The sequence below is a fragment of the Serratia nevei genome (genome assembly GCF_024160145.1).
Taxonomy (GTDB): domain Bacteria; phylum Pseudomonadota; class Gammaproteobacteria; order Enterobacterales; family Enterobacteriaceae; genus Serratia; species Serratia nevei_A.
In genome coordinates, this window is the sequence record NZ_JAMYWQ010000019.1 from 55,345 (window position 1) to 97,818 (window position 42,474).

At 58.2% G+C, this 42,474-nt stretch carries 37 protein-coding genes (1 of these 37 only partly in view); 23 read left to right on the top strand and 14 right to left on the bottom strand.

Annotated elements, in window-relative coordinates:
* Positions 1 to 516, top strand: partial view of an FtsH protease modulator YccA gene (gene yccA, locus M6G53_RS14565; protein WP_004928091.1) — the 3' portion only. 144 nt of this gene lie to the left of the window's left edge; only the last 516 of its 660 coding nucleotides appear in the window; its start codon lies beyond the left edge, outside the window; the stop codon is at positions 514 to 516.
* Positions 517 to 627: 111 nt separating this feature from the next.
* Complete coding sequence (gene tusE / locus M6G53_RS14570; protein WP_253332455.1) at positions 628 to 957, top strand: sulfurtransferase TusE; 330 nt, start codon at positions 628 to 630, stop codon at positions 955 to 957.
* Between the two features lie 34 nt (positions 958 to 991).
* Here tusE and yccX read toward each other — a convergent pair whose 3' ends face one another.
* Positions 992 to 1,270: an acylphosphatase gene (gene yccX / locus M6G53_RS14575; RefSeq protein WP_253332458.1), complete on the bottom strand. Its 279-nt coding sequence runs from the start codon at positions 1,268 to 1,270 to the stop codon at positions 992 to 994.
* Between the two features lie 92 nt (positions 1,271 to 1,362).
* Between yccX and rlmI the strand changes: the two genes are divergently transcribed.
* Positions 1,363 to 2,553: a 23S rRNA (cytosine(1962)-C(5))-methyltransferase RlmI gene (rlmI, locus tag M6G53_RS14580; RefSeq protein WP_253332460.1), complete on the top strand. Its 1,191-nt coding sequence runs from the start codon at positions 1,363 to 1,365 to the stop codon at positions 2,551 to 2,553.
* A 60-nt stretch (positions 2,554 to 2,613) separates the two neighbouring features.
* On the top strand, positions 2,614 to 2,931 hold the full coding sequence (gene hspQ, locus M6G53_RS14585; protein ID WP_033637900.1) for a heat shock protein HspQ: 318 nt from the start codon (positions 2,614 to 2,616) through the stop codon (positions 2,929 to 2,931).
* Positions 2,932 to 2,988: 57 nt separating this feature from the next.
* Here the strand turns inward: hspQ and M6G53_RS14590 are convergent, their stop codons facing one another.
* Entirely contained in the window at positions 2,989 to 3,402 is a 414-nt protein-coding gene (locus tag M6G53_RS14590; RefSeq protein ID WP_253332462.1) for a CoA-binding protein, read from the bottom strand.
* A gap of 254 nt (positions 3,403 to 3,656) precedes the next feature.
* Between M6G53_RS14590 and M6G53_RS14595 the strand changes: the two genes are divergently transcribed.
* Together M6G53_RS14595 and M6G53_RS14600 are read left to right on the top strand one after the other, a co-directional pair.
* Positions 3,657 to 4,322, top strand: coding sequence for a DUF2057 family protein (locus M6G53_RS14595; protein WP_253332529.1), 666 nt, complete (start codon positions 3,657 to 3,659; stop codon positions 4,320 to 4,322).
* A gap of 121 nt (positions 4,323 to 4,443) precedes the next feature.
* Positions 4,444 to 4,902 (top strand): methylglyoxal synthase, encoded by a 459-nt coding sequence (locus M6G53_RS14600; RefSeq protein ID WP_253332464.1) that lies wholly within the window; start codon positions 4,444 to 4,446, stop codon positions 4,900 to 4,902.
* A 31-nt stretch (positions 4,903 to 4,933) separates the two neighbouring features.
* Here the strand turns inward: M6G53_RS14600 and helD are convergent, their stop codons facing one another.
* Positions 4,934 to 6,988: a DNA helicase IV gene (gene helD, locus M6G53_RS14605; protein WP_253332466.1), complete on the bottom strand. Its 2,055-nt coding sequence runs from the start codon at positions 6,986 to 6,988 to the stop codon at positions 4,934 to 4,936.
* 166 nt (positions 6,989 to 7,154) lie between these two features.
* Here helD and M6G53_RS14610 point away from each other — a divergent pair, with 166 nt between their 5' ends.
* On the top strand, positions 7,155 to 7,607 hold the full coding sequence (locus M6G53_RS14610) for a YccF domain-containing protein (protein WP_253332468.1): 453 nt from the start codon (positions 7,155 to 7,157) through the stop codon (positions 7,605 to 7,607).
* 26 nt (positions 7,608 to 7,633) lie between these two features.
* On the top strand, positions 7,634 to 9,769 hold the full coding sequence (yccS, locus tag M6G53_RS14615) for a YccS family putative transporter (RefSeq protein WP_253332470.1): 2,136 nt from the start codon (positions 7,634 to 7,636) through the stop codon (positions 9,767 to 9,769).
* Between the two features lie 4 nt (positions 9,770 to 9,773).
* On the opposite strand, the gene M6G53_RS14620 is transcribed toward yccS, so the two are convergent.
* Positions 9,774 to 10,430, bottom strand: a complete 657-nt coding sequence (locus M6G53_RS14620) for a TfoX/Sxy family DNA transformation protein (protein ID WP_253332472.1) — start codon at positions 10,428 to 10,430, stop codon at positions 9,774 to 9,776.
* A gap of 229 nt (positions 10,431 to 10,659) precedes the next feature.
* Here M6G53_RS14620 and sulA point away from each other — a divergent pair, with 229 nt between their 5' ends.
* Both sulA and ompA read left to right on the top strand, forming a co-directional pair.
* Positions 10,660 to 11,166 carry an SOS-induced cell division inhibitor SulA gene (gene sulA / locus M6G53_RS14625; RefSeq protein WP_253332474.1) on the top strand — a complete coding sequence of 169 codons (507 nt, stop codon included), beginning with the start codon at positions 10,660 to 10,662 and terminating at the stop codon, positions 11,164 to 11,166.
* A gap of 357 nt (positions 11,167 to 11,523) precedes the next feature.
* Positions 11,524 to 12,603: a porin OmpA gene (gene ompA / locus M6G53_RS14630; RefSeq protein ID WP_253332480.1), complete on the top strand. Its 1,080-nt coding sequence runs from the start codon at positions 11,524 to 11,526 to the stop codon at positions 12,601 to 12,603.
* Between the two features lie 99 nt (positions 12,604 to 12,702).
* On the opposite strand, the gene matP is transcribed toward ompA, so the two are convergent.
* Positions 12,703 to 13,161, bottom strand: coding sequence for a macrodomain Ter protein MatP (matP, locus tag M6G53_RS14635; RefSeq protein ID WP_253332486.1), 459 nt, complete (start codon positions 13,159 to 13,161; stop codon positions 12,703 to 12,705).
* A gap of 210 nt (positions 13,162 to 13,371) precedes the next feature.
* Between matP and M6G53_RS14640 the strand changes: the two genes are divergently transcribed.
* Positions 13,372 to 15,120, top strand: coding sequence for an AAA family ATPase (locus tag M6G53_RS14640; RefSeq protein WP_253332490.1), 1,749 nt, complete (start codon positions 13,372 to 13,374; stop codon positions 15,118 to 15,120).
* 68 nt (positions 15,121 to 15,188) lie between these two features.
* Positions 15,189 to 15,707 (top strand): bifunctional 3-hydroxydecanoyl-ACP dehydratase/trans-2-decenoyl-ACP isomerase, encoded by a 519-nt coding sequence (gene fabA / locus M6G53_RS14645; RefSeq protein ID WP_019454507.1) that lies wholly within the window; start codon positions 15,189 to 15,191, stop codon positions 15,705 to 15,707.
* Positions 15,708 to 16,105: 398 nt separating this feature from the next.
* Here fabA and rmf read toward each other — a convergent pair whose 3' ends face one another.
* The 6 genes from rmf to rlmKL form a co-directional block, all read right to left on the bottom strand.
* A complete protein-coding gene (gene rmf / locus M6G53_RS14650) occupies positions 16,106 to 16,276 on the bottom strand; it encodes a ribosome modulation factor (protein ID WP_004928150.1) in 171 nt (56 codons plus the stop codon).
* Between the two features lie 270 nt (positions 16,277 to 16,546).
* Positions 16,547 to 17,107, bottom strand: coding sequence for a membrane integrity-associated transporter subunit PqiC (pqiC, locus tag M6G53_RS14655; RefSeq protein ID WP_253332492.1), 561 nt, complete (start codon positions 17,105 to 17,107; stop codon positions 16,547 to 16,549).
* Positions 17,104 to 18,750, bottom strand: coding sequence for an intermembrane transport protein PqiB (gene pqiB, locus M6G53_RS14660; RefSeq protein ID WP_253332494.1), 1,647 nt, complete (start codon positions 18,748 to 18,750; stop codon positions 17,104 to 17,106). The genes pqiC and pqiB overlap by 4 nt, the downstream gene beginning before the upstream one ends.
* On the bottom strand, positions 18,737 to 20,053 hold the full coding sequence (gene pqiA / locus M6G53_RS14665) for a membrane integrity-associated transporter subunit PqiA (protein ID WP_253332496.1): 1,317 nt from the start codon (positions 20,051 to 20,053) through the stop codon (positions 18,737 to 18,739). Before pqiA ends, pqiB begins: the two co-directional genes overlap by 14 nt.
* 73 nt (positions 20,054 to 20,126) lie before the next feature.
* Positions 20,127 to 22,031, bottom strand: a complete 1,905-nt coding sequence (locus M6G53_RS14670) for an ABC transporter ATP-binding protein (protein ID WP_253332498.1) — start codon at positions 22,029 to 22,031, stop codon at positions 20,127 to 20,129.
* Positions 22,032 to 22,036: 5 nt separating this feature from the next.
* Entirely contained in the window at positions 22,037 to 24,163 is a 2,127-nt protein-coding gene (gene rlmKL / locus M6G53_RS14675) for a bifunctional 23S rRNA (guanine(2069)-N(7))-methyltransferase RlmK/23S rRNA (guanine(2445)-N(2))-methyltransferase RlmL (protein WP_253332500.1), read from the bottom strand.
* A 103-nt stretch (positions 24,164 to 24,266) separates the two neighbouring features.
* Here rlmKL and M6G53_RS14680 point away from each other — a divergent pair, with 103 nt between their 5' ends.
* Positions 24,267 to 25,370, top strand: coding sequence for a YcbX family protein (locus tag M6G53_RS14680; protein ID WP_253332502.1), 1,104 nt, complete (start codon positions 24,267 to 24,269; stop codon positions 25,368 to 25,370).
* Positions 25,371 to 25,376: 6 nt separating this feature from the next.
* On the opposite strand, the gene M6G53_RS14685 is transcribed toward M6G53_RS14680, so the two are convergent.
* The gene (locus M6G53_RS14685) at positions 25,377 to 25,925 is read right to left on the bottom strand and encodes a cell division protein ZapC (RefSeq protein WP_004928171.1); all 549 of its coding nucleotides are present in this window, start codon (positions 25,923 to 25,925) and stop codon (positions 25,377 to 25,379) included.
* 176 nt (positions 25,926 to 26,101) lie between these two features.
* Positions 26,102 to 27,112, bottom strand: coding sequence for a quinone-dependent dihydroorotate dehydrogenase (gene pyrD, locus M6G53_RS14690; RefSeq protein WP_253332505.1), 1,011 nt, complete (start codon positions 27,110 to 27,112; stop codon positions 26,102 to 26,104).
* A gap of 258 nt (positions 27,113 to 27,370) precedes the next feature.
* On the opposite strand from pyrD, the gene ssuE reads away from it, so the two are divergent.
* The 5 genes from ssuE to ssuB are packed head-to-tail and all read left to right on the top strand — an operon-like array spanning position 27,371 to position 31,683.
* Positions 27,371 to 27,949 carry an NADPH-dependent FMN reductase gene (gene ssuE / locus M6G53_RS14695; protein WP_253332507.1) on the top strand — a complete coding sequence of 193 codons (579 nt, stop codon included), beginning with the start codon at positions 27,371 to 27,373 and terminating at the stop codon, positions 27,947 to 27,949.
* A 23-nt stretch (positions 27,950 to 27,972) separates the two neighbouring features.
* On the top strand, positions 27,973 to 28,938 hold the full coding sequence (locus M6G53_RS14700; protein WP_253332509.1) for a sulfonate ABC transporter substrate-binding protein: 966 nt from the start codon (positions 27,973 to 27,975) through the stop codon (positions 28,936 to 28,938).
* 20 nt (positions 28,939 to 28,958) lie between these two features.
* On the top strand, positions 28,959 to 30,107 hold the full coding sequence (ssuD, locus tag M6G53_RS14705) for an FMNH2-dependent alkanesulfonate monooxygenase (protein WP_253332511.1): 1,149 nt from the start codon (positions 28,959 to 28,961) through the stop codon (positions 30,105 to 30,107).
* A gap of 11 nt (positions 30,108 to 30,118) precedes the next feature.
* Positions 30,119 to 30,913 (top strand): aliphatic sulfonate ABC transporter permease SsuC, encoded by a 795-nt coding sequence (gene ssuC, locus M6G53_RS14710; RefSeq protein WP_253332513.1) that lies wholly within the window; start codon positions 30,119 to 30,121, stop codon positions 30,911 to 30,913.
* On the top strand, positions 30,910 to 31,683 hold the full coding sequence (gene ssuB, locus M6G53_RS14715; protein WP_253332515.1) for an aliphatic sulfonates ABC transporter ATP-binding protein: 774 nt from the start codon (positions 30,910 to 30,912) through the stop codon (positions 31,681 to 31,683). The genes ssuC and ssuB overlap by 4 nt, the downstream gene beginning before the upstream one ends.
* Before the next feature lie 54 nt (positions 31,684 to 31,737).
* Here the strand turns inward: ssuB and pepN are convergent, their stop codons facing one another.
* Positions 31,738 to 34,356, bottom strand: coding sequence for an aminopeptidase N (gene pepN, locus M6G53_RS14720; protein WP_253332517.1), 2,619 nt, complete (start codon positions 34,354 to 34,356; stop codon positions 31,738 to 31,740).
* Positions 34,357 to 34,690: 334 nt separating this feature from the next.
* Here pepN and M6G53_RS14725 point away from each other — a divergent pair, with 334 nt between their 5' ends.
* The 5 genes from M6G53_RS14725 (at position 34,691) to M6G53_RS14745 (ending at position 42,309) form a co-directional block, all read left to right on the top strand.
* Positions 34,691 to 36,391: a GGDEF domain-containing protein gene (locus M6G53_RS14725; protein WP_253332519.1), complete on the top strand. Its 1,701-nt coding sequence runs from the start codon at positions 34,691 to 34,693 to the stop codon at positions 36,389 to 36,391.
* 255 nt (positions 36,392 to 36,646) lie between these two features.
* Positions 36,647 to 37,852: a nicotinate phosphoribosyltransferase gene (pncB, locus tag M6G53_RS14730; RefSeq protein WP_253332521.1), complete on the top strand. Its 1,206-nt coding sequence runs from the start codon at positions 36,647 to 36,649 to the stop codon at positions 37,850 to 37,852.
* Between the two features lie 216 nt (positions 37,853 to 38,068).
* A complete protein-coding gene (gene asnS, locus M6G53_RS14735; protein WP_253332523.1) occupies positions 38,069 to 39,469 on the top strand; it encodes an asparagine--tRNA ligase in 1,401 nt (466 codons plus the stop codon).
* Between the two features lie 301 nt (positions 39,470 to 39,770).
* Positions 39,771 to 40,874, top strand: coding sequence for a porin OmpC (gene ompC / locus M6G53_RS14740; RefSeq protein ID WP_301286219.1), 1,104 nt, complete (start codon positions 39,771 to 39,773; stop codon positions 40,872 to 40,874).
* Between the two features lie 244 nt (positions 40,875 to 41,118).
* On the top strand, positions 41,119 to 42,309 hold the full coding sequence (locus M6G53_RS14745) for an amino acid aminotransferase (RefSeq protein WP_253332525.1): 1,191 nt from the start codon (positions 41,119 to 41,121) through the stop codon (positions 42,307 to 42,309).
* The last annotated feature ends 165 nt before the right edge of the window (positions 42,310 to 42,474 follow it).

Consider the following 42,474-nt stretch of genomic DNA (forward strand, 5'->3'; position numbering starts at 1 on the left):
GCGCCGGGTCTGCTGCTGATGTTGGTCGGCTTCTATGGCCTGATGTTCCTGACCCATAAACTGGCCAACAGCCCGGCGGGCATTCTGGCGGCGTTCGCGCTGACCGGTTTCATGGGATACGCCCTCGGCCCAATCCTCAGTTCGTTCCTGAACGCCGGCGCGGGTGACCTGATCATGTTGGCGCTGGGCGGTACCGCAGCGGTGTTCTTCTGCTGCTCGGCGTATGTGCTGACCACCCGTAAAGACATGTCGTTCCTGTCCGGCATGATGATGGCCGGTTTTGTAGTGCTGCTGGTGGCGGTGATCGCCAACCTGTTCCTGCAGATCCCTGCCCTGCACCTGGCTATCAGCGCGCTGTTCATCCTGTTCTCCGCCGGCGCGATCCTGTGGGAAACCAGCAACATCATTCACGGCGGCGAGACCAACTACATTCGCGCCACCGTTAGCCTGTACGTGTCGCTCTACAACATGTTTATCAGCCTGTTGAGCATTCTGGGCTTCGCCCGCAGCAACTGATCGCACGCGACACCGGCTTTCCAAGCCCCGCTCCGGCGGGGCTTTGTTTTTTGCGGCCGAGAAAATTTGCTAAACTGGCGGCCGTTCCGAATTATCCGTTATCGAGGCAGTATGTTGGAGTTTGAAGGTCAGGTTATCGACACTGACGCGCAGGGCTATCTGAAAAACAGCGCCGACTGGCATGAGGGCCTGGCGCCGCTGTTGGCCGCGCAGGAAGAGATCGTGCTCACCGAAGCACACTGGGAAGTGGTGCGCTTCGTGCGCGGCTTCTACCAAGAATTTAATACCTCACCGGCGATTCGCATGCTGGTCAAAGCCATGGCGCAGAAATACGGCGAAGAAAAAGGCAACAGCCGCTATCTGTATCGCCTGTTCCCGAAAGGACCGGCCAAACAAGCCACCAAAATCGCCGGTTTGCCGAAACCGGTAAAATGCATCTGACCGCTCGGCCCGCAGCGCCGCTGCAGGCGAGCGTTTAATAGCGGATGCCGAACCCGACGTAATCGGCCATGCCCTGCGGCTCCACCAGCACGCGTTCGACGTGCGCGCTGCGCGGGCCGCCCTGTTTCAACCACGCCACCAGCTTGTCCACCTGCGCCTGTGTGCCGCAGGCCACCACCTGAACGCTGCCGTCATCGAGGTTGCGCGCATAGCCGGTCACCCCCAGCGCCTCGGCCTGCCGCTGGGTGGAATAGCGAAACCCGACTCCCTGCACCACGCCATACACATACGCAGCCATGCAAACTTGTGTCATAATCGCCCCCTTATTCAGTTTTCGTTATGGCATTGCCGTGCCTTTGCACCGCCGTGTCACTGTTTCTATCCTAGCTGGCAGCATTATTAATTATGACCGTACGCCTGTTTCTCGCCAAAGGACGTGAAAAGTCCTTACTCCGTCGCCACCCTTGGGTGTTCTCCGGCGCCGTTCATCGCGTTGAGGGCAAAGCTCTCTGCGGTGAAACCATCGATATTCTCGACAGCCAGGGAAAATGGCTGGCTCGCGGCGCCTATTCGCCCGAGTCGCAGATCCGCGCACGCGTCTGGACCTTCCAGCAGGATGAAGAGATTAACATCGATTTCTTCATTCGCCGCCTGCAGCAAGCGCAAAGCTGGCGTGATTGGGTCGCGCAGCGCGACGGTCTGGACGGATACCGCCTGATCGCCGGCGAGTCCGACGGCCTGCCGGGCATCACTATCGATCGCTTCCAGAATTTTCTGGTGCTGCAGCTGCTGTCCGCCGGTGCCGAATACCAGCGCCCGGCCCTGCTTTCCGCCCTGCAGCATTGCTACCCGGGCTGTTCTATCTACGATCGCTCCGACGTTGCGGTGCGCAAAAAAGAAGGCCTGCCGCTGGCGCAGGGCCCGGTGCTGGGCGACCTGCCGCCGGCGCTGCTGCCGATCACCGAACACGGCATGAAGCTGCTGGTGGACATTCAGCAGGGGCACAAGACCGGTTTCTACCTCGACCAGCGCGACAGCCGCCTGGCGGCGCGTAATTACTCCGCCGGCCGCCGCGTGCTGAACTGCTTCTCCTACACCGGCGCCTTCGCCGTTTCCGCGCTGATGGGCGGCTGCGCGCAGGTGATCAGCGTGGATACCTCGCAGGCGGCGCTGGACATCGCCAAACAGAACGTCGAGCTCAACAAGCTGGATCTGAACAAGGCGGAATTCGTCCGCGATGACGTGTTCCAACTGCTGCGCAACTACCGCACCCAGGGCGAAAAATTCGATCTTATCATCATGGACCCGCCGAAGTTCGTCGAGAACAAGAACCAGCTGGCCAGCGCCTGCCGCGGCTACAAGGACATCAACATGCTGGCGCTGCAGCTGCTGAATCCGGGCGGCATTCTGCTCAGCTTCTCCTGCTCCGGGCTGATGCCGACCGACCTGTTCCAGAAAATTTTAGCCGACGCCGCTGTAGATGCCGGACGTGATGTACAATTTATAGAGCAGTTCCGGCAGGCAGCCGATCACCCGGTGATCGCCACGTATCCTGAGGGGCTGTATCTGAAAGGATTCGCTTGTCGGGTGATGTAACTTGAAATGCGCTGCTTTGCCCCCATATATGAGCAAGGCATTGTTTCTCAGGAGGTCATCATGATTGCCAGCAAATTCGGTATCGGACAACAGGTTAGGCATAAACTGCTGGGGTATTTGGGGGTCGTGATCGATATCGACCCGGAATACTCTTTGGAACAGCCCAAAGCTGACGAAATCGCGGCGAACGATGAACTGCGTTCCGCCCCTTGGTACCACGTGGTGATGGAAGACGAGGAAGGCCAACCGGTACACACCTATCTGGCGGAAGCTCAGTTGGATAGCGAAGCCCAGGAGGCACACCCCGAGCAACCATCGCTGGATGAACTGGCGGAATCCATCCGTCACCAGCTACAGGCGCCACGCTTGCGCAACTGACCGCGCCAAGACCTGAGAAACCCGAGAGGGCCTGGCACTGCGCCAGGCCCTTTTTATTCAGCGCTCCAGCCCCAAGCGCGGAATGTCGATTTTCGGACAGCGATCCATCACCACCCGCAGCCCGGCCTGTTGCGCCAACGCTGCTGCCTGCTCGTTAATCACCCCTATCTGCAGCCACAGCGCCCTGGCGCCGATCGCTACCGCCTCTTGCGCCACGCCGTAAGCGGCCTCCGAATTGCGAAAAACGTCGACCATATCCACCGGCTGCGGGATCGCGGCCAGCGTGGCGTAAACCGGCTGCCCCAGCAGCGTCTGCCCCGCCAGTTTGGGACTGACCGGGATCACCTGATACCCTTGCGCCAACAGATACGCCATCACCCCATAGCTGGGCCGCGACGGATTATCGCTGGCGCCCACCAGCGCGATAGTTTTCACCTGCTGCAACAGCTCAATAATCTCTTGATCCTGCATATTCCCCCCCGTTTATCACTGCATCACTTTTCGTTTCGAGTGTAACCGATCGACATTCGCCCGGCTAAGCGCGACGCGCAGGAAACTTCAGCGCAGTATTATGGTCAGAAGCTGTCGCGGTTCAGCTGCTCATGGTCGTGTCTAATCGCGATAAAATATGTGAAAATGTAAACAAAATACCCAATTGAAAAATTTTGACACAACCTGTGCCGTGTTCAACACTTAGAGCTACGTCACTTTATAAGGAGATAATGATGAAATTTGGTCTGGTGGTTGCGGCTTTGCTCAGCATCAGCATGCCTGCCGCGGCTACGACCCTGAAACTCTCCCCGGACATCGACCTGCTGGTGGTCGACGGCAAGAAAATGACAGGTTCGTTGTTAAAAGGTGCCGACAGTCTTGAACTGGATGGCGGGCAGCACCAGCTGCTGTTTAAAGTGACCAAAACCGTCCGCGCCGGCCAGCATACGCAGGCCTATGCTTCCCTACCACTGGTTGCTACCTTCAATACGCAAAATATCAGCCAGGTGGCGATCGAACTGCCGCGCATCGAACACGATCGTGACGCGCAACGTTTTGACAAAACGCTGAATTATCTGGTGGTCGATAAAGACGGCAATGCCCTGCCGTTCCGGCATGACGTGCTGCATCCCGACAGCGTCACCTTCAATGCCGATTTGGAAAAGGTGATGACGGATTACAACCGCCAAAACCGCCCAGCTTCCGTCCCGACCTTCGCTCAGGCAAACGTCGGCAACGGCTCGGCCTCCACGTTGGCCGGTTCGTCGGTGAATGCCCCGACGGTGACGTTGAAAGGTGAAAACGTGTCGGAACAGATGCTGCAATACTGGTTCCAACAAGCGGACAAGGAAACGCAGAAGCGTTTCCTGCGCTGGGCCAATAAACAACCGGTTCGCTGACCCCTCTCGGCGCCTTTACCTGCAAAGGCGCCTTTTCTTCGCATTTCCAGGCGCAAACGCTAGGCAGTGAAAAACAGTTTCAGTAATCTGTCGCACATCCCGATTAGCGAAGGACACCGAGATGGAATTGACCACCCGCACTATCGCCGCGCGCAAACACATTGCGCTGGTGGCGCACGATCACTGCAAACAGGCTCTGCTGGAGTGGGTAGAAAGCCACAAGACGCTGCTGGCGCAGCACCAGCTGTACGCCACCGGCACCACCGGCAACCTGATCCAGCGCGCCAGCGGCATTCCGGTCATCAGCATGCTGAGTGGCCCGATGGGCGGCGATCAGCAGGTTGGCGCACTGATTGCGGAAGGCAAAATAGACATGCTGATCTTCTTCTGGGATCCGCTGAACGCGGTGCCGCACGATCCGGACGTGAAAGCGCTGCTGCGGCTGGCTACCGTCTGGAATATCCCGGTAGCCACCAACCGCTCGACCGCTGACTTTCTGATCGACTCTCCGCTGTTCACCAGCGAAGTGGAGATCGCCATCCCCGACTATCAGCGCTATCTGCAAGAGCGCCTGAAATAGTCCTCAGGCCTGGCTGCCGCCGGGCCTGAGGCTAGGGCTTTTTCTGCACCGGAACGCCAATATCTTGCAGCTGTTCGACGAACACTGAAGGGCGTTCGCGATCCTGCAACAGCCATACCTGATGTTTGGCGCGAGTCAATGCGACATACAGCAGACGGCGCTCTTCGGCATCCGGAAAATCTTCCGGCTGTGGCAGCAGCACCTCTTCCAACACCGACTCGCGCGCCACGGCAGGGAAACCGTCACGCCCGTCATGCAAACCGGCGATGATGACGTATTCCGCCTGCTGCCCCTTGCTGGCGTGGATGGTCATAAACTCCAGATCCAGCTTGGGCCAGCGGGTGCCCGCTTTCGCCAGCGCTTCCGGTTTCAGGTGGTGGTAACGCGCCAGCACCAGAATGCGCTCATCCGGCTTGGCGTAGCCGCTCAGCTTGTCCAACAATGATTCCAGCTGTTCGTGTGGCAGGATCGTCACCGACTTTTTATTGCCCTTGCTCAGGCTGTTGAGCGGCTTCTTCAACTGGTGCGGGTTCTGCTGCACGAAGCGGTTGGCCACCTCGCCGATACGCTCATTGAAGCGATAGGTGGTGTCCAGCGCGCACTGCGCCCCTTCGCCGAAGTGGGTAGCGAAGGCCGTGGTTAACGTCAATTCGGCACCGCTGAAGCGATAAATCGCCTGCCAATCATCCCCCACCGCAAACAGGCAGGTCTGTTTGTTTTGCCGGCGCAGCGCCGCCAGCAACAACGCGCGCTGCGGCGAGATATCCTGAAATTCGTCTACCAAGATATGTTTCCACGGGCTGACGAAGCGCCCCTTGTCGAGAATATTGACCGCCTGATGGATCAGACCGGAGAAGTCCACCGCCCCTTCCTCTTTCAAGGCGCTTTTCCAGGCTTTCAACAGCGGTGCCATCAGCCGGATGCGTTTTGAAAACAGATCGCGGATTTCTTCATCCGCCTGCTCAATCATTTCCGCCTGGCTGCCGCCGTGCATGCGCATCAGCCCCAGCCAGCGTTCCAAGCGGCCCGCCAGCCGATCAGCCAGGCGTTGATCCTGCCAAAAGTCGCCTTCCGGCACGTCCCATCCCAACTCGTCGCTCAACCATTGACGCCACCCCTTGGCCTGGGCTTTTTTCTCCGTGCACTGTTGGCGCCAATGGGTAATCAGCAACGCTTTGCGCGCTTTGGCATCGGTTTCCAATCGGCTGATGGCCGGGGCTTTGCGGCTGCCCTGTTGAATGATCTGCAGCGCCAATGCATGGAACGTTTTGGCCTGAATGCCGACATCGCCCAAACGCGCTTTGATGCGATCGTTCATCTCACTCGCTGCCTGACGGCCGAACGCCAACAGCAAAATTTGGCCCGGATCCGCCTCCTGAAGGCGCAGCAGCCAGCCGGCGCGCGCCACCAGCACCGACGTTTTGCCGCTTCCGGCCCCTGCCAATACCAGGACGGAATCCTCGCCATTGACCACCGCACGGCTCTGAGAGTCATTGAGCGGTGAACTCTCGACGGTCTGGAAGAAATCGTGATGTTGCTCCAGCATGCGCTCGGTCCACTGCCGGTTGCGTTGTTCGACGCTGCGCAGCCCCTGCTGCAGCCATTGCAGACACAGATGATAATCAGCCCGGCAGTTATCAAACTCATCCAGACGCGCCACCGGCATCGGCAGCGCGGAGAAAGCCTCGTGGATTTGCTGCTGCAGCTTGCCCAACTCAGACTTTTTAAACCATTTGTCCTGTTGCTCGATGCGCTGGATCTGCATCACCTGCTGTTGCAACACGCCGGCGCTGACCTCGCTCATTTCGGCGCTCCACTGCTGCCACGCCTGCTGCAGATAGTGATGAAAACGCTGCGTTTCCTGCCATTCGGTGCCGTGCAGCCGCACCACTTTTTCGTCCGGCAATTCAAATTCCAGCTCGCCCCAGACGATGCCGCGCTTGCACCTGACCTGAATCAATTGATTGAAGGGGATCAGGTATTCATGTTTTTCCCCGCTCACCTCAACCCCGGCGTGCAGCAACCGCACGCGGTTATAAGGGTGCTGAGCCAGGTGTTTCCCCAGCGATGTCGCTTTAAGTTCCATATCGTCGCGCCATGACTATGTTGAGATTAAATAACGGATATCGACCAGTTTACCTGCGATAAGCAGTGGCACTCTAGCGCTAAAAAAAGGGTAGAATAGATTTTGCGTTTTTATCGTGAATACGCCCGCATCGCGGTTTGGCCATCATTAGAGCAGAATGACGTCTATGCGTACTGTACTGAATATTCTTAATTTTGTGTTGGGCGGTTTCGTCACCACGCTGGGTTGGCTGTTCGCCACGGTGTGCAGCGTGCTGCTTATCGTCACGCTGCCGCTCACCCGTTCCTGCTGGGAAATCACCAAGCTGTCTCTGGTGCCGTTCGGCAATGAAGCGATACACGTCGATGAGCTCTACCCGGAAAAAAGCAATGCGCTGCTCACCGCCGGCGGTTCGCTGCTCAACATTCTCTGGCTGGTTCTGTTCGGCTGGTGGCTGTGCCTGTCGCACATCGCTGCCGGTATCGTGCAATGCGTTTCGATCATCGGCATTCCGGTTGGCATCGCCAACTTCAAAATTGCCGCCATCGCGCTGTGGCCGGTAGGGCGCCGCGTCGTGTCGGTAGAAATGGCTCAGCAAGCCCGTATTGAGAATGCTCGCCGCCACTATCATCAGCGTTAATTTTTTCTCCGTTTGAGGAGTTTTTCGTGCTCTCTTTTGCACCCGCCGTTCGTCGTTATGCCTACAACAGCAACCTGCTGTATCACCTGCGCATCCTGATTGCGCTGACCGGCACCGCCGCCGTTCCCTGGTGGCTGGGCATTCCCAAACTGACTATCCCGCTGACGCTGGGGGTGGTGGCGGCCGCCCTCACCGATTTGGATGACCGCCTGACCGGCAGGCTGCGCAACCTGCTGATCACGCTGGTGTGCTTCTTTGTCGCCTCCGCGTCGATCGAGCTGCTGTTCCCCTACCCTTGGTTGTTCGCCCTTGGCTTAACCACGTCGACCTGCGGCTTTATCCTTCTGGGTGCACTGGGGCAACGTTATGCCACCATCGCCTTCGGCGCGCTGCTGATAGCGGTTTACACCATGCTCGGCACCTCCATGTACGATGCCTGGTATCAGCAGCCGCTGCTGCTGGTGATCGGTGCGCTGTGGTACAACCTGCTGACGCTGGCGGGCCATATGCTGTTCCCCATTAGGCCGCTGCAGGAGAATCTGGCGCGCTGTTATGATCAGTTGGCCAACTATCTGGACGCCAAAGCCAACCTGTTCGATCCTGACGCCGAACGCGATGCTGACCTGCCATGGATGGATGTCGCGATGGCCAACAGCGCGTTGGTGGCATTGCTTAACCAGACCAAAGCCTCGCTGCTGACACGTCTGAAGGGCGATCGCGGCCAGCGCGGCACCCGCCGCACCTTGCACTACTATTTTGTCGCACAGGATATTCACGAGCGCGCCAGTTCTTCCCACGTACAGTACCATGCGCTCAGCCGGCAATTCCGCCACAGCGACATTTTGTTCCGCTTCCAGCGTTTGCTGAGCATGCAGGCGCGCGCCTGCCGCCAGCTGGCGCAATCCATCCTGCTGCGGCAAAAGTATCAACACAATCCACGTTTTGAGCCGGCTTTCAGCCGCATTCAGGAAGCGTTGGCGCGCATCGCCGAAACCCAGGGCAATACCGAACAAACCAAAGCGCTGGCGCATCTGCTGAAAAACCTGCATGCAATAGATGCGCAGCTGGCCAATATCGAATCAGAGCAGACGCTGGCCAGCGGGCAAGCGGAAGAGAACAGTCTGGCCGATGACCGCTTAACCGGTTGGAGCGACATCCGGCTGCGCATCAGCCGCCATCTGACGCCACAGTCGGCCCTGTTCCGCCACGCAATCCGCATGTCAGCGGTGCTGTGCATAGGTTACGCCTTCATCCAGCTCACCGGCATGCAACATGGTTACTGGATCCTGCTGACCAGCCTGTTTGTCTGCCAACCGAACTACAACGCCACCCGCCGGCGCCTGGCGCTGCGCATTATCGGCACTCTGGCCGGTATCCTGATCGGCCTGCCGATCCTCTATTTCGTACCGTCATTGGAAGGACAGCTGGTGTTGATCGTCATCACCGGCGTTCTGTTCTTCGCTTTCCGCACCGTACAGTATGCGCACGCGACCATGTTCATCACGCTGTTGGTGTTGCTGTGCTTTAACCTGTTGGGGGAAGGATTCGAAGTGGCAGCCCCGCGCGTTTACGATACCTTGCTGGGTTGCGCCATCGCCTGGGCGGCGGTCAGCTTTATCTGGCCAGACTGGAAATTCCGCCAACTGCCGGCGGTGGTGGATAAAACGCTGAACGCCAACTGCCGCTATCTGGACGCCATCCTGGTGCAATACCATCAGGGTAAGGATAACGGTCTCGCCTACCGTATTGCGCGACGAGACGCCCACAACAGCGATGCCGAGCTGGCTTCGGTCATTTCCAACATGTCAGCCGATCCCAAAGCCGACAAGGCGCTGCAGGAGGCCGCCTTCCGCCTGCTTTGTTTGAACCACACTCTCCTGAGTTATATCTCGGCATTAGGGGCTCACCGCGAGCGGCTGAATACCTCAGCCACGCTCGAGCTGCTCAACGACGCCGTGTGTTACGTAGACGGCGCCTTGCATCAGGAAGAACGGAACAGCCAGCGCATTGCGCAGGCGTTGGAGCAACTCGCGGAGCGTATTCGCAAAGCCGTTCCGGAACCTGAAAGCAAAGAGCAGTTGGTCTTGCAGCAGGTGGGGCTGGTGCTTGAACTGCTGCCGGAGCTCACTACATTGCATACCCAAATAAATAAGGCAGCCTAATTATTCATGGCCCATTTGATGGGCCATGAATAACCGGTTCATGCCCATGCTGGCGCATCGCCATCGTATGATCGAACCAGCGCACCAGTTCATTGCGCAATTCTGCCGGCAGCGCCGCCTGATGATAGCCGGCGAGCGCCCCACCCAGCGACAGCAGCACTCGCAACCCCAGATTGGTCTGCTGTTGCAGCAGGCGAAGATAGCTGCGTTTGGCGCCGTGCAGCCGCAGATCGTAGGCATTGCGAATGCCCGCTCGCCACAGCAAACGCTCCATATTGACATCAATATTCGGCAGCGCCTTCAATCTGCCGTGATCGCCGGCCTTAAGCCGCTGCTCTCGGCGCGCTTCCCTGATGGCCTGCCAGGCCAGGCCGACTAACTCGTTGCGTTCCCGCCACAGCGATTCGTCAACCCAGTAATAGCGCAGCGTGATGGGCACACCACGCTTGGAATAGACCATATTGACCATTCCCCGTGCGCGAAAAGCCGGCTCCATGCTCGCCGTCGCCCGCAAATACAGTTCGCCTTCCGCGATCACGGCGAACATTACCCCCTCGGCCAGCAAACCGTAGCCGCCGAACTGCGACCGCGTGGTAATGGCCCCCAGCGCTGCAAAGCAATCTTTAGCCTGTACGATTCTTCTCGTCGACATCCTTTTCATAGCGTTCCTCCGTTTTAGGTTCTGGTCGTATTATTTCTCTCATCAATGAAAAAAGTAACGTGAACAACTAATTAGAAAAATACGCACTATCCGTCTGCATGCCAATCACAAAAAACGCCGGTATAAAAAATGATCGCAATTATGCGAGCCGCTACGAAAATTTGGGTTGATCTTATCCCAAATCGGGGATACTGTATAAACATACAGTAACACGACGGGCGGGAACTTTATGCGTACTCAATCACTCTACCAACCTCATTTCAGCCAGGGCTCTTTTACAGCGCGCAACGTTGCAAAGGACACGGATGTCGGCAAAGAAAATGGCTTGATCAGTGAACTTGTTTACAACGAGCGCCAGCCCGCAGTGGCTCAACTGCTGTTGCCCCTGCTGCAGCAACTGGGCAAGCAGTCTCGCTGGCTTTTGTGGCTGACGCCGCAGCAAAAATTGAGCAAGCAATGGCTGCAGCAATCCGGTCTGCCGGTGGATAAAATGGTGCAATTGAGCCAGATCAGCCCGGTGAATACGGTTGAAGCGATGGAAAAAGCGCTGCAAACTGGGAATTACAGCGTAGTTCTCGGCTGGTTGCCCGAGCTGACAGAGGATGATCGTCTAAAATTAAGACGCGCGGCAGAATTGGGTAATGCTTACGGGTTTATCATGCGCCCTCAGCGTGACATTGGTTCGTCTCACGGACACTGTTCTACCCTAAAAATTCACTCTTCTTTGTATCATTAAGTAAATTTAGGATTTTTCCCATCATTTTCGCACCCCGCAGAGGGAACCTTTGCAAGGTCAAGCAGAAAGCTAGTCCGGCTGCGGTTTGGCAAGAAAAAACGCCCGAAGGATCGCCGTTTTTTTAGGCTAAGAATGTTAGCAAATATGTACGATTCCACGTTTTTTTTTAGAGCTTTATCACATCACACTTGTAACTTTCGCGCCACGTTGTAGACTTTACATCGCCAAGGTTGCTCTATAACGCCAGAAAAACTGGCGAGTAACAAACGAGGGCTTAAACCTTGGCGAAGGAATTTAACCAAGGGCTTAAAACAGCTTTAAAGCTCATTGCCTATTTGGATGATAACGAGGCGCAAAATGAAAAAGACAGCTATCGCATTAGCAGTGGCACTGGCAGGTTTCGCTACCGTAGCGCAAGCCGCTCCAAAAGATAACACCTGGTACACCGGTGCTAAACTGGGTTGGTCCCAGTACCACGACACTGGTTTCTACGGTAACGGTTATCAGAACGGTATCGGCAACGGCCCAACTCACAAAGATCAGCTGGGTGCTGGCGCGTTCCTGGGCTACCAGGCAAACCAATACCTGGGCTTCGAACTGGGCTATGACTGGCTCGGTCGCATGCCTTACAAAGGCAGCGTAAACAACGGTGCTTTCAAAGCACAGGGCGTTCAACTGGCCGCTAAACTGAGCTACCCAATTGCTGACGATCTGGATATCTACACTCGTCTGGGTGGTATGGTATGGCGTGCAGACTCCAAAGCTAACTACGGCAACGGCACTCGCCTGAGCGACCACGACACCGGCGTTTCTCCGCTGGCTGCTGTTGGTGTTGAATACGCACTGACCAAAAACTGGGCTACTCGCCTGGACTACCAGTTCGTAAGCAACATCGGTGACGCAGGTACCGTTGGCGCGCGTCCAGACAACACCATGCTGAGCCTGGGCGTTTCTTACCGCTTCGGTCAGGATGACGTAGTTGCTCCAGTTGCTCCAGCTCCAGCTCCGGCTCCAGTTGTTGAAACCAAGCGTTTCACTCTGAAGTCTGACGTGCTGTTCAACTTCAACAAAGCAACTCTGAAACCACAAGGTCAGCAGGCTCTGGATCAGCTGTACACCCAGCTGAGCTCCATGGATCCTAAAGACGGTTCCGTAGTTGTTCTGGGTTACACCGACGCCGTTGGTTCCGTTCAGTACAACCAGAAACTGTCCGAAAAACGCGCACAAAGCGTTGTTGACTACCTGGTCTCCAAAGGCATCCCGTCAGACAAAATCTCTGCACGTGGCATGGGCAAAGCTGATTCAGTCACCGGCAACACCTGTGGCTACAAAGCTGGCCGTGCTACCAAAGCTCAGATCGACTGCCTGGCACCAGATCGTCGCGTAGAGATCGAAGTTAAAGGTATCAAAGACGTTGTAACTCAGCCTCAGGGCTAAGTTTACTCGCCTAATAAAAAACCCCGCATTGCGGGGTTTTTTTTCGTCCTTTATTCGCCCAAAACACAGGCCTGGCGCAACAAAGGCGCACTGCCCCGCTTACTCGGGATCTTTACCGAGAATCGCCTTCAAATCTTCTTTCAACGACGACATCTGATTTGCATACTTCTCTTTGCGTTCAGCATCTTCAATAAGCTGCACGACGGTTTCCGACAGCGTAACGCCACGGCGACGCGCCAAAGCAGCCAAACGTTGCCAGACGAGAAACTCCAAATCGATAGATTTTTTACGCGTATGCTGGTGTTCTGCGTTAAAATGACGCTTGCGGCGGGCGCGGATCGTTTGCTTCATCCGGTTATCCAGCTCCGGGTTCAGATGAGCGGCAATCCATGCAAGTACTTTTACCGGCTCATTTTCCAGCTTCAGCAGCTCGTTTACCGCCTCCTGAGCAGCGCTGTTTTCAATGTAGCGGGTAATGAGTTCCCCTTCCCGGTGCTTCTTCACCAGGTACTTCCATTTCCAACCGCTCTCCAGATTTTCCAGTTGCTGATATTTCATCTTGAGCTCTTCAGTGACCGCGTAACTTCAAATAAGCATAACAGCTTTGCGCCGAATTTCCCCGGCAATTAAGCCGTCTTTTAGACTGTTTTTTGCACAGTCATCGCGCGATGTCAAACTCCCTGATACCAACTGGCACTCCACATCTATCAAGCCGTCGTTATTCTTGTATAATCGCCCTTTCCCTTTTTAACGATTGCATCTAACACTTTGACCAATAACCGACTTGAATGGCAATCTTTATTGCCGGACGTAACGCCTTATCAGGCGATATTTGATACCGCCGCTCAGTTGGCACCCGTGCCCTTTTCCGCCATTCAGCCTCGGTTGGAAAATGCCCTGACGCTATTTTGCCACCCTCAATCACCGCCGCGTTTCATGCTGTTAAAAGCGCAAGAAACGCGTGAATACCTGGAGCTGCTCGCTCACGCCGTCCAACCGCTGCTGGCGAAAAACACGGCATGCCGCGGTAGTCACTATGCCATTCAGGATGGCAAAGTCAGCGTTGAGCCGGCCAGCCGCGGCGATGAACCTTTCGCCGCCGGCGGTGCTTGCCTGTTCCAGGAATGGATTGAACCGGAGCAGCTGTTCGGCTGCGTAAGGATCCACAATGGCGACATTACCCTGCAGCCGGGTCTGGTGCACCAGGCCAACGGCGGCGTTCTGATTTTGTCGGCGCGTGCACTGCTGGCTCAGCCGTTGCTATGGCTGCGGTTAAAGCAGATGATCGGCCAGCGTCAGTTCCATTGGGTTTCGCCAGACGAAACCCGCCCGTTGCCGGTAACCATTCCGCCGATGCCGCTGGACCTGCGGCTGATTGTGGTGGGCGATCGTCACGGCCTGGCCGATTTCCACGATATCGAGCCTGAACTGAGTGAACAAGCGGTCTACGGCGAATACGAAGACGATCTGCAGCTGACTGAAGTGGATGATATGGCGCAATGGTGCGGCTACGTCAACGGCGTGATTGCCGATCGGCAGTTGCCGATGTTGGCGGCCGATGCCTGGCCGCCGCTGATCGTCCAGGCGGTGCGTTACAGTGGCGATCAGGGCATCCTGCCACTGTCGCCGGTTTGGCTTGGCCAGCAGCTGTCCGAAGCCGCACTGTATGCCGAAGAGGATCGCATTACGGCCAAAGCGTTTGAAGCGGCGTTGAATGCCCGTGAATGGCGTGAGAGCTATCTGGCCGAGCGTATGCAGGATGAGATTGAACTGGGTCAGATCTTGATTGAGACCGAGGGTGAAGTGGTTGGGCAGATCAACGGTCTGTCAGTCCTGGATTATCCCGGCCATCCACGTAGCTTCGGCGAGCCGTCGCGCATCAGTTGCGTCGTGCACCTCGGCGACGGGGAGTTCACCGACGTCGAGCGCAAGGCCGAGCTGGGCGGCAACCTGCATGCTAAAGGCATGATGATCATGCAAGCGTTCCTGATCGCCGAACTGGATCTGGATCAGCAGCTGCCCTTCTCTGCCTCCATCGTCTTTGAGCAATCTTACGGTGAAGTGGACGGCGACAGCGCCTCGCTGGCAGAGCTGTGTGCCTTGGTCAGCGCCCTGTCACAGCAGCCGATCACACAGCAGATCGCCGTCACCGGCTCCGTCGACCAATTCGGCAACGTACAGCCGATAGGTGGCGTCAACGAGAAGATCGAAGGTTTCTTCGAGGTTTGTTTACGCCGCGGCTTGACGGGCAAACAGGGCGTCGTATTGCCCGTCACCAACGTGCGCCACCTGTGTCTGCGTCAGGATGTCGTCGACGCGGTACGCGAGGGGCAATTCCATCTGTGGGCGGTAGAGAGCGCGGCGGAAGCCTTGCCTTTGCTCACAGGTTGCCTCTACTCTGACGAACAACAGCCGAATTTGTTGGCGGCCATTCAGGAACGGATTGCACAGGTGAGCCTGCAGGAACGCCGCCGTCCGTGGCCGCTGCGCTGGCTCAACTGGTTCAACCACGGCTGATCGGACTTGTTCAGCGTACACGTGTTAGCTAACCTGCGTCCTTCATTAAAATAAGGCTTACTGAGAACATGGTAGATAAACGCGATTCCTATACGAAAGAAGACCTCGAAGCATCCGGCCGTGGCGAGCTGTTCGGCGCCGGTGGCCCACCGTTGCCGGCAGGTAACATGTTGATGATGGACCGCGTGGTCAAGATGACCGAAGACGGCGGGACTCACAACAAAGGTTATGTGGAAGCGGAGCTGGATATTAATCCGGACCTATGGTTCTTCGGTTGCCACTTTATCGGCGATCCGGTCATGCCTGGCTGCCTGGGCCTGGATGCGATGTGGCAGTTGGTCGGTTTTTACCTCGGCTGGCTGGGTGGCGAAGGCAAAGGCCGCGCGCTGGGCGTCGGTGAAGTCAAGTTTACCGGCCAGGTGCTGCCAACCGCGAAGAAGGTGACTTACCGCATTAACTTCAAGCGCGTCATCACCCGCAAGCTGATCATGGGCGTCGCCGATGGCGAAGTGCTGGTTGACGGTGAAGTGATCTATACCGCCACCGATCTGAAAGTGGGCCTGTTCAAAGATACCGCAGCGTTCTAATCACGCTGACGAGAAGGCGGCCACCGCCTTCTCTTCCAACACTCGCCGCATGCCGTCACGTTCACCGTGATGGCATTTCCTTTATGCTTTTCTTCTGCTTAGGCGATGATATGTCGCGGAAGAATTTCAATACTATCGGCTGGTTGCGGCCTGCGCTTTCAGCGCCTGGGGAACACTGATTTATATGCCCCAATATTGGGGAGATAAAGTATCTCGTCACGCTGACATTGGCGCTGGGCATTCCTTATTTGTCGCCCGTTATCGTCTCGCTCCTCGCTTACTCCTGAACCGCCGAGCCGAAACTCGCAAAAGCGCCGGAGTGAAGGCGCATCAAAGGCCACAAACAAAAACCTCCGCCAACGGGCGGAGGTCATTCCTTTTATTTGACAGGGAGCCGCTTAAGCGGTCACAGCCCTGTCTTCCATGGCTTCTCGCCAACCTCCCAGCCATTGAGACCGGGCGTCCACTGATGATTGGTAGGGACAATGTTCCCTGGAACGCCCTAAAATACCTGCCTGATACCCTCTCGAATGCGCCCTTTCCAGACGATCGCGTTTCTGTCTCTTCATGCCTCGTTTCCCTCATTTTGGTCTGGTGGAAAGAAAACAATGGCTGCTTTTTGCGCAGCCACGAGTAATCAATAGCGCTAAAAGAACAGAAGATCAATGCGCAAAATTCACGCCAATGTCATATTTGTGAGCTACGCCCGAGGAAAGTGCTAAGTGGCTGATCTGCCGGGAAAGGGTTTAACTTTTTGAAATTAAAAAGAAATCCCTGCCAGTGAGAAAAAAAGACTTTTCACGCTGACAGGGATTAGACGATTTTAGACCAAATTATGACTAAATGCCGCCCATCTGTGCTGCGATAGCCTGGGCCTCCTGCTGCCAGCCCTGCGCCAGCGTGCGCACCAGGGCATCATAGCCGTCCTCACCCTGTTTCAGCTCCAGGCTGAAAGGCCGTTTGATCAAGCGCCCCTGGCGGTTCAACACCCACTCGCCGCGAATGATCGCCTTGCCGTCAAAGCGGCCGTGGAAACCGCTGATGGTGACGTTCAGTACATCCTGATCGCTACTCATCGGCTGCGAGGAGACCACCCATCCCGGCAGCGCGCTGCTGAGGTTAGTGACCAGCGTTTGCTGCAGCTGCTGGTCGAGCGGGCTGGCCCACAGGTTGTTCTGGGCAATCACATACTGGACGTCGTTGGTCTGATACACCACGCCGCTCTGCGCCAGATAATCCGCCACGCTCACGTGCTCCAGCCACAGCTGGCGCGTGGAGGCACCGCTGCTGCTGACCGCGGCCGGCGCACCCAGCGCCGGCAACTGATAGTAGGTCTTCTGTGGCGAACTGCTGCAGGCGCTGAGCAACAGCGCCAGGGCTACCGGGATCCATTTCATCATTTCGTGGCCTTCTTCGGCTGAGGGTCAGTGCTGCCGGCGGCTTCAAACACCAGCGCGTTGCTCTTCTCATTCAGGGTGCGCAGCACCGGTTGCAGCTCACGCAACACCTGGTCGAGGCGCTGCATATCGCCCACCATCTTGTTGTAAGCCGGTGAACCAGGCTGGAACCCTTTCATGCTGCGGTTCAGCTCCAGCAGCGTTTTCTGCAGATCCTGCGGCAGCGCCTGCATCTCTTTGCTGGCGATGATGTCGTTCAGCGACTTCATGGTCTGCTGCGTCGACTTCATGGTTTTCTGACTTTCCGCCAGCGTCTTGGTGGCTTCGTTGATCATCGGATTGATCGGCATCGCGTTGATCTTGTCCAGCGTCTGCATCAGTTTCTGCTGGATCTGCGCCAGCCCGCCGCTGGTAGTCGGCATCAGCGGATAACCGAACAGCTCGCGCGGCCCTTTCCACGGTTTCTCCTGCGGATAGAAGTCGAGATCGATATACAGCGAACCGGTCAGCAGGTTGGCGGACTTCATCGAGGCGCGCATGCCACGCGATTCCGCTTCTTTCAAGTGCCCTTCGATATCGACGTTGCCGCCCAGCTGTGTCTGGAAGCGATCCGGCTCGATGCGGATCAGCACCGGAATGCGGTAGTCGTTATCCAGGCGCTGCGCCATACCGTCTTTATAGAACGGTACCTGCGCCACCGTGCCCAGGCGGATGCCGCGGAACTCGACCGGGGCACCCGGCTGCAGGCCGCGCACCGAGTCGGAGAAGAACAGCAGGTAATCCTTATGTACGGTATACAGCGAATCCTGCGTGCTGCGCTGGTTGTCGAACAGCTGGTACTCCGCCTTCTCTTTCGCCAGTTCGCCGCGATCCCAGCCGTCCGGCACGTCGAAGCTGACGCCGCCGCTGAACAGGGTGGTCAACGACCCCATCTCCACCCGCATGCCCTGCGCCGACATGTCGAACGCCACGCCGCTGTCTTTCCAGAAGCGTACGTTGGTGGTGACCAGCTGGTCGTAAGGCGCGGTAATGAACAGCTGATAGCGCATAGCGCGTTCTTTGGGATCGAAGTAGCTGGTTTCCACCGATCCGACGCGATAGCCGCGGAACAGCACCGGATCGCCGGCGTTGAGCTGGCCCGATTTCTCGCTGTCCAGCACGATGCGCAGCCCCTTGGCGTCCGGGGAGGCCAGCGGCGGCGCGTCGAGCAGCTGATAGTGGTCTTTGCCGTCTTTGCCCTTGCTGCCCGGCTGCAGTTCGATATAGGCGCCGGACAGCAGCGTGCCCAGCCCGGAGACGCCTTCACGGCCGATCTGCGGCTTCACCACCCAGAAGGCGGAGTCCTGACGCAGCAATTTCTCCATGCCGGAATTGAGGCGCGCCTGTACCATCACCTTGCTCAGATCATCGCTCAGCGTAACGGTTTCCACCACGCCCACGTCCACGCTGCGGCTTTTGATTTTGGTTTTACCCGCTTCCAGCCCTTCCGCCGTCGTGGTGACCAGCGTCACCACCGGCCCCTGATGGCTGAAGTGGTAAAACAGGATCCAGGCGCCGATCAGCGCGGTCACGATGGGAATGATCCACACCGGCGACCAGCGTTTGATCTTCTCAACGTCTGCGACGCTATGATTATTTTCCGTCACCTTGCGGCTCCTTGTTGATTGTTTCACTTGCGCGATCCCAGGTCAGCCGGGGATCGAATGTCATGGCGGCGAACATGGTGAGGATCACCACCAGCGCGAACAGCACGGCGCCCGTCGCAGGGTAAATGCTCATCAACTGCCCCATTCGCACCAGCGCCGACAATACGGCGATCACAAACACGTCGATCATCGACCAACGGCCAACGAATTCGACCACTTCATAAATCAGGTGCATGCGTTCGCTGTCGGCACGCGGCTTCTTCCTGCCGTTGGCATCCCAGCACAGCCAGCCGATCGCCAGCATTTTCAGCGACGGCACCATGATGCTGGCGATGAAAATCACCATCGCCACCGGATAAGAGCCGTCCCCCCACAGCAGGATCACCCCCGCCATGATGGTGGAGTTCATCTTGTTGCCCAGCGCCTCGGTCACCATGATCGGCATCAGGTTAGCCGGAATATACAGCATGATGGAGGTCACCAGCAGCGCCAACGTCCACTGCAGACTGTGGCGGCGGCGCACGTAACCCTTGGTGTGGCAGCGCGGGCAGCGCACCTGATTGGCGGGCAGGATCGCCGTACAGCACGCGCAGGAGCGCACGCCCTGGCGCATGCCGGTGCGCCCCACCGTCAGCGGGCGAGCGAGGCGCGGCGCCGGTTCGATGTCCTGCCACAGCCAGCGCCGATCCACGCACTGAAAGGCGCGCACCTGCAGCAGGCAGAACAGGCAATAGGGCACGAAGCTGCTGCCGATGCCGATATCGCCGTAGGCCATCAGCTTGACGAAGCTGACCAGCACCCCGGCGAGGAAAATCTCCACCATGCACCAGGTTTTGAACTGGAACAGCACCCGGGCCATCCACTCCTTCAGCCCCAGTGGCAAGCGCACTTTAGCGCACAACAGGATGATCGCCACCATGCAAAACGCCGGGATCAGCTGCACGAATACCATAAACAGCGTGGCCATACTGGCGTAGTCTTCCGCCACCATGACTTCCGGAATTTGGATCAGCCGGATTTCGTTGCCCAAACCGGCGACGCGCATGTTGATAAACGGGAAAATGTTGGCCAGCACCAGCATGAACAAGGCACTGAGTGCGTAACCGATCGGCCGCTTTCGCGGTTCGTCCCAGCGGGCGCTGAGCGTGGTTTTGCAGCGCGGGCATACCGCTTTGCTGCCATAGGCCAGCGGCGGCAGCGCCACCAGCATGTCGCACTGCGGGCACAGCATCAGGTTATCCTGCTGCTCCGCCGAAGGTGCGGAATGATTATGCTGCTGATGATTGTCGTGGGAACACACCATATTCCTCCTCAATAACGTTGCTCACCGGCACATCGATACCGCCCGCAGCAGCGCGCGGGCGGTATCGCAACGGTCAGCCGTTTTTCATCGCTTCCAGCTCTTCCCAGCGGGCGAAGGCCTGCTCCAGCGCCTGCTCGGCGTTAGCCAGTGCCGTCAGCACTTCTTGCGTTTCGCTATGCGGCCGCGTGAAGAAGTCTGCATCGCTCATCTGTGCCTGCAACGCTTCGATTTCCACCTCCAGCTGTTCGAGCCGCTGCGGCAACTGTTCCAGTTCGCGCAGCAGGTTGTAACTCAGCTTGGCCGCCGCTTTTTTCGGCTGTTCGGCCTTTTTCTCCGCCGCCGGTTTGCTCGCGCTCGGCGCCACCTGACGAATCGGTTTCGCCGTGGCGCGCTGATGATGCGCATCGTAATAGCCGCCGACGAAGGCGTTGATCACGCCGTTGCCTTCAAAGATCCAGCATTCGGTCACCGAGTTGTCGACGAACTGACGATCGTGGCTGACCAGCAGCACGGTGCCCTGATAGCCGTCGATCAGTTCTTCCAGCAGTTCCAGCGTTTCGACGTCGAGATCGTTGGTTGGTTCATCGAGGATCAGCAGATTGCTCGGTTTCAGAAACAGCTTAGCCAACAGCAGGCGGTTACGCTCACCGCCCGAAAGTGCCTTCACCGGCGTCATCGCGCGTTTCGGGTGGAACAGGAAGTCCTGCAGATAGCCCAACACGTGGCGCGGGCGGCCGTTGACCATCACTTCCTGCTTGCCTTCCGCCAGGTTATCCATCACCGTACGTTCCGGATCGAGATCGGCGCGGTGCTGGTCGAAATAGGCCACTTCCAGCTTGGTGCCGCAGTGCACGCGGCCGCTATCGGCTTTCAGCTGACCGAGCATCAGTTTCAGCAGCGTGGTTTTGCCACAACCGTTCGGCCCCACCAGCGCAATCTTGTCGCCGCGCTGTACCTGTGCGGAGAAACCGCGCACCAGCACTTTTTCACCGACCTGATAATTGACGTCTTCCAACTCGAACACGATTTTGCCGGAGCGGGTCGCCTCTTCCACCTGCATCTTGGCGGTGCCCATCACTTCACGGCGCTGCGAGCGCTCGACGCGCAGCGCCTTCAGCGCGCGCACGCGGCCCTCGTTACGGGTACGGCGCGCCTTGATGCCCTGACGGATCCAGACCTCTTCCTGCGCCAGCTTGCGATCGAACTCAGCGTTTTGCAGCTCTTCCACCCGCAGCGCTTCTTCTTTGCTCTGCAGATACAGATCGTAGTTGCCCGGCCAGGAAACCAGCTTGCCGCGATCAAGATCGACGATGCGCGTCGCCATGTTGCGGATAAACGAACGGTCGTGCGAGATGAAGACGATGCTGCCGTCGAACTCTTTCAGGAAGCCTTCCAGCCAGTCGATGGTTTCGATATCCAGGTGGTTGGTCGGTTCGTCGAGCAGCAGCACGCGCGGCGAGCTCACCAGCGCGCGGCCCAGCGCCGCTTTGCGCAGCCAGCCGCCGGAGAGCGAGGAGAGCTCGGCGTCGCCGTTCAGCCCCAGCTGCAGCAGCACTTCGCTGATGCGGCTGTCGAGCTGCCACAGCCCCTGGTGATCGAGGATCTCCATGATTTGCGCCATGCGCGCCAGGTTTTTTTCGCTCGGGTCGCTCTCCACCAGGTGGGAGATCGCGTGATACGCCTTCAGGTGTTCCGCCTGCTCCGCGACGCCTTCCGCCACGAAGTCGAACACGCTGCCGCCGATATTGCGCGGCGGATCCTGTTGCAGGCGCGCCACGATCAGATCCTGTTCGTAGATCACCCGGCCGTCGTCCAGCGGGATCTCTTTGCCGAGGATCTTCAGCAGCGTGGACTTACCGGCGCCGTTGCGCCCGACCAGACACACGCGCTCGTTGTCTTCGATATGAATTTCGGTGTTGTCTAAAAGCGGCGCATCGCTGAAAGAGAGCCAGGCGCCGGACATGCTGATTAACGACATAGTAATTATTTTCCTTCGCCGGCGTGAGTCACCAGCCAGCAGTTGTGGATCTGACGGTTACGGGCAAAGTCCTGCGACAGCGTCTTGGCGGTGATCTCTTTCGCCTCCAGGCCCAGCGCGCTCAGCCCTGCCATATCCATTTGGAAACCGCGCTTGTTGTTCGAGAACATGATGGTCCCGTTGCGGCGCAGCAACCGTTTCAAATCTTTCATCAGCGCCAGATGATCGCGCTGCACGTCAAAGGTGTTCTCCATCCGCTTGGAGTTGGAGAACGTCGGCGGATCGATGAAAATCACATCGAACTGTTCGTTGGCGTTGCTCAGCCACGACAGGCAGTCGGCCTGGATCAGCCGATGCTGGCGGCCGGTCAGGCCGTTGGCGCGCAGGTTCTTCTCCGCCCATTCCAGATAGGTACGCGACATGTCCACCGTGGTGGTGCTGCGCGCGCCTCCCAGCCCGGCATGCACGCTGGCGGTGCCGGTATAGGCGAACAGGTTCAGGAAGTCCTTGCCGTTACTCATCTCGCCCAGCATGCGGCGTGCGATGCGGTGATCGAGGAACAGGCCGGTATCGAGATAGTCGGTCAGGTTGACCCACAGCTTGGCGTTATACTCTTCCACCAGCAGGAACTCGCCCTTCTGCGCCAACTTCTCGTACTGGTTCTTGCCCTTCTGCCGCTCGCGGGTTTTCAGGATCAGCTGATTCGACGGCAACTCCAGCACCGCCAGCGTCGCGTTGATCACATCGAACAGGCGCTGACGCGCTTTTTGCGCATCGACGGTTTTCGGCGGCGCATATTCCTGCACCACCACTTTGCTGCCATAGCGATCCACCGCGACGTTGTATTCTGGCAGATCGGCATCGTACAGGCGGTAGCATTCAATGCCCTGCTGTTTCGCCCACTTGTCGAGCTTCTTCAAGTTCTTGCGCAGACGGTTGGCGAAATCTTCCGCCACCTGCACGCCGCCGGTAGTGGCGCCGGCCGGGTTCGCCGCCAGCTGATAGTTTTTCTGCACGCACTCCAGCGGGCCGTTTTTCGCCTTGAACTGGCGCTCGGCGCGCAGCTGCAGGCAGCTCAACAGCTCCGGCGAGGCGCTGAACAGCGAAAGCTGCCAGCCACCGAAGGCGCTTTTCATCACGCGCCCCAGCATGTTGTGCAGCGCGATCAACGCCGGTTCGCTTTCCAGACGTTCACCGTACGGCGGGTTGCTGATTACGGTGCCGTGCGGGCCTTCCGGCAGTGGATTGGTCAGGCGCGCCACGTCGCCGACGTTGAAGGTGATCAGCTCGGCGACGCCGGCGCGGCGGGCGTTGCCGCGCGCCATTTCAATCACCCGGCGATCGATATCGGAACCGAAGAAACGGGAGGCGGTTTCCTGCAGGCCACGGCGTGCGCGCACCTGCGCTTCGGTGGTGACTTCACGCCACAGTTCGGCGCTGTGGCCGTTCCAGGCACTGAAGCCCCAGTGTTGGCGGTGCAGGCCCGGCGCGCGATCGGCAGCGATCATTGCCGCTTCGATCAACAGCGTGCCGGAACCGCACATCGGATCGAGCATCGGCGTGCCCGGCTGCCAGCCGGAACGCAGTACGATGGCGGCCGCCAGGTTTTCCTTCAGCGGCGCCTGGCCGGTGAGATCGCGGTAACCGCGCTGATGCAGGCCTTCGCCGCTCAGATCGAGCGCCACGCTGGCCATATCGCGTTGCAGGAACACGTTAACGCGAATATCCGGCTGCTGCTTGGCAACCGTCGGACGTTGGTCGAGCTTGCGGGTGAAGCTGTCGACGATGGCGTCTTTCACCTTCAGCGCGCCATACTGGCTGTTGCGGATCTCTTCGTTCACACCGCTGAAATGCACGGCAAAGGTTTTATCCACGCCAAAAATGCTCGGCCAGTCGATCGCCTGCACCCCGAGGTACAGATCCAGATCGCTGTGCACGCGGAATTCGTTCAGCGGCAACAGAATGCGCGAAGCCAGGCGGCTCCACAGCAGGCTTTGGTACAGAAGACGATCGTCACCCTGAAAATGTACCCCACCCTGCACCACTTTGCAGTCGTGAGCGCCAAGCGCTTCCAGCTCGCTTTTTAACAGTTCTTCCAATCCACGCGCCGTGCTGGCAAACAGAGAGTTCATATCGTGCTTATCACCAAAAAGAAAATTGTTGCGCATTATAGCTAATCCGCACCGCTTGTCATAAAGTTGCTCCCTTCTATTTAATAATCGCACGGAGATAAGGGTGATCACGCTTTCCAGACTCTACGTCCATCCGGTTAAATCACTGCGCGGCCTGCAGCTTTCTTACGCCCAGGCTGGCAGCAGCGGTCTGGCCTTCGACCGCAACTTTATGCTCACCGAACCGGATGGCACCTTTATTACCGCGCGCCAATACCCGCAGCTGGTGCTGTTCACGCCGGCGCTGCTGCCGGACGGGCTGTTTCTGACCGCGCCGGACGGCGAAAGCGCCGCCATTCGCTTCAGCGACTTCGCCGCCGCGCCGCAGCCGACCGAAGTGTGGGGCAACCATTTCACCGCGCTGATCGCGCCGGATGAGATCAACCGCTGGCTGAGCGGCTATTTCCAGCGCGACGTGCAGCTACGCTGGCTGGGGCCGGAGTTGACCCGCCGAGTGAAGAAGCACCCTGAAATCCCGCTGACCTTTGCCGACGGCTATCCTTATTTGCTGATTAATCAGGCTTCGTTCAACGATCTGCAGCAGCGCTGCCCCGGCAGCATCAAGCTGGAGCAGTTCCGTCCCAATCTGGTGGTGAGTGGCGCTACCGCCTGGGCCGAAGACGGCTGGCAGGTGATCCGCGTAGGCGATGTCATGTTCGATCTGGTGAAACCCTGCAGCCGCTGCGTGCTCACCACCGTCAGCACCGAACGCGGCCGCAAACACCCGAGCGGCGAACCGCTGAGCACGCTGCAAAAATTCCGCTCCGCCGACAACGGCGACATCGACTTCGGCCAGAACATGATCGCGCGCAACAGCGGCATCATCCGCGTGGGCGATACGGTGGAAGTGCTGTCGACCAAGCCGCCGCGCCCTTATGGCGCCGGCAAAGTGGTGGAGAGCGTGCAAGCGCCGCAAGACAGCGAGCACAGCGTCACTATCGAATACGAAGGAAAGGTGTTTACCGGCAACAACCAGCAGATCCTGCTCGAGCAGCTGGAACAGCAAGGCATCCGCGTACCTTACTCCTGCCGCGCCGGGATTTGCGGCAGTTGCCGCATTACGTTGCTGAGCGGTGAAGTCGCGCCCCTGAAGAAAAGCGCACTGGGCGACAACGGCACCATCCTGTGCTGCAGCTGCATCCCGAAAAGTGATTTGACGTTGGCGTAATCCGCCTTATACCGCCCTGTCGTAAGCCGGGGCGGCGCTTTCATCCTGCGCGCAGGGTTTCAGCCGATCGTGCATCACCTTGATGGCGTCGCCCAATACCATGGTGCGGCCGGCGACCGTCAGCTGATTTTGCGCCAGCAGGCACAGGCTGGCGTTATCCCCGGCCTCCACCACCAGCAGGCGCGCTTCCGCGCCGCTTTCCATCACTTTCACCGCCGCCAGCTCGCCGTTTTTCGGTTGCAACGGGTAGTGCTGCTGCGAAAAATGCCAGCTCTTCGGCATCAGCGGTTTCAGAAAGCGGTAGGCGACCAGCGCATTCAACACCAGCTCGGCGCGCTGCTCATGACTCAGTTTGACCTGTTTGCACTGTTCTTCATAGGTGAAATAAAGGGCGGCGTCGTCTACGCAAAAAGCGCATTCATCGAAAGCGTCCGGCGTTAACATTTTAGCCGGGAAACGTGAGCGAAAGATCATACCATTAGCTAAATCCAGCATTAGCCGATCGTGTTCGGCATCAAAATACCAACGCCAATTATCGTCAGGTTTTATCTTCATTTCGTATCCTTCTCGCTGCCTATGCCAACGCCGCACTCACCCTAAAAGGCGATTTTATCACCGATAACGTTGCTTAAACATCGGATAATTCCGCGAACGATATTTATGCTAACGAACAAAATATAGACGAGCCGGGGGCAGAAATAAACCCCCGGAATAAAATGAAAGGAAAAAGATTAGATATGGGTAACGATATCTTTAATCAAGCGCGGGCCATGATAGATAAATCCGGAATAAATTTGCAGCAGGCTCGCACCGGCCTCCATTTTTTCGCGCGCCGCCGTCAGCGAGTCGATACCGCCCACGCCGATAATCGGCAGGCGCCCTTGCAGTTCGCTGGAGAGACGACGGATCACTTCGGTGCTGCGTGATTGCAACGGACGCCCACTTAGCCCGCCCGCTTGTTCACAGTAATTCAGCCCCTGGATCAATTTTCGATCCAGCGTGGTATTGGTGGCGATCACGCCATCGATATTATGCCGCACCAGGCTATCGGCAATTTGGATCAATTCTTCTTCTGAAAGATCCGGCGCGATCTTTACCGCCACCGGCACATATTTGTGATGGCGCGCATGTAATTCCTGCTGCTTATTTTTAATCGCAGCCAAAAGATCGTCCAGCGCTTCGCCATACTGTAAGGATCGTAACCCCGGCGTATTCGGTGAAGAGATGTTAATCGCGATATAACCGGCATACGGATAAACTTTATCCATGCAGATCAGATAATCGTCTTTACCCTGCTCAACCGGGGTGTCTTTATTCTTGCCGATATTGATCCCGAGAATACCGCCAAAATGGGATTTCTTAACGTTTTCAACCAGATTGTCCACGCCATGGTTATTGAACCCCATGCGGTTGATCAGGCCTTCCGCCTCAACCACGCGGAACAAGCGCGGCTTGTCGTTGCCTGGCTGCGGGCGCGGCGTCACGGTGCCGACCTCCACGTGGCCGAAGCCCATCGCGCCGAACGCATCGATGCACTCGCCGTTTTTATCCAGACCGGCGGCCAATCCCAGCGGGTTTTTAAACGACAGCCCCATGCAGCTGACCGGTTTGGTCGGCACGGACTGGCGGACAAGAAACGCTAATGGGGTGCCGGTAATACGGCTGAGCTGACGAAAGGTCACTTCATGCGCGCGCTCCGGATCGAGCTGGAACAACGCTTTCCTGATGAGGGGGTAGTACATGGACTCTCCTGATTTCCCGGTTGCAAACCGGGGGCGTATTATCCGGTATCCCCCGCCCAATTGGAATTGATTAAAGGCAAAAAAAGCCGTTTTTACGCAACCGTTTTCTCTCTTCGCCGCCAAATCGGCGCCAATCCGCTTTTGCGCATATCCAAATCAAAAAATGAGATTTAAAAAACGCGCCCGGTTGCTGGTAGGTTTAAAACACTTCCTGTTGATTTTCTAATTAAACCTAACTTTTAGTTATAAGGAGTGGCAATGCGCGTTATATCCCTGGCCGGCAGCCCACGCATCCCATCACGTTCCGCAGCGCTGCTCTCGCTGAGTCAGAACTGGCTGCGGCAGCAAGGGGTGGAGGTGACGGCCTATACCCTGCACGACTTCGAGGCCGAAGATCTGCTGTACGCCAACTTCAACAGCCCGGCGATCAAGGCGTTTGCCAACCAGCTCGCTCAGGCCGACGGCCTGCTGATTTCCACGCCGGTCTATAAAGCCTCATTCTCCGGCGCGCTGAAAACCCTGCTGGATCTGCTGCCGGAACGCGCTCTGGATCATAAGGTGGTGCTGCCGCTGGCGACCGGCGGTTCGGTCGGCCACATGCTGGCGGTGGACTATGCGCTGAAACCGGTGCTGGCGGCGCTGAAAGCGCAAGAGGTGCTGCACGGCGTGTTCGCCGACGACAGCCAGATCCAGCTGACCGGTGAAGGCGCCACGCTCACCGACGCCGTCGCCGCCCGGCTGGAGGAGGCGCTGGCCAGTTTTTATCTGGCGCTTGGCCGCCGCAAACCGCCTGCGCTGCACGTCGCCTCATCGCTGGCGGCGCGTCAGACCGCCTGAACGCCTGGAAAAGGAGAGCCCGAATGAAAGAACGCATCGCTTTACGGCGCTGGCTGAGCGCCGCCACCCTCACCGGCCTGCTGTCGCTGGTCTGGGCCAACGCCGCCGCAGCGCAGGATCCGGCGCAGTTCCGCATCGGCTACCAGAAAGGATCGGTCAGCCTGGTGCTGGCGAAGAGCCACCGGCTGCTGGAGGAACGCTTCCCCGCTACCCGCATCAGTTGGATCGAGTTTCCCGCCGGACCACAGATGCTGGAGGCCTTGAACGTTGGCAGCATCGATCTGGGCAGCACCGGCGATATTCCGCCGATCTTCGCACAGGCCGCCGGTGCGGATCTGCTGTATGTCGGCGTCGAGCCGCCTAAACCCAAGGCGGAAGTGATCCTGGTGCCGGAAAACAGCCCGATCAAAACCGTCGCCGATCTGAAAGGCCATAAGGTCGCTTTCCAGAAAGGATCCAGCTCGCACAATCTGCTGCTGCGATCGCTGCAAAAGGCCGGCCTGCAGTTCACCGATATCCAGCCTGCCTATCTGACGCCCGCCGATGCGCGCGCCGCCTTCCAGCAGGGCAACGTCGACGCCTGGGCCATCTGGGATCCTTACTATTCCGCCGCGCTGCTGCAGGGCGGCGTGCGGGTGCTCGGCGACGGCACCAATCTGAACCAGACCGGTTCCTTCTATCTGGCGGCGCGCCCCTATGTCGAAGCCAACGGTGCCTTTATCAGCCAGGTCTTGGCGGTGCTGACCCAGGCCGACGCGCTCACCCGCAGCGACCGGGCGCAAAGCGTGACCCTGTTGGCCAACGCCATGGGGCTGCCGGAGGCGGTGATCGCCAGCTATCTGGATCATCGCCCGCCGACCGCCATCACACCGCTCGATGCGCATACCATCGCTGCGCAGCAGCAAACCGCCGACCTGTTTTACGCCAACCGGCTGGTGCCGGTGAAGGTCGACATTTCGCAACGCATCTGGCGCCCAAGCGCGCAATAAACAATGGGAGAACATTGACGATGAGCCTGAACGTTTTCTGGTTTTTACCCACCCACGGCGACGGCCACTATCTCGGCAGCGCACAGGGCGCACGCAGCGTCGATCACGGTTATTTGCAACAGATCGCCCAGGCGGCGGATCGGCTGGGATTCGGCGGCGTGTTGATCCCCACCGGCCGCTCGTGCGAAGACTCCTGGCTGGTGGCCGCCTCGCTGATCCCGGTTACCCAGCGGCTGAAGTTTTTGGTCGCGCTGCGGCCGGGCATCATCTCCCCTACGCTGGCGGCGCGCCAGGCGGCGACGCTGGATCGCCTGTCCAACGGGCGTGTGCTGTTCAATCTGGTCACCGGCGGCGATCCGGAAGAGCTGGCGGCCGAGGGGCTGCACCTCAGCCATGAAGAACGCTACGAAGCCTCGACCGAGTTCACCCACATCTGGCGCCGGGTGCTGGAAGGCGAAACCGTCGATTTCGACGGCAAGCATATTCAGGTAAAAGGCGCCAAACTGCTGTTCCCGCCGGTGCAGCAGCCGCGCCCGCCGCTCTATTTCGGCGGCTCCTCCGCCGCCGCGCAGGATCTGGCCGCCGAGCAGGTAGAAATGTACCTCACCTGGGGGGAACCGCCGGCGCAGGTCAAAGAGAAAATCGCAGAGGTGCGCGCCAAAGCGGCGGCGAAAGGCCGCCAGGTACGCTTCGGCATCCGCCTGCATGTCATCGTGCGGGAAACCACCGAAGAGGCCTGGCGCGCCGCCGATCGGCTGATCGCGCACCTCGATGAGGAAACCATCGCCAACGCGCAGCAGGCCTTTGCACGCTTCGACTCCGTCGGCCAACGGCGCATGGCGGCGCTGCACGGCGGCAAAAAGGATAACCTGGAGATCAGCCCGAACCTGTGGGCCGGCATCGGCCTGGTGCGCGGCGGCGCAGGCACCGCGCTGGTGGGCGACGGCCCGACGGTTGCGGCGCGCATGCGGGAATATGCCGAGCTGGGCATCGACACCTTTATTCTCTCCGGCTATCCGCATCTGGAAGAAGCCTACCGCGTCGGTGAACTGCTGTTCCCGCACCTCGATCTGGCGCAGGAGGAAACGCCCGCGCGCCTTCAACCGGTGCGTCCGCACGGGGAAGTGGTGGCCAACATTTATGTTCCGCAAAAAGTGTCGCAGAGCTGAGGAGCACCCCGATGGCAAATCACGCGCAACGCATTCTGTATCGGCTGGCTCCCTGGGCGCTGCCGCTGGTGCTGGTGATCGTCTGGCAGCTCGCCGTGGAAACCGGCTGGCTGTCCAACCGCATTTTGCCGGCGCCGAGCGCGGTACTGGCTGCCTTTTGGCGCCTGAGCCAAAGCGGCGAACTGTGGCAGCATCTGAGCATCAGCAGCCGGCGCGCGTTGATTGGCTTTGGCATCGGCGGCAGCATCGGGCTTACCCTCGGCTTTATTACCGGGCTGTCGCGCTGGGGCGAACGCCTGCTGGACAGCTCGGTGCAAATGATCCGCAACGTGCCGCACCTGGCGCTGATCCCGCTGGTGATCCTGTGGTTCGGTATCGATGAATCCGCCAAGATCTTTCTGGTGGCGCTCGGCACGCTGTTCCCGATTTATCTCAATACCTATCACGGCATCAAAAACATCGATCGCGGCCTGCTGGAGATGGCCCGCAGCTACGGCCTGAGTGGGTTTCGCCTGTTTACGCAGGTGGTGCTGCCGGGTGCGCTGCCGTCGATTATGGTCGGCGTGCGTTTCGCTCTCGGCTTCATGTGGCTGACGCTGATCGTCGCCGAAACCATTTCGGCCAATTCGGGCATCGGCTACCTGGCGATGAACGCGCGTGAATTCCTGCAAACCGACGTGGTGGTGGTGGCGATCGTGCTGTACGCCCTGCTCGGCAAGCTGGCAGACGTGGGCGCACAGCTGCTGGAACGCGTCTGGTTACGCTGGCACCCGGCCTATCAACTGAAACAGGGAGAAACGCTATGACCCTTCCCGCTCGTCTTGCGCAAGGCACGCCGGTGACGCTGGAATCCATCGGCAAACGGTACGGCAACCGCACGGTGCTGGACAATATTCAGCTGCGCATTTCCGCCGGGCAGTTCGTGGCGGTGGTCGGCCGCAGCGGCTGCGGCAAAAGTACCCTGCTGCGCCTGTTGGCCGGCCTGGAACAGGCCAGCAGCGGCGTGCTGCTCAGCGGCAACGCGCCGCTTGCCGCCGTTAAAGAGGATACCCGGCTGATGTTTCAGGATGCACGCCTGCTGCCGTGGAAAACGGTGATCGACAACGTGGGCCTGGGGCTGCGCGGCCAGTGGCGCGATGCGGCGCTGCAGGCGCTGGACGCGGTCGGCTTGGCGGATCGCGCCCACGACTGGCCGGCGGCGCTGTCCGGCGGGCAGAAGCAACGGGTCGCGCTGGCGCGCGCGCTGATCCACCGCCCTCGCCTGCTGCTGCTGGACGAACCGCTCGGAGCGCTGGATGCCCTGACGCGCATCGAGATGCAGGGGCTGATAGAAACGCTGTGGCAACAGCACGGTTTTACCGTACTGCTGGTCACGCACGACGTCAGCGAAGCCATCGCGCTGGCGGATCGGGTGATCCTGATCGAAGAGGGGCGCATCGGGCTGGACCTGGCCCTCGATCTGCCGCGGCCACGCCGCAAGGGGTCAGCCCGGCTGGCAGAGCTGGAGGCCGAAGTGCTGGAACGGGTATTATCGCCGCCGGCCTCTGCGGCCAGCCCGCGCCAGGCGGCGAATTGAACGGATAAAAAAGGGACGGCGCAGGCCGTCCCTTATCTATACGGCACGAAAAGATCAGGCGTCGAGCGCCTTGCTGATCTTCTCGTACAGATCGCCGGACAGGTTTTCCAGCCCTTTCAGCTGTTCCAGCGCCTTGCGCATCAGCGCCTGGCGGCTCGCGTCGTAACGCTTCAGGCGAATCAGCGGTTCGATCAGGCGCGCGGCGATCTGTGGGTTGCGCTGGTTGAGATCGCTGAGGATCTCCGCCAGGAACTGATAGCCGCTGCCGTCCGCCGCATGGAATGCCGCCGGGTTGCCGGACGCGAAGCCACCGATCAGCGAACGGGTGCGGTTCGGGTTACCCAGGCTGAACGAGCGGTGTTGCAGCAGCGCACGCACCTTGCTCAGCACGTCTGCCGCCGGGCTGCCGCCCTGCAGCACGAACCATTTGTCCATCACCAGGCCATCCTGATGCCAGCGCTCGTCGAACGCCGCCAGCAGCGCATCGCGGCACGGCAGCTGGGCCGCGACCGCAGCAGACAGCGCCGCCAACGAATCGGTCATGTTATCCGCCTGGCGATACTGTTCGCTCACCAGCTGATCCGCCAGCGCCACATCTTCGCCGAACGCCAGGTAGCCCAGGCACACATTGCGCAAAGCGCGCTTGGCGATCTCGCCGTGCTCCACGCGGTAGCCATCGGTCTTGTTGGCGTGGTACACCGCCAGCCACTCATCGGCCAGCTCCCGTGCCAGGCAACGGACGATCGCTTCGTGCACCGCGGCGATCGCTTCCGGATCGATAGTCGCAAACAGCTCGGCGATTTCGTTCTCCGAAGGCAGCGTCAGGATCTGCGCCGCCAGCGCCGGATCCAGCTTCTCGTCCAGCAGCACCGCGCGGAATGCGTCGGCCACGTGCAGCGGCAGCGACAGCGGCTGCTTCTGCTGGTGCCGCGCCACGTTCAGCTTGATATAGGTCGCCAGCAGGCTCTGCGCCGCATCCCAGCGCGCAAATTCATTGCGCGCGTGCTGCATCAGGAAGGTCAGCTGCTGATCGCTGTACGGATAGTCCAGCTTCACCGGCGCGGAGAATTCGCGCAGCAGCGACGGCACCGGCTTGTGCGCCACGCCGTCGAACACGAAGGTCTGCTCCGCTTCAATGACGTTCAACACGTTGTTGACCGGCAGGCCGCCCTTTTGCAGCGCAATGACGTTGCCTTCGCTGTCGTACAGTTCGATATCCAGCGGGATATGCAGCGGCAATTTCTCCGGTTGATCGGCGGTCGGCGCGGTTTTCTGGCTGACGTGCAGGCGATACTGTTGGGTTTGTGCGTCGTACTCGTCGCGCACCGTCAGCAGCGGCGTACCGGACTGACTATACCAACGGCGGAAGCGCGACAGATCCACGTTGGACGCGTCCTCCATCGCCTGCACGAAATCGTCGCAGGTGGCAGCGCTGCCGTCGTGGCGTTCGAAATAGAGCTGCATCCCTTTCTGGAAGTTCGCTTCCCCCAGCAAGGTGTGCATCATGCGGATCACTTCGGAACCCTTTTCATACACCGTCAGGGTGTAGAAGTTGTTCATCTCGATCACTTTATCCGGGCGGATGGCGTGCGCCATCGGGCTGGCGTCTTCGGCAAACTGCGCGCCGCGCATCACACGCACGTTATCGATGCGGTTGACCGAACGCGATCCCAGATCGGAACTGAACTCCTGATCGCGGAACACCGTTAGCCCCTCTTTCAGGCTGAGCTGGAACCAGTCGCGGCAGGTCACGCGGTTGCCGGTCCAGTTGTGGAAATATTCGTGGCCGATCACCGCTTCAATGTTGAGGTAATCCTTGTCAGTGGCGGTTTCCGCCTTCGCCAGCACATATTTGGAGTTAAAGATATTTAACCCTTTGTTCTCCATCGCGCCCATATTGAAGAAATCGACCGCCACGATCATATAGATGTCGAGATCGTATTCCAGGCCGAAACGGGTCTCGTCCCACTTCATCGAATTCTTCAGCGAGGTCATCGCCCAGTCGGCGCGATCCAGGTTCCCGCGATCGACGAACAGTTCCAGCGCCACCTTACGGCCGGAGCGGGTGGTGAAACTGTCGCGCAGCACGTCGAAATCCCCCGCCACCAGCGCGAACAGGTAGCAAGGTTTCGGGAACGGATCCTGCCATTGCACCCAGTGGCGGCCATCGGCCAATTCGCCCTGGCCGATACGGTTGCCGTTCGACAGCAGGAACGGATAGCGCGCCTTGTCGGCCACGATGCGGGTGGTAAAGCGCGCCAGCACGTCCGGACGATCCTGATAATAGGTAATGTGGTGGAAGCCTTCGGCTTCGCATTGCGTGCACAGCGCCTCGCCGGACAGGTACAGCCCTTCCAGCGCGGTGTTTTTCGCCGGGTGAATGTCGTTGACGATGGTGAGAGTGAATTGTGCCGGCAACGCTTCGATGATCAGCTGGTTATCCTGCTGACGGTAGGCGCTCCACGGTTGCCCGTCGACCTCAATGCTCACCAGCGTCAAATCTTCGCCATCCAGCACCAGCGGGGCACCGGCCGCACCCTGACGTTTGATTTTACTGACGGCGGTCACGCGCGTGGTTTCCGCGTCCAGATTGAAATCCAAATCGATATCGGTCGTGGTGTAATCGGGGGCGCGATAATCGTGGCGATATTTTGCCTGTGGCTGTTGTGTCATAAAAACCCTTAAACGTCTCAGTGAGTTATAGGTTTCAGGCCGCTCTTCTCCTCCGCACCGCAGCCGGTATGTTCCCTGCGGCGCGCGGCGGCCTGATTGTGAATAAACTGTATCACAGCTGGCCGAAAAACCCAGAGCCGCCGGGCAACCACGAGAGAGAAATCAGAGGCAAATCATAAATCGCCCGCCCGCCGACAGCGCGGGTGACCAATGGCTAAATAAAAATCAGCATTTAATGCTAAAAAACCGCCGTCCGGACGCGCCGGCATAGTTGAGGCGACGCAGGCGGCATGGTGGTATAATTGCCGAATCAGGCCCAGGGATGACTCGCATTATGAAAATCAAATACGCAATCTATTTTTTTACCCTGTGCCTGATGACCTCCTTCTCGCTGTTCATCGTCGAGGAGCTGCTCGAAGCCCATACCGACTACCGCGACAACCAGCTCAACCTGTATAAAATCGATCGCGCCAAAGAAATCTCCGAGGCCTTTCAGGCCTCGCTGCAGGCTCACCGCCTCAAACGATTGAGCCTGATCGACCCGCAAATCACCCGCGCGCAATGTTTGGCCGCCGATCGGCTGGCGCGCGAAAAAATCACCCGGATCCGCGAGCATCTGAACGATGCGATCGCCAGGCAACTCGGGGTGCGGCAAAAAATCGCCGCGCTGTCGATGATCGGCCTGATGGAACAGCTGTTGGATAATGACAACCTGCAGCTTTCGCAGGTCAACAACGCCAACGCCAATCTGTTCAACATCAACAGCGCCTATTACATCTCGCAGACCAGCAAGAGCTATTACCGCTACACCTACGATACCCGAATGGTGGATACCGACTCCTTTATGTTTCTCGAGGCGATCCGTCTCAACAACCGACTGAATATGTCGCTGACGGAATTAAGCGATCAGATTATCGACGTCAACGTCAGTCCGCTCGATCGCAAAGATGCCTATCTGAAGTCCATTCAGTTGACCGGCGTTCTGAACGCGCTGAGCACCCGATTGATCTTCATGAAGCTCAACTACGACGACGTGCAAACCACCGACCTCGTCAATCAGTTGCTCGCCCTGGTGTCGGCCGAACGCCTCAAGCAAATTACCGATGGGTTATACACCGCCATCAATACCCAAAAACCCTATCCCGCCGCGCTTATTTCACGCTATGTCAACGAGCTGAGCGGGCTTTCGCAGGCGCTGTATCAACGCAGCTTCGAGCTGGAAACCGTTGCCTCGCGTCACAAGATTTATGACAGCCAGACCACCATTTACGGCATGATCGCGCTCGCCGGTCTGGTGGTATTGCTGTTCATTCTGCCGGCCCTGGTGTTCTGCACCAACATCAACCGCTGGCTGACCAAGACCCACAACAATATCGTGCGGCTGTCGCGCGGCGAGATGAATATCGATCGCAATGACGCCTTCTACAGCCGGGAACTTATCGCCATCAGCGACGCCATTCAGCAGCTCAGGCAATATCAACTGGACAAGGTCTCGCTGGAGAGCGAGAAGCAGCTGCTGATTAAAGAGCTTGAGGCCTCTTCTTTCCTCGACCCGCTCACCAACATCTACAACCGCCGTAAATTCTTCCTTGAATGTCAGCTGCTGGGCAACGGCAGCTATCCGCAGGCCTTTTGCCTGATCGATATCGACAATTTCAAACAGCTCAACGACAGCTACGGCCACGACGTGGGGGACCGAGCGCTGGTGGCATTCGGCCACCTGCTGCAGCGCGCGTTCCGCGCCAGCGACATTTTCTGCCGCTACGGCGGCGAAGAGTTCGCGGTGCTGCTGGGCAACTGTTCGTTGGACAACGCGCGGGACATTATGGAACAGCTGCGCGCCCGTACTCATCGCCTGACGCTGAATCTGGCCGACGGACGGCAAGTGCGTTTCACCACCAGCTGCGGCATTGCGCCGGTCAATACGTTCACCGCGTTGCAGCCGGCGATCAAACAGGCGGACGAAGCGCTCTATTTTTGCAAAAAGAACGGCAAGGATCGGGTCAGCGTGCATACCCAGGCCGGCTTTATCTGATCCGCTGTTTAAAATAATTAACATTATAATTTTTATGACTAATTAGGCTAAGTCATTCACCTTACAGACATATCTGGCTTTTTTTCGCCGCCGCCGCCGCCAGGCCGCTATAAAGGCACGTTTAATCCTCGACCCGCTTTGGTGATTTATGGTGTGATGCAGCTTCAATAACAGGATAATCCGGGTATACTCCACCCCCACTTTTATGATTATCCGGATTTGGACACGCGCCTGACGAGGATGCTGTAACGCGCTATGACTCAATACGCTTCCCCGATTTTGACATCACTGCTTGATACCGACGCTTATAAGCTTCATATGCAGCAAGCAGTGTTCCATCGCTATCCCGCGATCAGCGTGGCGGCGGAATTCCGTTGCCGCGGCGACGAGCTGCTGGGCGACTATGCCGACGAGATCCGCGCGCAGGTGGCGCTGATGAGCCGGCTGGCGCTGACCGACGCCGAATTCGCTTACCTCTCGGGCCTGCCCTTCTTTCGCCAGGATTACCTGAACTGGCTGCGAACGTTCCGCTACGATCCGCAGCAGGTCACCATCGACAACCGCGACGGCCAGCTGCAAATCCGCATCGCCGGGCCATGGCGGGAAGTGATCATGTGGGAAGTGCCGCTGCTGGCGGTGATCAGCGAGGTGGTGCACCGTCGGCGCTCTCCGCTGGCGACGCCGGAACAGGCGGTGGCGCACCTGCAAACCAAGCTGGCGCAGTTCAAGACGCTGGCGGGCGATCTGGATCTCTCGCGCTTCAAACTGATGGATTTCGGCACCCGTCGCCGCTTCTCTCAGCGTGTACAGCAAGCCATCGTCAGCACATTACAGGCCGAATTCCCGTACCTGTCGGGTACCAGCAATTACGATCTGGCGCACCAACTCGGCCTGACGCCGGTCGGCACTCAGGCGCATGAGTGGTTCCAGGCGCATCAGCAGATAAGCCCGGTGTTGGCCAACAGCCAGCGCGCAGCGCTGCAAGCCTGGCTGGATGAATACCCGGATCAGCTCGGCATCGCCCTCACCGATTGCATCACCATGGATGCCTTCCTGCGCGACTTCGGCCCGCAGTTCGCCGAACGTTATCAGGGGCTGCGCCACGATTCGGGCGATCCCGTCGAGTGGGGCGAAAAAGCCATCGCCCATTATCAGAAGCTGGGCATCGATCCGATGAGCAAAACGCTGGTGTTCTCGGACAACCTGGACCTGGAAAAAGCGCTGGCGCTCTATCGCCACTTCTATCAACGCATCAATCTCGGTTTCGGCATCGGCACACGCCTGACCTGCGACATTCCGGGCGTCAAGCCGCTGAATATCGTGATCAAACTGGTCGAGTGCAAAGGCAAACCGGTGGCCAAACTCTCCGACAGCCCCGGCAAGACCATCTGTCAGGATCAGGCATTCGTCAGAGCCCTGCGTAAGGCCTTCGATCTGCCGCTGGTGAAGAAAGCCAGCTGATCCTTCTTCATATATAGAGAGAAAAAGCCGGCCGGTTTGCACGCCGGCTTTTTTGTGTTTATCCCGAACGCCCTCTTTTCAGCCAGCCGCGATAAATGTTGCGCCAATCCGATGATTTCTGCTTGTGCTCTGCACTGCGGCAAGTAACATAGCCATTACCCCCATATTCTTGGGTTGTAAGCTATTTCTAAACCAAATTATTAAAGAGAGAAATCTATGAGCGTAGTGCCTGTAGTCGACGTACTGCAAGGTCGTGCTGCGGTTGACAGTGAAGTCACCGTACGCGGCTGGGTACGTACCCGGAGAGATTCAAAAGCTGGTATCTCCTTCCTGGCCGTCTATGACGGTTCCTGCTTTGATCCGTTACAGGCCGTCGTTAATAATTCTCTGCCGAATTATCAGGATGAAGTGCTGCACCTGACCACCGGCTGTTCGGTTGAAGTCACCGGCAAGGTCGTCGCGTCACCGGGCGAAGGCCAGAGCTTCGAACTGCAGGCCACCGCGATCAACGTGGTCGGCTGGGTCGACGATCCGGACACTTATCCGATGGCGGCCAAACGCCACAGCATCGAATACCTGCGCGAAGTGGCCCACCTGCGCCCGCGCACCAACCTGATTGGCGCCGTGGCGCGCGTGCGTCATACCCTGGCGCAGGCGATCCACCGCTTCTTCCATGAAAATGGCTATTTCTGGGTGTCCACTCCGCTGATCACCGCCTCCGACACCGAAGGCGCCGGCGAGATGTTCCGCGTATCTACGCTGGATCTGGAAAACCTGCCGCGCACCGACAAAGGGGCCGTCGACTTCAGCGAAGACTTCTTCGGTAAGGAAGCCTTCCTCACCGTTTCCGGCCAGCTGAACGGCGAGACCTACGCCTGCGCGCTGTCCAAGGTTTACACCTTCGGCCCAACCTTCCGCGCCGAAAACTCCAACACCAGCCGCCACCTGGCGGAATTCTGGATGATCGAACCGGAAGTGGCCTTCGCTACGCTGGACGACGTCGCCGGCCTGGCCGAAAGCATGCTGAAGTATGTGTTCCAGGCGGTGCTCGATGAACGCGCCGACGACCTGAAATTCTTCGCCGAGCGCGTAGATAAAGACGCAATCGCGCGTCTGGAGCGTTTCGTCTCTTCCGATTTCGCCCAGGTGGACTACACCGACGCCATTGAGATCCTGCTGGCTTCCGGCCAAACCTTCGAAAACCCGGTTTCCTGGGGTATCGATCTCTCTTCCGAACATGAACGTTACCTGGCGGAGAAACACTTCCAGGCGCCGGTGGTGGTGAAAAACTACCCGAAAGACATCAAAGCGTTCTATATGCGCATGAACGAAGACGGCAAAACCGTCGCCGCCATGGACGTGCTGGCGCCGGGCATCGGTGAAATCATCGGTGGCTCTCAGCGTGAAGAACGCCTGGACGTGCTCGACCAGCGTCTGGAAGAGATGGGGCTGAATAAAGAAGACTACTGGTGGTATCGCGATCTGCGCCGCTACGGCACCGTGCCGCATTCCGGTTTCGGCCTGGGCTTTGAACGTTTAATCGCCTATGTCACCGGCGTGCAAAACGTGCGCGATGTGATTCCATTCCCGCGCACACCACGTAACGCAAGCTTCTAATTCATACGATCATACGTTTTTTAAACGATTTCGTTACAAAACAAAGGCCAGCATCGCTGGCCTTTCGCATTTTTTAATATTGACGCACGTCACAAAGTTCCCTAAAAATTACATTTAGTTACACATACTTTCTTTTTGCAACCTCATTGGGACATTGGTATCATTTTCGTCCTAGATTAACCCGCCTGTGAATGGAACACTGCGTTCAGACACAGGACGACACCAATCTATCAACAATAGTTCCCAAAGAATTATTGGCGGCAGTGGCAAAGGTGTCCGAATAACACCAATGAGGGTAATAATGATGAAGCGCAACATTCTTGCAGTGGTAATCCCGGCTCTGTTGGCTGCTGGTGCAGCAAACGCAGCTGAAATCTACAACAAAGACGGCAACAAGCTGGATCTGTACGGCAAAGTTGACGGTCTGCACTACTTCTCCAAAGACGAAGGTAATGACGGCGATCAAACCTATGTTCGTTTTGGCTTCAAAGGTGAAACCCAGATTACTGACCAACTGACCGGTTACGGCCAGTGGGAATACAACGTTCAGGCCAACCACTCTGAAAGCCAGGGCGACAAAGGCAACAAAACCCGTCTGGGCTTCGCCGGCCTGAAATTCGCTGACTACGGCTCCTTCGACTACGGCCGTAACTACGGCGTACTGTACGACGTGGAAGGCTGGACCGATATGCTGCCAGAGTTCGGTGGCGATACCTACACCAACTCCGACAACTTCATGACCGGCCGTACCAACGGCGTTGCGACCTATCGTAACAACAACTTCTTCGGTCTGGTTGACGGCCTGAACTTCGCTCTGCAATACCAGGGTAAAAACGAGAACGATAGTCGCGGCGTTACCAAACAAAACGGCGATGGCTGGGGCATCTCCTCTACTTATGACATCGGCGAAGGTGTAAGCTTCGGTGCTGCATACGCCTCTTCCAACCGTACTGAAACCCAGAACAACGGCTCCCACGGCGCAACCGGCACGAAAGCGGACGCTTGGACCGTGGGCGCGAAATACGACGCCAACAACGTTTACCTGGCCACCATGTATTCTGAAACCCGCAACATGACCCCGTATGGTGACTCTGACGTCAACAACGGTCAGATCGCGAATAAAACTCAGAACTTCGAAGTGACTGCTCAGTACCAGTTCGACTTCGGTCTGCGTCCAGAAGTGTCTTACCTGCAGTCTAAAGGCAAAAACCTGGGCACCACTTACGGTGACGACAAAGACCTGGTTAAATATGTTTCTGTTGGTACCACTTACTACTTCAACAAAAACATGTCCACCTACGTTGATTATAAAATCAACCTGCTGGATGGTAACGATGGCTTCTACAAAGCCAACGGTATCGGCACTGACAACATCGTAGCAACTGGTCTGGTTTACCAGTTCTAAGTTGTCTCACTTAACGGCGGTTCACCGTCGGCTAAGTTAAAAAACAGGGCTTCGGCCCTGTTTTTGTTTGTGTCAGCCGGTAACTTTTTATCCTGCCAATTTCCCCTTCCCCATCATTTTTTCTGTCTAACTCTGCCCCTTCACAAGATCGCGGTGTTTTTATCGCAAACGGTTGGCAAAGCCGGTAACTGGCGCTACCCTGATGCTTCTGTCTGCCTAACTCCGAGATTTGGAAGCACCTGACATGTTTGAAAAAATCACCGCCGCACCCGCCGACCCGATCCTGGGCCTGACCGACATTTTCCGCGCCGACGCCCGCCCGAATAAAATCAATTTAGGGATTGGCGTTTATAAAGACGAAACCGGTAAAACCCCGGTGCTGACCAGCGTGAAAAAAGCTGAGCAGTATCTGCTGGAAAATGAGACCACCAAAAACTATCTCGGCATTGAGGGCATCCCGGCATTCGCCAGCTGCACGCAAGAGCTGCTATTTGGTAAACAGAGCCCGATCGTCGCCGAAGGCCGCGCCCGTACCGCACAGACGCCAGGCGGCACCGGCGGCCTGCGTGTGGCGGCAGACTTTATCGCCAACCAGACCAACGCCAAGCGCATCTGGATCAGCAACCCAAGCTGGCCGAACCACAAGAACGTCTTTGGCGCCGTGGGCCTGGAAGTGCTGGAATACGCCTACTACGACGCCGTCAACCATGCGTTGGATTTCGACGGCCTGCTGAACAGCCTGAAACAGGCGCAGGCCGGCGACGTAGTCCTGTTCCATGGCTGCTGCCATAACCCGACCGGTATCGATCCAACGGCGGAACAGTGGGCCCAACTGGCTGAGCTTTCCGTCGCCAATGGCTGGTTGCCGCTGTTCGACTTCGCTTATCAGGGCTTCGCCAACGGTCTGGAAGAGGATGCGCAGGGCCTGCGTATTTTCGCCGCTAAACATAAAGAGCTGATCGTCGCCAGTTCCTACTCGAAAAACTTCGGTCTGTACAATGAGCGCGTCGGCGCTTGCACCATTGTGGCTGCCGACGCCGAAACCGCCGATCGCGCCTTCAGCCAGGTGAAAGCGGCGATTCGCGCCAACTACTCTAACCCGCCGTCGCACGGCGCCGCCGTTGTCGCCACCATTCTGGGCAACGACGCGCTGCGCGCCATGTGGGAGCAAGAACTGACCGATATGCGCCAGCGCATTCACCGCATGCGTCAGCTGTTCGTGAATACCCTGCAGGAGAAAGGCGCGCAGCAGGACTTCAGCTTCATCATCCAGCAGAACGGCATGTTCTCGTTCAGCGGCCTGACCAAAGAACAGGTGCTGCGTCTGCGCGAAGAGTTCGGCGTCTACGCCGTGAATTCGGGCCGGGTGAACGTGGCCGGCATGACGCCGGACAACATGGCGCCGCTGTGTGAAGCCATCGTCGCGGTGCTCTAAAGCATCGACGCAGGTCATAAAAAAAGGGGCGCTCTATGCCTGTCTCTTGATCAGATCTCTTGCTCGAGAGACTTGGCCAGCAGATAACCCTCAAGGATGGTTTGCAGTTTGAACCATCCTTCCCATAATCTCTCCCATCCCACTCGACCCGTGCGTTTACTGTCG

Coding starts and splice junctions, on each gene's coding strand:
- M6G53_RS14725 (WP_253332519.1), top strand. CDS start 34,691: ATGAAAATCAAATACGCAATCTATTTTTTTACCCTGTGCCTGATGACC.
- M6G53_RS14670 (WP_253332498.1), bottom strand. CDS start 22,031: ATGTCGTTAATCAGCATGTCCGGCGCCTGGCTCTCTTTCAGCGATGCG.
- rlmI (WP_253332460.1), top strand. CDS start 1,363: ATGACCGTACGCCTGTTTCTCGCCAAAGGACGTGAAAAGTCCTTACTC.
- pyrD (WP_253332505.1), bottom strand. CDS start 27,112: ATGTACTACCCCCTCATCAGGAAAGCGTTGTTCCAGCTCGATCCGGAG.
- ssuE (WP_253332507.1), top strand. CDS start 27,371: ATGCGCGTTATATCCCTGGCCGGCAGCCCACGCATCCCATCACGTTCC.
- ompC (WP_301286219.1), top strand. CDS start 39,771: ATGATGAAGCGCAACATTCTTGCAGTGGTAATCCCGGCTCTGTTGGCT.
- asnS (WP_253332523.1), top strand. CDS start 38,069: ATGAGCGTAGTGCCTGTAGTCGACGTACTGCAAGGTCGTGCTGCGGTT.
- sulA (WP_253332474.1), top strand. CDS start 10,660: ATGCGTACTCAATCACTCTACCAACCTCATTTCAGCCAGGGCTCTTTT.
- M6G53_RS14600 (WP_253332464.1), top strand. CDS start 4,444: ATGGAATTGACCACCCGCACTATCGCCGCGCGCAAACACATTGCGCTG.
- ssuD (WP_253332511.1), top strand. CDS start 28,959: ATGAGCCTGAACGTTTTCTGGTTTTTACCCACCCACGGCGACGGCCAC.
- helD (WP_253332466.1), bottom strand. CDS start 6,988: ATGGAACTTAAAGCGACATCGCTGGGGAAACACCTGGCTCAGCACCCT.
- rmf (WP_004928150.1), bottom strand. CDS start 16,276: ATGAAGAGACAGAAACGCGATCGTCTGGAAAGGGCGCATTCGAGAGGG.
- matP (WP_253332486.1), bottom strand. CDS start 13,161: ATGAAATATCAGCAACTGGAAAATCTGGAGAGCGGTTGGAAATGGAAG.
- yccX (WP_253332458.1), bottom strand. CDS start 1,270: ATGACACAAGTTTGCATGGCTGCGTATGTGTATGGCGTGGTGCAGGGA.
- M6G53_RS14700 (WP_253332509.1), top strand. CDS start 27,973: ATGAAAGAACGCATCGCTTTACGGCGCTGGCTGAGCGCCGCCACCCTC.
- hspQ (WP_033637900.1), top strand. CDS start 2,614: ATGATTGCCAGCAAATTCGGTATCGGACAACAGGTTAGGCATAAACTG.
- M6G53_RS14685 (WP_004928171.1), bottom strand. CDS start 25,925: ATGAAGATAAAACCTGACGATAATTGGCGTTGGTATTTTGATGCCGAA.
- M6G53_RS14610 (WP_253332468.1), top strand. CDS start 7,155: ATGCGTACTGTACTGAATATTCTTAATTTTGTGTTGGGCGGTTTCGTC.
- M6G53_RS14590 (WP_253332462.1), bottom strand. CDS start 3,402: ATGCAGGATCAAGAGATTATTGAGCTGTTGCAGCAGGTGAAAACTATC.
- ssuB (WP_253332515.1), top strand. CDS start 30,910: ATGACCCTTCCCGCTCGTCTTGCGCAAGGCACGCCGGTGACGCTGGAA.
- rlmKL (WP_253332500.1), bottom strand. CDS start 24,163: ATGAACTCTCTGTTTGCCAGCACGGCGCGTGGATTGGAAGAACTGTTA.
- ompA (WP_253332480.1), top strand. CDS start 11,524: ATGAAAAAGACAGCTATCGCATTAGCAGTGGCACTGGCAGGTTTCGCT.
- ssuC (WP_253332513.1), top strand. CDS start 30,119: ATGGCAAATCACGCGCAACGCATTCTGTATCGGCTGGCTCCCTGGGCG.
- pqiA (WP_253332496.1), bottom strand. CDS start 20,053: ATGGTGTGTTCCCACGACAATCATCAGCAGCATAATCATTCCGCACCT.
- tusE (WP_253332455.1), top strand. CDS start 628: ATGTTGGAGTTTGAAGGTCAGGTTATCGACACTGACGCGCAGGGCTAT.
- M6G53_RS14595 (WP_253332529.1), top strand. CDS start 3,657: ATGAAATTTGGTCTGGTGGTTGCGGCTTTGCTCAGCATCAGCATGCCT.
- M6G53_RS14620 (WP_253332472.1), bottom strand. CDS start 10,430: ATGAAAAGGATGTCGACGAGAAGAATCGTACAGGCTAAAGATTGCTTT.
- pqiC (WP_253332492.1), bottom strand. CDS start 17,107: ATGATGAAATGGATCCCGGTAGCCCTGGCGCTGTTGCTCAGCGCCTGC.
- fabA (WP_019454507.1), top strand. CDS start 15,189: ATGGTAGATAAACGCGATTCCTATACGAAAGAAGACCTCGAAGCATCC.
- M6G53_RS14745 (WP_253332525.1), top strand. CDS start 41,119: ATGTTTGAAAAAATCACCGCCGCACCCGCCGACCCGATCCTGGGCCTG.
- pepN (WP_253332517.1), bottom strand. CDS start 34,356: ATGACACAACAGCCACAGGCAAAATATCGCCACGATTATCGCGCCCCC.
- pncB (WP_253332521.1), top strand. CDS start 36,647: ATGACTCAATACGCTTCCCCGATTTTGACATCACTGCTTGATACCGAC.